Source organism: Peribacillus sp. NPDC096379 (assembly GCF_044762875.1).
Taxonomy (GTDB): Bacteria; Bacillota; Bacilli; order Bacillales; family DSM-1321; genus Peribacillus.
Map to the genome: position 1 here is coordinate 403,700 of NZ_JBIWFD010000002.1, position 57,529 is coordinate 461,228.

The window sequence follows — 57,529 nt, forward strand, 5'->3', positions numbered from 1 at the left end:
GCTAAAAGGTTATCGCGAAGTCGGTGTGTTAAAGTGCCACGCATGAACAGGATAAATAATGCCCCTGCTCCGGTAGACATGGCAGAAAGAATACTGCCTAGTAGTACTTCACTCATAATTAACTCCTTTGCTTTAGTAAAAGTTTTCTGTTAATGATATTCTCACTATTAGATATTGTTCAAAACATTCGGTAAAAATAGCTGTCGAATTTCTTCGTCGCGAATTTTTGAACTTCTGTTAAAATAGCGCTCGTTCTGTACAACACAGATATAAGCGCAGGACGTGCAAGTCGTTAAGACGATCGCTTGCGGAACTATCCTCCTATCTTTAACACCCATTAATAATCTCTTACGTTTTTCGTAGTTGAGCATCCTTTGGTAGCCACATTCCAAGTATTCCAAGAAGCGGTAGGAATCCAGCTAATTTAATGGTCGTTCCAATACTAATCGAATCTGCTAAGTATCCAAAAGCAACAGAGCCAATTGCTCCCATGCCAAAGGCGAATCCAACCGTTAAACCTGCCATAGTCCCTACCTTGCCTGGGAATAGTTCCTGAGCATAGATAACAGTTACTGAGAAACTAGTCATTATGATAAATCCGGCAATCAAAAGCAGAAAAATGGATACATATGCCGGGACAAACGGTAGAAGAATCGTCAGTGGCGCGCTTCCAGCCACTGAAAACAGGATAATATTTTTTCTTCCATACTTGTCGGCTAGGGGTCCGCCGAAGAAAGTTCCAAGTGCACCAGCAGCTAAAAATGCAAAAATGAAAATTTGTGAAGATCGTATGGTAAATAAATAATCGTCTATCAGATAAAATGCATAGAAATTTGTCATACATGATATGTACCACGAACGTGCGAAAATGATAAACAAAACAATACCTAGTGCGGCTAATACTTTCCGATGTATCTTTCCTGCATTTTTATGCACTTTTTTCTTAGGCAGTGGAAAATCAGCTAATCTAGATTTGTACCATCTAGCAATATAGATGAGGATAAGAACTGCACAGAATGCAACAGGGACAAACCACAGAGCACCACGCTGTCCGAATGGAAGAAATATCAATGCGGAAATCAATGGTGCAAGTGCCTGGCCTGCATTTCCTCCTACCTGATAAATGGATTGAGCAAGTCCTCTTTTCGGGCCACCCGCCATGAAAGCCACTCTTGATCCTTCTGGATGAAAGATCGCAGACCCAACTCCGATTAAGATTACTGAAAAAATGATCATCCCATATGTAGGTGAAAGAGCAAGCAAAGTAATGCCAATAAGTGTACTCGTTAAACCAATCGGCAAAGCGAAAGGAAGTGGTTTTTTATCAGCATACCAACCAATTGCAGGCTGCATTAAGGAAGCGACGATATTAAGAGCGAAGGCAATCATTCCAAGCTGTGTATAGCTTAACTGCATAGATTTTTCCAGAGTCGGGAACATAGCTGGTACGACAGCCTGAAGTGAGTCATTTAATAAATGGCAAAACCCCATCAGAACCAATACTGAATAAGCTGTTTGGGAATTAGATAATTGTTTGTCGACCTTGAGAGAAATTGAGGTCATGATTCCACTTCCTTATTAAGTAATTTAAATCTATATATCAAAGTTCATCATTCTGTTTAGATAGTAAGCAGAACAAGGAGTTCTATATTGTTTATTCTATTCTGATTAAATCGTTTGGAAATATGGGATAAATCCTCGCATGGTATAAATTTTAGTATAGCCAACTTGATTTGGAAACAGTTAAATGAAACTTAATATGGAAAATTGACAAAAGCATTTTTATTTTTTATAATAGCTTTAATTCGAGATATTTAAATTTTATATAATAAGGTTGTGAATAGGATGGAGAATAATAGCGTGCAGCAGTCACTCAAGCTGTTCATTGTTTTATCTAGAGCACATCGATCCATCAATGATGTTGTGAATAAATATATCGCTGAACAAGGATTAAATCCAACTGAATTTGCAGTCTTGGAACTGCTATATCATAAAGGAGAACAGCCTTTGCAGCAAATTGGTGGGAAAATACTGCTTGCGAGTGGTAGCATTACCTATGTAGTAGACAAACTGGAGAAGAAGCGATACATAGAGCGAGTTGCTTGTAAAGAAGATCGGCGAGTTACCTATGCAAAGATTACTGAAGAAGGAAAAACGTTTATTGAAAAGGTATTTCCAGAACATGAAAAACAAATTGATGACATTATGAATATTCTTACTCCAGAAGAAAAACAAACTGCAATCGAGTTTATAAAAAAAATTGGCTATAAAGCGTATGATTGAAGAGTCTAGACGAAAAGGTATATGAAACCGCTGTTTCACGCGCCTTTTTTTTACATACTTATTAATAAAATAGCATATGATCGCTTGCTGTTCAGCCATCAAAGGGGGAACGGCTTTTTTTTGTAAAACAGGAATGATGGTGACCCCCTTTTAGAAAAATAAATTAGAAAAGAAGGAGTTTTCATTATGTATCGAGAAAAGAAAAGCAAGGTGTAGGTAGTGAAATCAATCCTTATTTTAGCAAAAGGAAGTGTTTTGTTTGACATTCGAACAATATGAGTATATCCGTCCTAATTTGGAAGAAGTGAAGCTGACATTCACAAGTCTATTGGAGAAATTTGAGGCAGCTGAAAATGTGGCTGGACAAAAAGAAGCAATTGGCGAAATTAATCGTTTAAGAAATAACGTAGGAACAATGTTAACGATTTGTTCAATCCGCCATTCGGTTGATACAAATGATGAATTTTATAAATCAGAGAATGAATATCTTGATGAAATATCACCGGAAATTGAAGAGTTCGTATCTCAATACTATGAAAGACTTGTGAAAACTAAATATCGTAAAGAACTCGAAGCAGAATATGGTACGCAACTGTTTGCTTTAGCGGAAGCACAATTGAAAACCTTCTCTCCGGAAATCATTCCTTTATTGCAAAAAGAAAATAAGCTATCAAGCGAGTATACGCAATTACTGGCTTCTGCAAAAATTGAATTTGATGGGGAAGAACGAACACTAGCACAGCTACAGCCATTTACTGAATCAAGAGATCGAGAAATTAGGAAAAGTTCAAGCAAAGCGGTATTCGGTTTCTTTGAAGAAAATGAAAAGAAATTAGATGAGATTTACGACCAGCTTGTTAAAGTTCGTCACGAAATCGCAGTAAAGCTTGGCTATAAGAATTTTGTTGAACTTGGCTATTATCGTATGGCTAGAACGGATTATAATGCTGAAATGGTTGCTAATTTCCGCAAACAAGTAGAAGAATATGTTGTTCCGCTTGTAAGTAAGTTGAAAGAGCGTCAAAAGCAAAGAATCAACGTTGATGTGCTGAAATTCTATGATGAAGGATTTGAATTCCAAACAGGAAATGCCGAACCAAAAGGGAATCCCAATTGGATTGTAGCGAACGGGAAGAAGATGTACAGTGAGTTATCTCCTGAAACAGCTGAATTTTTTAATTACATGCAAGACAATGGATTAATGGATCTTGTAGCTAAAAAAGGAAAAGCCGGTGGCGGATATTGTACAATGATTGAGGATTATCGCGCACCTTTTATTTTTTCGAACTTTAACGGGACATCAGGTGATATTGACGTTCTTACTCATGAAGCCGGACATGCTTTCCAAGTGTATAGTAGCAGAAACTCAAAACTCCCTGAATATTACTGGCCTACATATGAAGCATGTGAAATTCATTCAATGAGTATGGAGTTCCTTACGTGGCCATGGATGGAGCTGTTTTTTGAAGAAGATACAGACAAGTATAAATTCTCGCATTTGGCGGACGCGCTCACTTTCTTGCCATATGGAGTGACTGTAGATGAATTCCAGCATTTCGTTTATGAAAATCCTGGAGCAACGCCAAGTGAAAGAAAGAAAGCGTGGCGTGATATTGAGAGAAAATATTTACCACATCGTAACTACGATGGCATGGAGTTTTTAGAGAACGGTGGATATTGGCAGCGTCAAGGACATATTTTCAATTCTCCGTTTTATTATATTGACTACACGTTAGCGCAAATATGTGCTTTCCAATTCTGGAAACGATCAAGAGAAGATCAGAAGAAAGCGTGGGAGGATTATTTAAGCCTTTGTAAGCTTGGAGGTAGCCAATCGTTTCTTGGACTTGTGGAATCGGCACATTTAGATTCACCGTTTACTGAAGGCACCGTCAAAAATGTTGTCTGCGTCATCGACGAATGGCTAACATCGATTGATGATACAAAACTATAAAAAACAATAAATAATGTAAGGAATGTAGTTATTGTTTTTTTGATAAGTGAGGATGTCCCAAAAAGGTCTGACTTCACACTCTATATCCCGTTTATTGTGTATCTTCGTTATAGTTGATGTGGGGTCTGAGCGTTGTGATATGGGATATTCTCATTTTTGTTCAGTGAATTATAAAAAATAACAGCTGTTGGTTGTATACTAGGAAATTACTTGATCCATTGCTTGTCTTAAATCCCTTAATCTCACATATATATTGTAATGGGGAGGCGAGCGGATGGTTTCAAGATGGACAGGTGCATTTCAGATCGCAGCGGTTTATGTGGGAACAGTTGTTGGAGCGGGGTTTGCCACAGGAAGAGAAATCGCTGAATTCTTCACTCAGTATGGTATGTATGGTTTTTTTGGAGTTTTGATAGCCGGATATATTTTTATTTTTACTGGTACGAAAATCATGTTGTTATCTTCTCGAGCGGCTGTTTCGACTTACGAAGAATTCAATCAGCTTTTATTTGGGAAAAAAATTGCTGTGTTCGTCAATTTACTATTTATGATCATGTTAATTGGGGTTACAGCTGTAATGATTTCTGGTGCAGGAGCAGTTTTTGAAGAACAACTTGGTTTTTCAAAGAATGTTGGAGTTGCAGTGACGATATTGTTTGCATCGATCGTACTGATGAGAGGGATGAAGGGGTTGTTTGCAGTCAATTCCTTTGTTGTTCCAATGATGATTTTTTTTAGTGTGATGTTATGTATTCTTACAATTAAGGGTGGTGGGTTTGTATCCGCTGTTACAGTGATTCCTGAAGGAGGGAAAACCCTAGATATCGTTATGTCTCCATTTGCTTATACGGCCTTTAATCTGTCCCTTTCTCTTGCTGTGCTAGTCCCAGTAGCTTATGAAATTCGTGAGGAAAAGGTATTGAAGCGGGGAGCGATGCTTGGTGGTTTCTTTTTGACCGTTATTTTGCTGACTGGGCATTTTTCGCTTGTTATGTTGCCTGATTTAATGAACTATTCGATTCCATCAGCAGAATTAATGAAAAATGCAGCAGCACATCTGCATTGGCTATTTGTATTAGTCATCTATGGTGAAATCTTCACCTCAGTTATTGGTAATATCTTTGGGCTGCAAAAACAAATTCAAACTTATATAAAAATACCTGGTTTTCTAGTAATCGTCATAATATGTCTCCTGTCTGCTCTGATAGGGAAGTTTGAATATGGCCAATTATTAGGATATTTGTACCCGCTATTTGGTTACATTACCTTAATTTTTTTAGTACTGATATGGTTTAGAGATCCCCTAAGAAAAAAGCCATGAAACAGGTATACCTGTTTCATGGCTTTTTTTTAGTTTTTCATGATTGTTTTACCCATTTGAATGAAGGCATCTCTGTAATCATGGTCTTTGTTCGTAAAAATTGTGATTCTAGATTGATTCTTTTCGTCTTGGAAAAGAACAGAAGTGACGATGTCATCTCCATTTACTGCTTCATAAACGACGGCATGGTCAAGAGAATATTGGGAAGCATCAATTGATGTGACCGTTTCTGAAATGGCATTTAATTGTGTTTTGACATTTGCTTCGATGTCATCCCAATTCACTTCAGTAGGAAAGTGCTCAATTCGCATGTAAACTTCATCTTGTTCAGTTAAAAATAGGACGTCCTTATTAGGTTCTTCTGCAGTTAGTTCAAATTCAGGCAGTACATATAAGCTGAATGGTTGATTATCGCTATTTTTTAGGAAAGCCGTTTCTTCTTTTTCCTCACCATTGACTTTGAATTTCAATGGTTGTTCAAGAATTCGAACTGTTTTTTCGTTATCCTCGGTTGTCGAAGTAGCAGGTGCATCATCTTCCATAGTTGGCTTGTCTGTAGGTGCATCATCTTCCGTAGATGGCTTGTCTGTAGATGCATCATCTTCCGTAGATGGCTTGTCTGTAGATGCATCGGCATTATTAGTAGAGTCACTGTTTACCGTGCTATCTTTGTTTTCCTCACTGCTGTTCTCATTAGTATCAGTAGTATTTCCAGTATCTCCGGTAGTTTCCGTACTGACGTCTGGTTTTTCTAGTTGTGGTTCATTGGCATTATCGTCATTATTGCCAGTACCACAACCACTTAGTACAAATGCAGAAACTGTAAGCCCAGCTAGTACTAATTTCCATTTGTTCATTGGTATAATCCCCTTTCTGGTGCGAGTTTCACGCTCTTTAAATATTAAAAAGCAATTTCAATATACCATGAATTGTATAAAAATGCTTTTACAATGTTAGACGAATCGATTAAAAAAAGATTACAAAGTTTGTGGAATCTAATAAAGTGAAACTTCAATCAGTGGGTCTTGACTTTCCGTTAATGTGGGATAAACCGAGGTTTTGAACTGATAGGGGATTTACAGGCAGTTTATCCCCCACCTAATTTTTCTTGATTCTCTCAAAAAAAGTGAGATGGGGTATTACAGCCTGTTAAACGGGGGTACATAATTATTGAACACTTTCCAAACTTGAATATATGTTGTGCGTAATAAACATCTATTTAATGATTTTATAGTTTTTATGATTGACTACCGTTTTCTGTTCCAAATCAAAATCTCTATAATTAGCCATATAAGTAACATCTACAATGACTGAATTTTCATTAACCTTTTCTACGATCCCTTGCAAACCATCTCGGAATTCAATGATATTACCTATTTCTGCCTTTTTCATAGCTATCAACCATCCTTTTCATCTCATAATTGTCTTTTTGTATGAAGGAAAAGGGAGCGAAGCTTTGTTAACTTAGCACAGTTACCAATTAAACTGTAAGTTAAACTAGATTTCGAATGCAAATCTATAAAATTGCCGCTCCGCTCCGCTCCGCCACCTTATTAGAGTTATTTTCCTGCTCCATAAAGTTGTTCTTCAAACTAGATTATAGCGTTTAACGCGATGTTGTTTCTTAAACTAGAACTAAAGAGGGATTATTCAGTTATTTAAAGATAATTCTGTTGGCAGGTAAAAAAATCCATAGAGCGCTTTCAATATATTTTTCAATAACTTTACAAAACTTCTCATAGATTTCTTTATGATTACGAGTATACTAAAAAAATAAACCATTGAATAGTTTACTATACATTTTGCACTATATTTTCCCATCCGTAAAGAATTTGTTTACAAATATTGATATTTTGATCAATTTTTTCAAGATTAAGATTTTCTCTTAAAAAATAGACGAAGATATCCAGATGATCACAAAAAGAGTTTCGTTTCTTTGTAGCATAATTGAAAAATTGCATGATGCGCAGTGATAGCGTATTATAGTACTGGATTTTGGAATTAATTTATGAGACGTGTGGAGGAATTGGATTGGATAAAGAAGAAGTAGAGACGCTGTTGAATCAGCTTGCAAACCGGGAGATTGATGAATTTACCATTACGAAGGATCGCTTTTTAGCTTTCCAACTTGTTCTTGTCAAGAGAGAAGATTTCAAACATTTTCGTGGAATAGCAAAACACGGTGGAGAGGTCACTTATCAATACATGGACGAGCCAAGAAGTTAATTTATTATATAAGCCTGTCTAACTATGCGTTTTTCTAGCGTATACAAAGACAGGCATTTTTCAGTGGACAAGGGGTGGGGGCTTCGCAAAATCAGCTCCGCACCGCCACCTTTATTAGGTGATGCAATTTTTAGAACCTGAACCTTTTTCATCGTTGGGCTTTAGTTCAGGTACTCATGGATGTTTTTTAATAAAATGAATTTCCCTTGCGCTGGTTTTGATCCAAGCTCTCTAGTATTTTGTACTATAAGAGAAGAGGATGTTCAAAAAGTCTGGTAAAAAAGCTTGCGAATTGCATCAAAGCTCATTAATGATCGTCTGTGCAAGTCCGGTCCTCAACGTTACTGCATACGTGAACGGTTCTCGAGATGCGCTCCTCGAACTTCTCGGCTCTTTTTATCCTCCTTTTTGAACATACACTATAAAAGTTCTGGTCATCTTGGTTCAAAGGAAATTCGAAATGATTCTTCGGGACGGTATTTCAAGTATAAGTATGTCGTTAACTTTTTGCTTTTCGGAAGCCAGCCATACGTGCATCCTTTTCCGTACAAAATAACTGTTCAGGTTTCGTCTGCTCATAATGCTGTCCTCCTATTACATGATATATTTTTTCACCTTTTGAGTTAATATTTCCTTTAATCTCAGGGTTTGTACAAGCAATAGGACTTTCGTTTTCTTTTAGTTCTTTTTCGGCAAAACCTGTACTTGTTGCATAATTTTCGATGGACCAAATGCCAATTTCATTTAGTTGCGCTTTTTCTTGGATATCACGGAATTCATCGATGTATTTCGTATTCGGTGCAAATACGTAAGCCACCCTGGCATATCCTTTCTCAAGTAAAAGCTGATTCACCATTTTTCCGTCTGTATATAGATAAGCAAGCAGTCTGCCATATTTATCCCGTTCATTTGTCCCAAGCTCTACTTCAACGTCTTTTCCAACCGGTAATAGTTTTTTTACAAAGTCGCTCGCTTCAATTGCAAACGGTTGGACTGGTTTTGTCGGATGTACGCTTTCTGGCGTATCAACGAGTAAAAGCCTTATTGTTTCTTCTTTATTGTTGTCCAGTTTGATTTTTATCGTATCGCCGTCCACGACACGAACAATGGAAGCTTGAATAGTAGAAGGATCTTCTACAGCAAAATCAGCCTGAAGGAATTGATTGCTTTCGTTAGTATTCTGGCTATTTGAACAACCTATAAGTGTCATACAGCATATAAAAGCAAAAATAGTTAAGTGAAATTTCATGTTAACCTCCGTAATAATGTTGTGAAAGTACGTGTTTAAAAAGGAAAAAATAAGCAGTTGAATCTTTGGATGCAAGTTAAAAGAAAAGTTTTCAAAATAAGAATAGTTCCGGCCGCTATGAAAAATAAACCATGCAAATATGTATATTACAGTGAGAAAAGTAAAAAACACAATTAAATAGAATTGAACAATGGTGAGTATCGCATTTATCCCACATTAACGGGCAGTAAACTTCCAACCTCAAGGCTTTGAAGAATCAAAGAAGGGTAGATTGAAGTTTCACTTTAACCATGAATGATTTTGGTTGTTTTTGACCGCTTTTGCTTAAAAAGGTACAATTTTTATATAGATTGATTGTTTCATATGTAAGCGGTGTCATCTAACGTGGTGCTGGGTTTCTTGCTCTTCAAAATAATCGGGTATTTACATAAAGAATAAATTAACACTGAATAATAGTTGCTTTTATAAAGGATTTCTTGTAGGATTTTCCTTGAAAAAGCAAGGTGAAATCGTTGTTTGATATCATAAGGAGTGCTATTCTAAATATGAGTAGTACATAAGATATTTTACATGATATACATGGAAATACTTCATTTCCATTTGCATACTTCTTTGCTTTTTAACATGAAATGACCAACATTGGGCAAAATGACAATAGTTATTGCGCCATTAATGTAGTTTTATGTTAAGATATGTTAAGATTATTTATATTATTTGAAAAGGGAGATTGATTTTAATGCAACAAAAAACATTTAAAGTAATAGCTGATACTGGAATTCATGCACGCCCTGCAACATTGTTAGTTCAAGCATCAGGTAAATTCGATTCCGAGATTAATCTTGAATATAATGGAAAAAAAGTAAACCTTAAATCAATCATGGGTGTTATGTCACTTGGCGTAGGCAAAGATGCTGAAATCACGATTACAGCTGAAGGAAGCGACGAGAAAGATGCACTTAACACATTAGAAGAAACATTGAAAAAAGAAGGCTTAGCTGAATAATGTCAACTTTATTATCCGGCATTGCCGCTTCAAACGGGATAGCGATCGCGAAGGCATATCGGTTAATTGAACCTGAATTAAAGGTTGAAAAGAAGTCGATTGAAAATATTGCCGAAGAGACAGCTCGTTTTAGGGCAGCGGTTGATATGTCGAAATCAGAATTACAACATATACGGGAAAAAGCAGCTAAAGATTTAGGCGAAGATAAAGCAGCCATTTTTGATGCTCATTTGCTAGTAATATCTGACCCAGAACTATTAGGTCCGATTGAAGACAAAATTAAATCCGAAAATGTCAATGCTGAAATTGCTTTAAAAGAAACAGCAGATATGTTTATCATGATGTTTGAGCAAATGGATAATGAATACATGAGAGAACGTGCAGCAGATATTCGTGACGTTACGAAAAGACTTCTTGCACATCTTTTGGGTGTTCAAATTCCGAATCCGAGCATGATTGCAGAAGAAGTGATTGTGATTTCTGAAGATTTAACGCCTTCAGACACAGCGCAATTAAATCGCCAATTTGTAAAAGGCTTTACGACAGATATCGGCGGTCGAACATCACATTCTGCAATTATGGCCCGTTCTATGGAAATTCCTGCTGTTGTTGGTACGAAGGAAGCTACGAAAACGATTCAGAATGGTGATATCGTGATTGTAGATGGATTAAATGGACAAGTACATATTAATCCTACCCCTGAAATTATTGAACAGTATGAGAAAGAAGCACAAGCTTATGAAGCTCAAAAAGCGGAATGGGCAAAGCTTGTTAATGAGCAAACGATTTCCAAAGACGGTCACCATGTTGAACTGGTTGCCAATATCGGTACACCTAAAGACCTTGAAGGCGTGATTAATAATGGTGGAGAAGGCGTCGGTCTATATCGTACCGAATTTCTTTACATGGGCCGAGAACAGCTGCCAACAGAAGAAGAGCAGTTTGAGGCGTATAAAGCTGTATTAGAAGGTCTAAAAGGAAAACCTGTGGTCGTTCGTACTCTTGATATTGGTGGAGACAAAGAGCTACCGTATCTTAATTTGCCAAAAGAAATGAACCCATTCCTTGGATACCGAGCGATTCGCTTATGCTTGGATCAACAGGAAATCTTCCGTACTCAGCTTCGTGCATTACTGCGCGCAAGCCAATACGGAGATTTGAAAATTATGTTCCCGATGATTGCTACCCTTGGTGAATTCCGTCAAGCAAAAGCGATTTTGGAAGAAGAAAAACAACAACTTCTTGCAAACGGTGTTACTGTGGCTGAAGGCATTGAGGTCGGAATTATGGTAGAAATACCTTCCACTGCTGTTATGGCTGATACATTTGCAAAAGAAGTTGATTTCTTTAGCATCGGAACAAATGATCTTATCCAATACACAATGGCTGCAGATCGAATGAATGAACGCGTTTCATACTTGTATCAACCATACAATCCGGCTATTTTACGCTTAGTAAAAATGGTCATTGATGCCGCTCATAAAGAAGGCAAATGGGCTGGTATGTGTGGGGAAATGGCTGGAGACGAAATAGCAATCCCTGTATTGCTCGGTCTAGGTCTCGATGAATTTTCAATGAGTGCCACTTCAATTTTGAGAGCACGTTCGTTAATCAGCAAACTTTCAAAAGAGGAAATGGAAGCATTGTCACTATCTGTCTTGAATCTTGAAACAAATGAAGATGTACAAGCTGCTGTTGAAGCAGCCATTTCTAAAGCATAAATAAAAAAGAGGATGTCCTAAATAAAGGGTCTAACCTCACACCTTATACACCGTTTATTATGTGATGTTCACGTCTTAAACGATATATAGTAGATGTGGGGTTTGACTTTTTCATTAAGGGGCAGCCTCTTTTTTTGGATAAGGATCATAATTACGTGGTTTGGAGACATTTGAAAAACATTCTTATGCTCCGCTTTGCTGTAGCTTCTCTTTATTAACTAGCAAAAGGATTTCCACTTTAAAGCGGCTAAGCTATAATGATAGTGAAGAAACTGGATGGAGGGGAATTACATATGGAATTCGGTTTACGTAATAAGAATGCACTCATTATTGCTTCAAGTCAGGGATTAGGGAAAGCGGTTGCGAAATTGCTCGTGAAAGAAGGGGCAAACGTTATGCTTTCTGGTAGAGATGAAGACAAGCTGAAAGCTGTGCAAAGAGAGCTTGAAGGTATAGAAGGAGGTAGAGTAGCCTATTGTGTCACGGATATTACAAAAAATAATGAGATTGTGAATCTGGTCAATCGAACAAATGAGGAATTCGGTGGTATAGAGCTACTTGTAAACAATGCGGGTGGTCCGAAAGCGGGAGCGTTTATTGAAATGAGTGATGATGATTGGCAACATTCATTTGAATTGAATTTACTAAGCTACATCCGAATCATTCGAGAAACACTCCCATTCTTGCAAAAACAAGGCGGCAAGATTGTGAATATCGCTTCTTCTTCGATTAAGGAGCCTATTCCAGGTTTGATCTTATCTAACACATTTCGAACAGCCATTGTTGGTCTTTCTAAAACTTTGGCGACAGAGTTAGCTTCAGATAACATTTTGATTAATACAGTGGGCCCAGGCCGTATTGCAACGGATAGAGTAGCTCATCTCGATCAAATTAATGCGGATAAGCAAGGCGTCAGTGTAAAAGAAATGGAAGCGAAAATGAAAGCAATGATTCCTTTGGGACGTTACGGCGAGCCAGAGGAATTTGCAAAATTAGTTACATTCCTGCTTTCAGAGGCCAACTCTTATCTTACCGGGCAAACGTATTTAGTGGATGGCGGTTCAATTAAATCGATTTAAAATTAGGGAGTACCAATCTGAGCGTAATACAAAGGGGGAAATGATATGGCACATTTGATCGAAACTGCCAAAATTGGATTTATTGGTACGGGTGTAATGGGAAAAAGCATGGTAAGCAATTTATTGAAAGCGGGATTTAACGTCACGGTTTTTAATCGAACTAAGGAGAAGGCGGCAGATCTTCTAAAAGCGGGAGCAGACTGGGCGGATTCACCAAAGGAGTTAGCCAAACAAACAAATGTGATTATTTCCATTGTTGGGTATCCGAGCGATGTAGAGGACATTTACCTTGGTGAAGAAGGTATCATCCATTATGCGGATGAAAATACGATTCTTATTGATATGACGACTTCCACACCAACTCTTGCCAAAAAGATTGCTTCTTGCGCAAAGAAAAAAGGCATATATTCACTAGATGCTCCTGTATCAGGTGGAGACATAGGAGCGCGAGATGGAAAGTTAGCCATTATGGTTGGCGGTGAACGAGATATATTTAATGAGGTAATTGCAATATTTGAAGTGCTGGGTACGAATATTGTATACCAAGGAGAATCAGGTTCAGGTCAGCATACAAAGATGTGTAACCAAATTGCCATCGCTTCTAATATGATTGGTGTTACTGAAGCAATTGTTTATGCAAAAAAAGCGGGTCTTAATCCGGATACTGTATTAAAGAGTATAACGAAAGGAGCAGCAGGTAGCTGGTCACTTTCTAATTTGGCTCCTAGAATGATCCAAGGTGATTACGAACCAGGTTTTTATATTAAGCATTTTTTGAAAGATATGAAGATTGCACTAGATGAGGCAGAACGAATGAATTTAGAATTACCTGGGTTAACGCTTGCTAAATCGCTTTACGATCAATTAGCCGAAGCTGGAGAAGAGGATAGTGGTACTCAAGCCCTTTATAAATATTTTTAAAACCAGCTCCATCCTCTTGAATGCAAGTATACTGTCGTGAATAGGCTAGTCATATAACAACCGAAAGGAAGTCGGTTTAGTATGGGGATGTTTGATGATATTGGTCAAATGTTTCAAGAGCCTGAGGATGGACGGTATATTGTAAGAGTTGAAAACTATTATAGGAAGAAAACGAATCATAACTTGAATCCGCTTTGCTGGGAATTAAAGCTAATGAATGAGAGCCCTCTTGTCTTACCGGTGAAATTCAGTCAGATCGAAACGAATTATGGATTTCAAATTCTCATGCGTGAGTTGAAGAATTTAGGTTGCTTAAAGCCAAAATCCTCAGCTGAATTTGAAGAGGTGCTGACTAGTTTAAAGGGAGCGATAATTGAAGTAAATATTACGACGACTAAGCAGAATGAGGGATTACGAGATATTCGTTTTCTACGCAAGCTCTATTAAGCCATCTTAAAGGGAGTATGGATGTCCAAAAATGAAAGGGTTCAGACCTTATATATCTATATATCATTTATATGACGTAGACGTGTGACACGTCATATAAACGGTGCATAGAGTATAAGGATAGTCCCCTTTTAAGACATCCTTGCCCCTTTTTTTGATGTAGTGAATTATTTAATGTTCAGGAATATCAGGTTGTTCATTAAGAAACCATTCCATTCTATTTAAAGCTTCTTTCAATATATCTAGAGAACAGGCGTAAGAGATTCGGAAATATCCCTCGCCAAGCTGTGAAAAAGCATCCCCTGGAACAACAGCTACCTTTGTTTTTTCAACAAGTTCAAGGCAAAATGAGAGTGAAGTATGATACTTGTTTGGAAGTTTAACAAAAAAGTAAAATGCTCCTTCGGGTTTTACGACGTTAAGTCCCATTTTAATTAACCGTTGATGAACATAATCACGGCGAGATCGATATTCTTCTTTCATAGGTAGAGCGTCATCGATTCCATCTGTTAAGGCAGCTAAAGCAGCTCGCTGTGATACGGAAGAGGCACAGGTTACATTATATTGGTGGACTTTCAAAATTTGACTAGAGATCGCTTCAGGTGAGAAAATGAAACCAATTCTCCAACCTGTCATTGAATGTGACTTAGATACGCCATTTAATACGATAGTTTGCTCTTTCAAAAATGAAGCAATTGAAACATGCTTCTGATCAAAAACTAGTTCACTATAGATTTCATCTGCTACAATAAAAATATCTCGTTCTCGAACAAGCGCTGCAATATCCTCAAGTTCCTTTGCAGTAAGAGTGACTCCAGTTGGGTTTGAAGGATATGGTAAGACGATACATCTGGTTTTACTGCTTATGTATTTCTTGAGGGTATCTGCAGTTAAGCGAAATCCATTTGCCGTCGTATCCGCATAAATGGGTGTGGCTCCACACAATTTAATAATAGGTTCATACCCGGGGTAGACGGGGCCAGGAAGGATGACTTCGACACCTTCGGTTAAAATGGTTCGAAAGGTTATATCTATTGCTTCACTCGCCCCTGTTGTGACAATGACTTCATTTGCAGGATTATAGTGAAGATTGTACTTTTTTCTAACAAATTCACTTGCAGCAGTTCTTAATTCAATAAAACCAGCATTGTGAGAATAGACAGTATAATTATTCTCAATGGCATGCTTTGCAGCTTCTTTTATATGATCAGGTGTTGGGAAATCTGGCTGGCCGATCGTTAATGAAATCGTATTCTCCATACCGGCAACTAAGTTATAAAATTTTCGAATGCCAGATATCTCGATTTTTTTTACTCGTGGATTCAGTAAATGTTCCATAAATCAGTTCCCCTTTTTTGTAAGGTTTTTTTATCCCACGCTTCACGCGCAGTAAGTCCCCGGTGATAGAAGTTTCACTTTATTTTATCATTATCATGTTGGGAGATTCTAGAGAAAGATATATTGTAAATAGTCTCCTTTGTGAGCTTGTTCAAAAAGTCTAAGATAGATCATTGTCAGATTGTATCAAAGCTCTTAAAATAACCTTCTCTTACATCGAGCGTAATAATTGTATACATATTAGGTTGAAACAAAGAGATTCTTGAACTGCATGGCTTTTATTATCTTTCAAATTGAACAAGCACTTAAAAAAAGATAATTAAGGATGGATAATGTGATTAGAACATGTGTCATAACGAAAGACGATGAGACGCTTTATAATGTAGAGCTTAATGGGTTAAATGAAATGGATGTGGCCTGGTATTGGGTGGATTTTGCTCATCCGACTAAAGAAGAATCGTTATTATTGTCGAGTACTTTTCAATTTCATCCATTAGCAATTGAAGATAGCTTAGATGATTTCAACCAGCGGCCTAAGATTGATTTCTATGAAGATTATGAATTTCTAGTTCTCCATGCCCTAAATAAAGATAATCTAAAAGCAATCGAGCTTAATATGTTTATAAGCGAGAAGTTTATTGTTACCTTCCATAAAGAGGATGTCAGAGAGCTTGAGACGGTTTGGGATTTAATGAATAGAAATAGCTCGATGAGAAAAGGGTCATTTTTCCTTATGCATGGTTTGATTGACAAATTAGTCGATGAGTACTTCCCTCTAGTGTATCGAATTGAAGAAGAACTGAACTGGATCGAAGATAACACAAAGAATGAAACAATTAGCGAATTAATTGAGCGGTTATTTGACTTAAGAGCTGAAATGTCAGCTTTGAGAAAAACAATTTTGCCTATGCGGGATATGCTGTATCGGATGAATTATTCGGATCGATTGAGTTATTTGAAAGAGCGGCATTTGTACTTTAATGATGTACATGATCATTTACTTAAGCTAGTGGAGATGCTGGAATCGTATCGAGATTTTTCTTCCGATATCCGTGATAGTTACTTGTCCGTAAATTCCAACAGTTTAAACACGAGTATGATGACATTGGCTGTTATTACGACAATTTTTATGCCTTTGACGTTCATCGCCGGGATTTACGGAATGAATTTTGAGCATATGCCAGAGCTCCATTGGCAGTATGGGTATTATGTGGTAATAGGAATCATGGCATTAATTGCTGTTTTGATGTGCGGCTTATTTATAAAAAAAGGCTGGCTTCCTATGATGAAATTTAGAAGAAAAAATAAACGTCGCCAAAATGGCTGAATGAACAAGTAGATATTGAATATTTTCCTTTTCTGTGGAAAAGGAGCGAGGCTTCGCAAAATCAGCTTCGCACCGCCACCTTCATGAGGAGATACAGCTTTTAGAACCTGAATCTTTTTTAATGTTTTAGTTTTAGACAAATTCTCATGAATTTTTTTATCGATTTTTATTAAGAAATCACTATTATTGCCGAATTAGTAAGTATAAGTATTTTATTAATTGATAGGCTAAAATTCCTAAAATATCTGATTAGATAAAGCCAAATCATGATATATTTTAGGAAGAAAGATAAAGGAAGGACGAATAAAATGGACCAAACAAAAGGTATTCTGCTTGAGAGTGGGACAAATGAATTAGAAATCGTTGAATTCGGAATAGGAACAAATAAATTTGGCATTAATGTAATTAAAGTAAAAGAAATTATAAATCCAGTCCCCATTACATATGTACCACATGCACACAAGAATGTGGAAGGGATCATAGAGCTCAGAAGCGAAGTGCTGCCAGTCGTTGATGTAGCAAAGGCACTTGGTTTCCCACCATCGGAAAAACCGAAGGATGATAAATTTATCGTTGCTGAATTTAATCAGCAGAAGATTGTTTTTCATGTACATACGGTAACGCAAATACACCGAATTTCCTGGAAGCAAATTGAAAAGCCTTCTGACATGTATCAAGGTCTTGAAGGTCAAATTATCGGGGTCATTAAACTTAACGGAGAAATGCTATTACTTCTGGATTTTGAGAAAATCGTTGTCGATATCAATCCTGAATCTGGCATTAGTATTCAACAAGTGAAAAAGCTTGGAAAGAGAGAAAGATCTAATAAAAAGCTTGTAGTTGCAGAAGATTCACCGCTCCTTAGAAAGCTTCTTCATGAGACCTTATCAGAAGCAGGCTACGAATTCCTCGAATTCTTTGAAAACGGTGAAGATGCCTTAAATTATTTAGAAGGCATTATTCAATCAGGGAAAGATCTTACAGAGGAAGTTCAACTTGTGATTACGGACGTAGAAATGCCACAAATGGACGGTCTCCATTTAACAAGGCGAATGAAGGCAGATCACGATCTAGGCAAGCTTCCTGTTATTATTTTTTCTTCATTAATTACGGATGATTTACGCCATAAGGGAAATATGGTTGGCGCGGATGCGCAAGTAAGTAAGCCAGAAATTGCAGAGCTTATTCAATTGATTGACGAGCATATTCTTTAAAAAAGAGAGATAAGACTTTCTAAAAGTGGAAATAGGCTGACTAAACAGGTAGATACTGGCCTGCAAGTCAGCCTATTATTTTGCGGATATATCATATCGATGGAAAGGAAAGACTTCATGATTGACGGTCTGACTATAGTTTGAAACCTTTCCCTAAAAATGAAGAAGGAAATGTATTTTGGAAAGCAGAGTTTGTTTTATTTCGCGAATGCTGATGAGACCTGCCAGCTTGTTCACGTGGTTTCGGCTCGCCTACTTTGCCGATATACGCTTGCAAAATCTTCTTCGCTCGTGATAAGGATAATGCAGTTTTAGGATTACGAACCGATGATGATCGGCTTCCTAAGTGAGGGAGTTTTTTTAAATCCTCTCTTGAAGGTGGGAGGTGGAAAATATATTCACCACATTCGACAATTACATCAGATTGTTGCGCTGAATATCTCGGATTATCGGAAAAATGGAGTCCTAACTTTTTCGCTTTCCCTTCAGTAAGTAATTTGTTTAGAGAAAGTCGTTTTAATTCGTATAAGGTTTTGGGTTCTGGGGCTGTTTTTGCGTGTTTATTCACGACAAAGATCGCTTGGGCAAGACTATTGATTGTGCTCATAGAGGAAGGATCCCCTTTCATATCATTCATAAATAAACTCCTTTCCTAATATCGTCGTGCATATGATTCTTATTATACCATTTTCAAATATGAAAGGAAGTAAAAGAGAAATAAGATGAAATTTTTTATTGGAAGTTTCGAAAGCGAAGAATAAAATTAATAATTGCTTTCTTCGAATATAGGAAATAAAAGAAAAAGAAGAAGTGTGTATTCTTCCTCTTCTCGTATAATATTCATTTTGAGTATTGTGGAGACGTATAGATATTTATATTTTCCGATACGCCTGCCTGGGCTCCAAAACTTTGGGGATATGCTTGATATCCAGGATAACCTTGATATGGATTATATGGTGGATAAGGATACGGATAAGGAGCCGGGGGTGGATACGGAAGATAATAGGGTGGTCGATTGTTAAAAAGTAATGATCCAGTAGCAAGACCTGCAACACCGCCTACCACGAATGGCAGCAGAAATGGGAAAAATCGCTCGTCTTGACCATTTCGCGATGGAACAGCTGGATAATATTGATGTGCTGGGAAGTAATAAGGTTGCATGGTGTTCTCTCCTTTCTCTCGTTATTGTATGGTTGTTTTTCAATTTTGAGCCTGTATCAGATTGTTTTTCATTGGCTTTTCGTGCGTTTAATTAGCTAACTCTATTATCGTATACATAAGAGGAGTAGGCTTGAAGCAAAAGTTTATGTTCTGCTCGGAGTCTACTAATGGTATAATATTTGCAATAAGCACTTTGTTTTTTAAAATAAGAAGTATCAGGCACGCTTATGGATAGAATGCCCGATAAGTTAGTTTGCTGTTGTTTTGTAAGGAATTTCTTGGCTATTATTTTTCATTAGACTGTAATTCATATAAAGTTATTTCTGGGCGAGCAAGGAAGCGGTAAGGGAGTCTTGTAGTTCCCAGTCCTCGATTCACGTATAGAGTTAGGTTTTCTAGCTCATACATTCCTTCTGTATATTTTTTTCCGAAAGGGGGCGTCACAAGGGCGCCAGCAAAAGGAATTTGAATTTGTCCAGCGTGGCTATGTCCGCTGATTTGATATTGTACTGGGTAATCTTTTGCAAATTCAGCAAGATCAGGTGCGTGTGATAAAAGGATGGTATAAGCGTGTTCTGGAATACCTAATAGAGACTTTTTTATGTTTGGAGATCCGAGCATGGCATCATCAATTCCAGCAATATATATTTTATCTCCGTTTAATAAGGAAATTGCAGCATGACTGTTTTGTAATAAAGTGAAACCTGAAAGCTCCATGATATGGTCATACATTTTAGAACCATATCCTCCGTGATCATGATTGCCGTATATGCTGAATTTACCTAAGGGAGCTTGAATGTTTTGTAGCAGTGGAATAATTTCGGATTGATGCGGATATTTATTTGGCTCATCCATTAAATCACCAGTGAAAAGGACAACATCTGGAGAGTATGTCTGTATTTTTGATAATACGGCCTGCAAATCTTTTAACTGAAATTGAAACCCTAAATGAGTATCACTAAATTGAACAATTTTCATTCCGTTAAAACCTTTTGGGATGAGTGAATGCTGAATTATGATTTCATTGAATTCAATCCATTTAGGTTCGATATCATGAGCATAATATCTACCGCCTATTCCTGCTCCCGTCAGAGATAATATGGTACCTACTGTTTTTTTTAGAAAAGATCTTCTTGTCAAGTTATTATTCATTCATATCAACCTATCTACTTAAATGTCACTTCCTTATACTACCAAACAATAGGTATAAAAAGAAGTATATATTATCTTTTAAAATAAAAGTTTTTTGTGAGCTTTGTTATCTAACACAAGCTGGCTCACTAATGCCAAATAACCTTCACAAAGGAAGTTAAAGAAGAACTTCACGAGTGAAGATTGGAACTCACTGGGAGAGGGACGGGCCTGCTCTTAGCTGTATTTCCTTTTACAAGGCGCTCACACTTTAAAATTATGACTTAAAAGCGTAAAGTTGCATTTGTAAATCTTTTCATTTAGAAATTAAATCTTTTGGTTAAGGATCATTTTTTGGGGGTAACACGCATGACACAACCAATGTTGGTAACATTTATCATACTTGTCTGTACATTTGCACTTATCATACAAGGAAAATTACGTGCAGATCTAGTAGCTCTCTTAGCACTTATGACGCTTGGACTGACTGGAATTCTAAATTTGGAAGAGGCTCTTTCTGGATTTTCAAATCCGGTTGTCATTATGATTGGTTCTTTATACGTCGTTGGAGCAGGAATTTCACTTTCCGGTCTTGCAGATAAAATTGTAAGTCAATTAAACCAACGCAAAAAAGGCAGTGAAGCTAAGATGATTATTTATGTAATGGCTACTGCAGGAATACTAGGGTCCTTGTTAAGTGGTACGGCAATTGTTACCTTGATGCTCCCGATCGTTACAAGCATGGCTTTAAAGAATAAGAAAAGCCCATCCAGGCTTCTGCTTCCACTAGCTTATGCCAGCGGGCTAGGTGGCATGTTAACAATGATTGGTACAACGCCTAATCTAGTAGTTAGTGAGATATTGCGGACTAATGAATACGCAAATTTAACTTTCTTTGATTTTACGCCTATCGGAATTGTTGCCCTTCTTTCAGGTTTAATCTTTATGCTCACTATAGGGAAAAGGCTCCTTCCGAATCGATTTATTTCCCTGAATAATAGTGGTAAGGGTTTAGCAGCGAGTGAATTGGCTGGAATGTATAAAGTTTACGGTCGCTTACATTATCTCTATATTCCATCGGACTCCGACATTGTTGGCGAACGTTTATCTGAGCTAAGGCTACCAGTTGATTATGAAATTACTGTCATTGAAATTAAAAGAAAAGCAAGAGATAAACAGCTTTCAATCTTAACGAAGTCTCAGATTTTTTCAGCGAAAGCAGAAGAAGTGCTTCATCCAGAAGATATTATTTTAGTCTTTGGTGAAGATGATGCTGTCATGAGGTTTGCAGATGACTTCGAATTGGAAATAAGACCTTTTCAACAAGAAGAGATCAAAAAACATTTTCATAGCAGTAAATTCGGGTTAACAGAAGTGCTGATCATGCCTCATTCTGATTATGAGAATCAATCCTTGCAAAACATCCATTTTCGTGAAAAATATCAATGCAGTGTATTAGCGATTAATCGAAAAGGGGAATATATCCAATCTGAATTAGGTACAGAACAATTAAAACCTGGAGATGCGCTTCTTATTCATGGAGAATGGGAAAACATTGAAAGGGTATCTACTGATTTGCAAGATGTGCTAGTTGTAGGGAGTGTAGCGCTTGAGTCAGAGCCAGTAGTTTTTACAAATAAAGCCATTATTGCTGCTGGAATTACCTTGCTTATGGTGATTATGCTATCTATTGATTTGATTTCTCCAACATTGTCGATGTCTATGGCCGCTTTGCTAATGATCGTAACAGGCTGCCTTCGATCAATCGAGGAGGCCTATCAAAGAATGAACTGGGAATCCGTTCTTTTCATTGGTGCCATCATTCCTCTCGCGCTTGCACTTGAAAAGACGGGTGGAATACTATTAATTAGTTCAATGGTAGAAAATGTAATCAATTGGGCAGGACCTTATGGATTATTAGGCATTTTATATTTACTGACAATGCTGATGAGCTTTTTTATTCCAAATGGAGCTGTAGCAATCATCGTTGCTCCTATTGCCTATACACTTGCTGAAAATCTGCACTATAGTCCGCTTCCTGTGTTAATCTGTGTAGCAGTTGCAGCAAGCATGGCATTCTCATCACCATCTGTATCACCATCAAATGCACTTGTGATGACTGCTGGGGAATATACGCAAAAGGATTTTGCTGTGATAGGTATCTTATTACAACTATTCATCGGCGTAATCATGATTTTTTCCATTCCTTTCTTTTTTCCATTTTAAAATCATTGGGAATGAGTCATTATAAAGTGGGGAAATCAAGAACCGATGTTTTAACAGAAAAGGGTCAGACCCCCGCAACTTTTACATACAGTTTAAATGAAATGCAAGTAACATTATCAACTGTGTAGGAAGTGCTGGGTCAGACCCTTTTTTGAACAACTTCAACTTTTTATCCCGTATTAACAGACTATAATACCTCATCTCATTTTTCTGAGATTAACGAACTTTTTTAAGATTGGATATCTACCGGTAAATGTGCATGAACAATGAAATAAAGGAAGGGAAAACCCCGCAAATAACATGCAGGGTTCATTAGTCGTTGATGGAAAGAGCTTCCTTCATTTTTTTAATTTCAAATCCAATGATCACTTCTCCGTTAATGATGACTGTTGGAGTGGAGTAGGACCCGTATTTTTTAGTTAATTCTTTCATTGCTACGACATCTGCTTTGATGTCTTTTTCTTGAAACGAAATATTATATTCGTTAAAAAACATTTTAACGATTTTACATGGCGGGCAGTCTGGTTGTGTAAAAAGTGTAACTTTATTCATCTTATCCTCCAATCTATATTTGGTAAAAGCTTTTTGAAAAAGAAAGAGTTTCAAATCGTTTTAGAGTAATTAGTCTAATTACTTAGATTAAAGCTATTATAAAAAAAATATTTAAAATTGGATAGCGAAACGTCTTTTGAGAAAAAATAACTGTGTTTTCGACACTTTTTTTAAAGTTTTTGTATACAAAATTAATCTGTTATTCTATGCTTTTATTAGGATCAGAAAAGGATGAAGAATGACGTGTCTGATGAAAAATTCTGAAATTAATTCGTTCTGGTTTTTGGATAGTTTTTTATGATATAGTGAAACCTACCGAAAAGGTTTTATACTAGAAAGGAGTGGGAGTATGTCTCAATTACAAGGCATTCTTACTAGATTGAAAAATCTTCAAGAGCAAGCACAGGAAACTGAATCTGCTCAGCGTTTTTTTGAAATAGATGGTGTTTTAAAATGTCAGGTTACATATTTCAGTAAAACGGAGATGTTTGAGTTAGAAGTTTTTAATGAAAAAAGCAAATCCTCTAAATATCAATTTGACAACATTGATATGATTACAATTGAAATTTTTGATCTTTTGCAATCATAATCTGATTGCAAAACCTAATAAAAGCCGACAGCATATGCTGTCGGCTTTTTCTGTAAGACAAAAAAGTGAAGGTTTCAAAATCAAATGGGCAAATGCACTTTGGCGATATCTTAGTTTGAACGTATGAAATCTGGTGAAAATCTGCATTCTATATAAAGTAAACACCCTCTACGTTACTTTGACTCTAGGGGTATAACTACTCGTTTAAACGGGATAAATGGAGGGATGAGGTTTGGAAAAGCCAACTGTAATATGTCCGCAATGTAAAAGTAAAAATGATATAAGTAAAGTATTGACTGCCCAGTCTAATCAAAACATTATTTTCGAGTGTCTCGAGTGTGGGCATATGCTGAGAAATATCGAAACAAACAAAGGTTGATATAAGATCTCTCATTTATCACACGCTAGGGCAGTAAGACCTCCACGCTTCTGAGGAACAAAGAAGATAGGTAGGGACAACCTTTGCTCGTAGAGGTCCGATTTGGTTCAATTAACCACCACTGATGGAAGTTTCACTTTATAGGTCAATTCAAGAAGAAAGTTTCCTTTACCTATGATACACTAGAAGTGTAGACGGAATTATGACTTATTAGGTAAGGGGTTTTGACATGATCGATACTCATGATGGGAACATAATGGAGCTAAATGTGAAAGACTTGATGATTCCTTCTGAACGTGTTGCTCACGTTCAGATTGCCAATAATCTAGAGCACACACTTCTTGTTTTGACAAAGAGCGGGTATACAGCCATCCCTGTATTAGATCCTACGTATAAGCTACATGGTCTGATAAGTACACCAGTCATCCTCGATTCTATCTTAGGGATGCAACGGATTGAATTTGAAAAGCTAGAGAATAAAAAAGTTTCTGAAATAATGAATCGAAATATTCCCCGGCTTCATATTGAAGATAAAATGGATAAAGGGCTTGAGCTTTTAATTGACCAACCTTTTGTATGTGTTCAAAATGATGAGGGGACTTTTGAAGGAATTCTGACAAGAAGAGCTATTTTGAAAGAATTATATAAAGGACCAGCATCTCCGTCTAAATAAAAATAAGCCCCCTTTAGGGCTTATTTTTATCCCGTTTTAACAGAAGAGATAACACGAGGATGTCTCAAAAGAGTCTGACCCAGCACGCACCACATCGTTTATCGTGTTACTTATGCTTTGTGTGGAAGTTTTACTGTATATGGAGAATAATAAATGATACGATGGTTTCAGATTTATCCCACGCTTAACGGGCAGGAAGACTCCCACTGATGAAAGTTTCACTTTATTTGGTATAAGAAAAACGAATCAAGGTGTTGAAAATATGTCATTTTCTGAGTTTCATTTATTATCTGTTTTAGCGCAAGAAATGAACATGCGTAAAGCGGCTGAACGATTATTCGTCTCACAGCCTGCCTTGTCACAGCGATTGCAAACGATTGAAAAGGATTGGAATGCTAAATTATTTCTTCGTTCACAAAAAGGACTTACTTTAACCTCAGCAGGGGAAGCAGTCATCCGATTAGCAAATGAAATTTTAGAAAAAGAAGAAAAAGTCAGGGAAAGTATTCAAGCTATGGATCATGAAGTATATGGAACATTGAAAATTGCCTGTGCTTCAATTGTTGGACAAAACTGGCTACCTCAAGTCTTGAAAAAATTTGTGCAAAAATACCCCTATGCCAAAATCTCACTTATTACTGGTTGGAGCAGTGAAATACTAAAATCATTATATGATGGTCAAGTACATATTGGGATTATACGTGGAGCACCTGATTGGAAGGGCTATAAACAGCATTTATTCACAGATATGTTGTACTTAGTTGATACGGAAATGAATGAGCTTGAACAAGTTCTTGAAACAGATCGGCCATTCATCCAGTTTAAAAGTGATTCAAATTATTATCAGGAAATTCAAAATTGGTGGCATCGTCATTTTCAGACGACACCTAAGAATACGATTATTGTTGACCAAATTGAAACATGTAAGCAAATGGTTTTCAATGGAATCGGTTATGCTATTCTTCCAGCAATTACACTCCATGATAAAGATCAAAACGTATATAAAATTCCCCTCTTGGACGGACAAAATCATTCGATTCAGCGAGATACATGGCTGTGCGGATATGAATCTGCATTTCAATTAAAGCAAGTAAAAGCATTTGAAGAGATTGTTGCTGAGCATATTCTCAATCAGGAATTATGATGAATATGTAATTTCTTGTTTTTTAACGTTACTTTTGATAAATTTAAGACCAGTGATTCATACATATTAGGGGGATTTTTCATGAAAATGATGGATGCACACGAAATTATTTCATTTATCCAAAACAGCACGAAATCAACACCAGTTAAGGTTTATATAAAAGGTGATTTGGACGGAATCGATTTTGGTCCTTCAGCTAAAACATTTATTAGCGGAGATGTAGGGACGGTCTTTGGAGAATGGTCTGAAATAAATGAAGCCATCAATAAATATGAGGGGAAAATTACCGACTATGTAATTGAAAATGACCGTAGAAATTCTGCGATTCCATTAGTCGATATGAAAAACATGAAAGCGCGTATTGAACCAGGTGCTATCATTCGCGATCAGGTTCAAATCGGTGATCATGCAGTAATCATGATGGGGGCTGCTATCAATATAGGTGCTGTTATTGGAGACGGTACGATGATTGATATGAATGCAGTGCTTGGTGGACGTGCCACCATCGGGAAAAATTGTCATGTCGGTGCCGGAGCAGTAATAGCTGGTGTAGTCGAACCGCCATCGGCAAAACCAGTTATTTTGGAAGACGATGTACTGATTGGTGCAAATGCAGTGGTTCTTGAAGGCGTTACAATTGGACAAGGTTCTGTAGTAGCAGCTGGAGCTGTGGTGACACAAGATATACCTCCTTATTCTGTAGCAGCGGGTATTCCTGCAAAAGTGATTAAAGCAATCGATGAAAAAACAAAATCGAAAACAGAAATCATACAAGAACTTCGCCAATTATGAGATTCATACTAGTATGTTTTTGTGACGTATAAGTAGTCAGCTTACGTTTAAGGAAGTGGCTTCTTACACTCACTTGTGATTATAAGCAGTTCTCTCTAAAATGAAACAATATCGAAAGGAAAGCGTGGATGGTTCATGGATCCGCGCTTTTCTTGTATAAGGTGGGAATCATCAATGACTGAAGTAGAGTCAATACTGTATCCTTTTGTAAAAATTCGTAGAGACCTTCATAAAATACCTGAAATCGGTTTTAAAGAAGTTAAGACACAAAAATATTTATTAGATTATTTATCTACATTGCCGCAGGACAGATATGAATTGGAAACATGGGAAACGGGGATTTTTGTAAAAGTAATTGGCCTTGCTCCCCAAAAAACAATTGGCTATCGAGCAGATATGGATGGGTTACCGATTAAAGAGGAGACAGATTTACCATTTTCTTCAGAACATGATCAATATATGCATGCTTGCGGTCATGATTTTCATATGAGTATTGCGCTTGGAGTATTAAGTTATTTTGTTCTTAACCCAATTAATGATCATATTTTGTTTATTTTTCAGCCCGCTGAGGAAGGTCCTGGTGGTGCAGAACCGATGTTGAGTTCAGAAACTATGAATAAGTGGAAGCCAGATATTATTATGGCTCTGCATATCGCTCCTGAATATCCTGTTGGGACAATTGCGCTAAAAGAAGGACTATTATTTGCTAATACGTCAGAACTGTTTATTGAGTTAAAAGGGAAAGGTGGACATGCTGCTTATCCCCATGAAACTAATGATATGGTTGTTGCAGCATGTTCACTTGTTGGTCAATTGCAATCGATTGTTTCTCGAAACGTGAATCCTCTTGATTCAGCAGTAGTTACGATTGGGAAAATCAGTGGGGGCAGTGTGCAAAATATAATTGCAGAAAAAGCAAGGCTAGAAGGCACAATTCGTACCTTGAATGAAGAATCGATGATAAAAGTAAAAATGCGAATTGAACAGCTGCTCTGCGGGATTAAGGCTGGGTATGCATGTGAGGGATGGATTGATTATGGATCCATGTACCATCAAGTATTTAATGAAGAACAGCTCACAACGGAATTTATGGAATTTGCAAAAAAAGTACCTGGAATACAGGTGCATCACTGTAATGAAGCGATGACAGGAGAAGATTTCGGATATATGTTGAAGGAAATTCCAGGATTTATGTTCTGGTTAGGTGTCAACTCAACATATGGACTGCATCATGCTAAATTAAATCCAGATGAACAGGCGATAGAAAAAGCAATTACGCTACTTACTCACTATATAACATTTAAAGGATCGAATGAATAATTAACAGGCATGAGTGTTATTCTCATTTTAAGGGGATGTTTAAAAAGTCCAATAAAAACGCTTGCGAATTGTGACATCGTTCATGAATGACCTACTGTTAAAATCGCGCACGTCATGACGAGCAACACAGAAGTCAGCACATCCTGTGCAAGTCCAATCATCTTCTCGAATTGAAAAAAGCTTTCATGCTTATCATATGGTAGAATAGCAGTGCATCAAGTTAGCTTGTTGGAGGTAGAATTCGTGAAAAAAGAATTTGCAGTAATCGGGCTTGGCCGATTTGGAGGTAGTATCGTTAGAGCTCTAATTGAGGAGGGCATGGAAGTGCTTGCCATTGATATGGATGAGGATCGGGTTAATGAATATGCAATGATTGCTTCACATGCGGTTATTGGGGATACAACAGAAGAAAATGTTCTTAAAAGCCTTGGAATCCGAAATTTCGATCATGTGATTGTCGCGATTGGTGACAATATTCAATCGAGTATCCTGACGACTTTAATGTTAAAGGAATTAGGTGTCGAAAATATTACAGTGAAGGCCCAAAATGATTATCATGAGAAAGTTTTGATAAAAATTGGTGCAGATCATGTTGTTCATCCAGAGAGAGACATGGGGAAGCGTATTGCACATAGCATCGTATCGAATAATGTTCTTGATTATTTAGAGTTGTCTGATGAACATTCCATCGTGGAAATTGTGGCAAGTTCTAAAATGGAAGGTAAAACCATTATTGATCTTGATATTAGGGCGCGTTTTGGTATTAATATTGTTGCTGTAAAAAGAGGGGGAGAAATCATAGTTTCACCTCAAGGAAATGACCCAATTCACAAAGGGGATATCTTGATTGTCATCGGGGCTGACTCAGATATTAACCGTTTTGAAAAAAAGACTGTAGATTAAGAACAAAAGTGAAAAGCACCTTGATCAACCTAGAGGATAGCGTAAGACGAGCAAGTTATATGGAAGTGATCTTCCCACCAGATCGATTCGTTTGTAGCTGCTTGTGCTAACTTCGGACAGACAAATTAAATGATCCATATAAAAATAATTGTCTAGTATGTTCAGTAATAAAAGAGGATGTCCCCTAAAATATGGGACATCCTCTTTTATATATTAATTTTATTATACTTCCATGATAATTGGTAAAATCATTGGACGGCGTTTTGTTTTTTCGTACAGGAATGGAGAAAGTGTGTCTGTAATTTCGTTTTTAATTTCAGACCATTGAGTCGTCTTGCGTTCCATTACTTTATTTAGATGCTTTGTAATAAGCGCTTGGGCATCGTTAATTAAATCACCTGATTCTCTCATGTATACAAATCCTCTTGAAATGATATCTGGACCAGCGGCAATTTTGAAGTCTTTCATGTTGATGCTGACAACTACAACAACAAGTCCTTCCTCAGACAGGATACGACGGTCACGTAGTACAATATTCCCAATATCACCAATACCGCTACCATCAATGTAAACGGAGCCTGAAGGGATCTTTCCAGCCACTTGTGCTGTATTTTCACTTAAGGCGAGCACTTCACCATTATCCATGATGAAACAATTTTCTTCTGGAACACCGCAGTCGATGGCATGTTGGCTGTGCAATTTTTGCATCCGATATTCACCGTGAATCGGCATGAAGTACTTCGGCTTAATTAAACGAAGCATCAGCTTTTGTTCTTGTTGCCCGCCATGACCTGACGTATGAATGTTACTAAGCGGTCCGCTAATCACGTCCGCACCAGCACGGTATAATTGATTAATCGTTCTAGAAACACTGATTGTATTTCCTGGAATCGGTGAAGATGAGAATACAACTGTATCTCCTGGGATGATCTGAATTTGACGATGCGTGCCATTAGCAATTCTTGATAGGGCAGCCATTGGCTCACCTTGGCTACCTGTACAAAGGATTGTTACACGGTTTGCAGGAAGTCGATTGATTTGCTGAGCATCGATAAAAGTATCTTTTGGTGCAACAATATACCCTAAATCTTGTCCGATTGTGATAGCTGCTTCCATACTTCTACCAAAAACTGCGACCTTCCGTCCGTTTTTAACAGCTGCTTCAACGACTTGTTGCAGTCTGTGAATGTTAGAAGCAAACGTAGCGAAAATAATTCGACCTTCCACTTTACGGAAAATATCATCAATGCTCTCGCCTACACGGCGTTCTGACATTGTAAAAGTCTGAACCTCACTATTTGTACTATCAGATAATAGGCATAGAACGCCTTCTTTTCCGATTTCAGCCATCTTCGTTAAATTAGCAGGTTCTCCTACTGGTGTGAAGTCGAATTTAAAGTCTCCGGTATGGACAATTTGCCCTGGAGGAGTTTTAACAACAATCCCATAAGAATCCGGGATACTGTGAGTTGTTCTGAAAAACGAAACAGATGTCTTGCGGAACTTAATCACATCATCCTCTTGAATTTCATGTAATTTCGTTTGACGTAGAAGACCATGTTCTTCTAATTTATTGCGTAATAATCCTAATGCTAGTTTTCCACCATAAACAGGAATGTTAATAGCTTTTAGTAAATAGGGAATTCCGCCTATATGGTCTTCATGTCCATGGGTAATGAAGAGTCCCTTAATCTTATCTACATTTTTTACTAAATACGTATAATCTGGAATCACGTAGTCGATGCCTAGAAGCTCGTCCTCTGGAAATTTAATTCCTGCATCGATAATAATAATTTCATCCTGGAATTGTACTGCATACGTATTCTTACCGATTTCACCTAGGCCGCCAAGTGCATAAACGGCTGTTTGGTCATTTTTTACAAATTTCATAAATTATCCTAACTCCAATACATTAAAATCTTCATTATTTTTCTTTTCATATTCATAATATGCCCCAGTAACCGGCTCAACATATTCAATATTATAAGGAAAATCCTTTATTTTATCGCGAACATCTCGTGTTGACTCTCCCTCAACATAAATGGATTGAGTATGCTCTCTTACAGGTACATTATTTAGATTCTCTTGGTAGTAAACTTTAAAAACCATTACTTTCTCTCCTCTTCTTTTTAAATTGCTTGTTTCATTATATATAAAAAAAACAATTTTTTCATGTTTTAGTACATCATGTGAACATTGTAACGATTAAGTATACGTGCGAAGACCTCTTCTATCCATTCATTTCCGTTCATTGGGTCTATAATGCACTTTACACAAGCAAGAAGCCCTTCGCAAGTATTTGAAGGGCTATATCAAATAATTTTATGCGATTGATTTCCTTTTTAAAAGATCATTCCATTGTTTACGTAGCTTTTTACGAAGCCTTTTTAACATGGTGATCACTCCCTTGTCTTTTATTGTATAGAATAATTTAATAAAGTAAATACATATTTCCCAGATAATAGGAATTATTTTAAAAAAACCACTGATACCCAGTTTTGACCGATGGAGGAAGTAGTTATAGTATATACATCGTATGAAAATTCCTTGATTCCAAATAATGGATGATGGTATTTTCCTTCATGGAAGATTCTTGACATATACTAGAACGCAGTTTTTAATAAGTATGAAGAGTGTTATAGAATCGTTTTTAAGAAAAAAACAAACAAGATAGAAAATTTGATAAAGACATTATTAAAATAGAATGGACGTGTTGAAGTAGATATGCAGAAAATTGTATTTTTTGATATAGATGGAACATTGCTTGATCATGAGAAGACATTACCTGCATCGACAAAGGCTGCTATTAAGCAACTACAAGAGAATGGCGTTTATGTTGCGATTGCAACTGGAAGAGCCCCATTTATGTTTGAATCATTGAGAGAAGAATTGGACATTGAGTCATTTGTTAGCTTTAATGGTCAATATGTTGTGTTTGAAAACGAAGTGATATACAAAAACCCCCTTTCATTCAATGAACTGGAGCGTTTACATGAAATGGCCGGAGAGAATGAAGAGACACCTCTTGTGTTTATGAATGAGAAAACGATGAAAGCAAATGTTAGCCATAGCGATCGAATTGAAGAGGCGATTGGTACATTGAAATTTCCGCATCCGGAACGTCAAGATGATTTCTATCATGGGAAAGAAATATATCAAAGCCTAGTCTTTTGTACAAGGGAAGAAGAAGAGGCACTAATTACTGGGAAATTCGATAAATTCAAATTTATTCGCTGGCATGATCTATCGATTGATGTGTTGCCATTTGGTGGTTCAAAAGCAGAAGGAATTAAACAGTTTGTTAAGAAAGCTGGCTTTGCCATGGAAAATGTTTATGCATTCGGTGATGGACTAAATGATATTGAAATGCTTGAGACGGTTGGACATGGCGTAGCAATGGGGAATGCTTTGGACGAGGTTAAGAAACATGCGGATTATGTAACAAAAGATGTAAGTGAAGAAGGCATCCTTTTTGGCCTTCGCCAAGTAGGGCTAATATAAAGTGAAACCTCAATCAGTGGGGACATACTGCCTATTATGTGGGATAAAAAAGAGGTTGTCCGATCATTTATCTATCGGACAACCTCTTTTTTTAACTTCACTTCATCATCGCTCAAGCGGTGTTGCGTCATCTGAAATATCGAATGGGTCGATTTCGTTAATTCGATCAAAAAACATAATACCATTCAGATGGTCAATTTCATGCTGAAAGACGATAGCAGGCAAACCGGTTAGTTTAACTGATATTTCTTCGCCGTTTAGGTTCACACCTTTAACGGTTATTTTTGCGTATCTGGGTACAAATCCTGGGAAAGGACGATCAACAGATAAGCAACCTTCACCATTGGTTAAATAGGTTTGAGCTTTTGTGTGCCTGATGATTTTTGGATTAAATAATGCATAACTATACTGTTTTCCTTCAGAATCCTTGACATGAACAGCAATCATCCGTTTTGATACATTAATTTGGGGAGCGGCAAGTCCAACGCCTGGCCGAAGTCCGAATTCATTTGCCTTGTCAGGGTCTTGACTGTTTATAACATAGTCCAGCATGCTTGATAAAATTTCTTGTTCTTCCTCAGAAGCCGGTAAGCTTACCTCAGCAGCTTTTTTACGAAGTGTTGGGTGTCCTTCTCTAATGATGTCTTTCATTATAAGCATAGTTTTCGCCCTTCTTTCTTAAAATATATTCAGAGATAAAATGTTTCTAGGATTTACAAGCTATAATCCCCACTGAATTGAGGACTTGCTGTATATGTATAGATAAAGATAGTTTATCAAAGTTTAGCTAAATAGTTAATGGTGTCAATGCGTTAAAAACAGTATCGTTAAGTTTTTGCGCTTTCAGTTTTGGGTAACGCAAAACGGAAGCGATGAGGGGAAGCTACTACGTATAGAGCTTCCCATGAAAGGGTACTTGAATAAGTTAAACTTTATTCGATTCCTTTTTTAAACGAAACAAGATAAAGATTCGGTGTGGGTTAGCACAAACAAGCACCGACGATAATCAATAGAATGAAGAGAACAACAATTAAGGCAAATCCACTTCCAAAGCCGCATTCGCCTCCGCCATACCCATAACTGGGATAAGTCTCAACTGGATAACAGCAATCATTTCCGTAACCACCATAATACATAAAGGATCCCTCCGTTTTGTTAATTCCATCATTCCTAAAGGAGCGATGTACTTACAACCTATGCGAAGAAGAGAAATTGGTCTGGGCTTTTGCCTATTCATAAAGAGTTAAGACAAGTCATATATTCAAGAGATACGGGGCATATTTGCATTTGCTTTCTGATGCTAAGGGATGGGATAAAAGAGTAGATGTTAGTTGTCAAAAACTGACGATTTCCAGTATAGTAGTCTATATAGAGAATAGGGGGAGTTTTAGCAATGAGTAAATTTTTTAAATGGACTGTGTTATGTTTAGTGTTAGGCGGAATCCTTTCGGGATGTACAGCTAAAGACTCTCCAGAAGAACAAATATATCAAATACTCGAAGCGGCTGTGAAGAAAGAAAAAACCTTTGAAGAACAGCAGCAGCCTATTACTGAACTAGAGAATAAAGAAAAAGAGTATTACAACACGATTCTTAAACTAGGCTTGAGGGAGTTTGACCAAATTGTTAAACTTTCGAATGAAGCGATCAATAATATTGAAAAAAGAAAAGAGTTTATTGAAAAAGAACGTGAAAGCATGCTTGCTTCGCGTGAAAAATTTAAACAAATCGATGATAAAATTAAAAGTATAGAGGACCAGGACCTAAAAAAAGAAGCGGAAAAATTAAAGGTGACTATGATTGAACGGTATGAGGCGCATGAAAAACTTTATACTACTTATAAGGAAAGTTTAGATTTGGATAAAGCTTTATATACTCTTTTCCAAAAAGAAAACTTAAAAATGGATGAACTAGAAGCACAAATCGAGATGATTAATCAAACCTACCAAACAGTGATTGAAGCAAATGATGCTTTTAATAATAAAACGAATCAATATAATGAGGAAAAACAGAAATTCTATAAAGATGCAGAGATTGAAGTTTCAGATACGAAATAAGCTAAGTAAAACAATAGATAGTATAACTGTATTCTCTAAGGAAGCCGACTCAGATTTTGAGCGGTTTTTTTATTATTTTTATCCTGATCTAAAAGGTTTAAACATCCATCACATTTTTGAAAGTGAAATTAAGGAAAATAGCTGGAGGATGAATAACCCTCGCTGATGGAAAATGCACTTTATGGATATAATAAATTTATGAAATTGTGTAATGATAGTATAGGGGAGTCGGAAAAAATGTAAAGAAATGGGGAAGAAAGCAGTTTTTAAAGGTAGCGCATACATCTGTCGTAAAACAGATATTCTTTTATAGTACAGGTATATTAATTATAGTATAACAGTTTTAGCGTTGATAAAATTTACTAATAAGAATTATCGTTTGAAAGCTCATTAATATAGGTCGTTGTAATTGACTATGCTGATGTGGTGAGGTACACTTAATTATGGATAAAGCATTGTATCATTTTATAATTAGTTTTTACTGATACAGAATATCGTGAAAATGAAAACCCAGTGAATGTTTGCATTCACTCTATATGGGAAAAATACATTGGTATTTCATTTAGACTTTTAGAAATGAAGAATGCTTTACAAAATATAACCTTTTTATTGAAAGGATGAGGTGGCACAGATGGCTTCTAAAGTAAACCAAGCTAATTTTGATGTCAAGAAACAGTTCGAAACAGTTGAAGAACAGTTTCAAACATTACAAATTTTAAATGAAGAAGGCGAAATCGTAAACGAAGCAGCAATGCCTGAGTTAACAGATGAGCAATTACAAGAACTGATGAGAAGAATGGTTTATACACGTATTCTTGATCAACGTTCTATCTCTTTAAACCGTCAAGGAAGATTAGGTTTCTATGCACCAACAGCTGGACAAGAAGCTTCTCAACTTGCATCGCAATTTGCACTTGAAAAAGAAGACTTCATTCTGCCGGGATATCGTGATGTTCCACAATTAATTTGGCACGGCTTGCCGCTTTCACAAGCGTTCTTATTCTCACGTGGCCATTTTAAAGGAAATCAAATCCCTGAAGGAGTAAATGTTATTTCTCCACAAATCATTATTGGAGCTCAATACGTTCAAGCAGCGGGTGTTGCTCTTGGAATGAAGAAACGTGGTACTAAAGCTGTAGCAATTACTTATACAGGTGACGGTGGAACTTCACAAGGTGACTTCTATGAAGGAATTAACTTTGCTGGTGCATTTAAAGCTCCTGCCATCTTTATTATTCAAAACAACCGATTTGCGATTTCTACGCCTGTAGATAAACAATCAGCATCTAAGACATTGGCGCAAAAAGCAGTTGCTGCTGGTATTCCTGGCGTTGTAGTAGACGGAATGGATCCACTTGCTGTATACAAAGCTGTGAAAGACGCCCGCGAGCGCGCAATTAACGGAGAAGGCCCGACACTTATCGAAACATTAACATACCGTTATGGTCCACATACAATGGCTGGTGATGATCCAACTCGCTATCGTACTTCAGATCTTGATAATGAGTGGGAATTGAAAGATCCACTAGTTCGTTTCCGTAAATTCCTTGAAGCTAAAGGTTTATGGAATGAAGAGAAAGAGAATGAAACAATTGAAAAGGCGAAAGAAGATATTAAAGAAGCAATTAAAGTTGCAGATGCAGAGCCTAAACAAACGGTTACTGATTTAATATCAAATATGTTCGAAGAAATGCCTTCTAACTTGAAAGAACAATACGAAATTTACAAAGAAAAGGAGTCGAAGTAAGCCATGGCTCAAATGACGATGATTCAAGCTATTACAGATGCGTTACGCACTGAATTAAAAAACGATGAAAATGTTCTTGTTTTCGGTGAAGACGTTGGTAAAAACGGCGGTGTATTCCGTGCTACGGAAAACCTGCAAAAAGAATTTGGCGAAGATCGTGTATTTGATACTCCACTTGCAGAGTCGGGTATTGGCGGTATTGCCATTGGTCTTGGACTACAAGGATTCCGTCCGGTTCCTGAAATCCAATTCTTCGGTTTCTTATTTGAAGTAATGGATTCTGTTGCGGGACAAATGTCACGTATGCGTTACCGTTCAGGCGGCCGTTACAATTCACCAATCACAATTCGTTCTCCTTTCGGTGGCGGTGTGCACACACCGGAAATGCATGCGGACAGCCTTGAAGGGTTAATGGCGCAAACACCTGGATTGAAAGTAGTCATTCCTTCTTCTCCGTATGATGCAAAAGGTTTGCTAATTTCTTCTATCCGTGATAACGATCCAGTTATCTTCCTTGAGCATATGAAACTATATCGCTCTTTCCGTGAAGATGTGCCTGAAGAAGAATACACAATTCCTCTAGGTGTCGCTTCTGTGAAACGTGAAGGAAAAGATCTTTCTATTATTACTTACGGCGCAATGGTTCAGGAATCAATCAAAGCCGCGGAAGAATTAGAAAAAGAAGGACATTCAGTAGAAGTCATCGACCTTCGTACGATTTCACCACTTGATATTGACACAATCATTGCATCTGTTGAAAAAACAGGCCGTGCAATTGTTGTTCAAGAAGCTCAAAAACAAGCTGGAATCGCGGCGAATGTTGTGGCAGAAATTAATGATCGTGCCATCCTTAGCCTAGATGCACCAGTATTACGTGTAACAGCAGCAGATACTGTTTTCGCATTTTCACAAGCTGAGCCAGTTTGGCTTCCTAACTACAAGGATGTTATGGAAACTGCGAAAAAAGTGTTAAACTTCTAATGATCTAAAAGTCCACTAAAATCCGGTCCCTACATACTTGATAGATGCCGGATTTTAGGATTTATGCAAAATTGCTCGAATTATGAAAGCTAAATTACTTTTTTCCAAACAATATGTATGATTAAATTATAGGAGGTTGAGACTAAATGGCATTCCAATTTAGACTCCCTGATATCGGTGAAGGTATACACGAGGGTGAAATAGTAAAATGGTTTGTAAAGCCAGGGGATAAAGTACAGGAAGATGACGTGCTTTGCGAAGTGCAAAACGATAAAGCTGTTGTTGAAATCCCGTCACCAGTAGAAGGTACAGTTGAAAAAGTACATGTAGAAGAAGGAACTGTAGCAATAGTAGGAGATATCTTAATCTCTTTTGACGCTCCAGGGTATGAAGATCTTCAATTCAAGGGTGACCATGGTGAAGAATCTGGTACTAAAGAAGCTGAAGAAGTGAAAACAGAAGAAGCTCCTAAACAAGAAGTGCAAGCTGAAGTAGATTCTAACCGTCGTATTATTGCGATGCCATCTGTTCGTAAATACGCTCGTGAAAAAGGAATAGATATCCTTCAAGTTGTAGGTAGTGGAGATAATGGACGCGTCCTTAAAGTTGACATTGACTCATTCTTAACTGGCGATTCTACAGCACCGGCTGCTACACAACCTGATACAGTTCAGGTGGCAGAAAAAGAAACGGCTAAAGCAGCAGCTATTGCTATTCCTGCAGGTCAATATCCAGAAACTCGTGAGAAAATGAGCGGAATCAGAAAAGCGATTGCTAAAGCAATGGTGAATTCTAAGCACACAGCTCCTCACGTTACATTAATGGATGAAATCGAAGTGACAAAACTTGTCGCTCACCGTAAGAAATTCAAAGAGGTTGCAGCACAAAAAGGAATCAAACTTACATTCCTTCCTTATGTTGTAAAAGCATTGACGAGTGCATTGCGTGAATTCCCTGCGCTTAACACATCACTTGATGACTCTACAAGTGAAATCGTTCATAAGCATTATTACAATATCGGTATTGCTGCTGACACTGAGAAAGGTCTTCTTGTTCCTGTTGTTAAAGATGCGGATCGCAAATCTACATTTGCTATTTCAAATGAAATCAACGAACTTGGAGCAAAAGCTCGTGACGGTAAATTAGCTCCTGACGAAATGAAAGGTGCTTCTTGTACGATTAGTAATATCGGTTCTGCAGGTGGACAATGGTTCACTCCAGTAATCAACCATCCGGAAGTTGCAATCCTAGGAATTGGGCGTATTGCAGAGAAACCTGTAGTGCGTGATGGAGAAATAGTTGCTGCTCCAGTATTATCATTATCATTAAGCTTTGACCACCGAATGATCGATGGTGCAACAGCTCAAAATGCATTAAATCATATTAAAAAATTGCTTAACGACCCAGAACTATTGTTAATGGAGGCGTAATAACATGGTAGTAGGAGATTTTCCAATTGAAACAGATACTTTAGTCATCGGTGCTGGTCCTGGTGGTTATGTTGCCGCTATTCGTGCTGCGCAACTTGGACAAAAAGTAACAGTTGTTGAAAAAGGAACGGTCGGTGGAGTTTGCTTAAATGTAGGCTGTATCCCATCAAAAGCACTAATTGCAGCAGGACATCGTTTTCATGATGCTAAGCATTCAGAAGATATGGGGATTACTGCTGAAAATGTAAAACTGGACTTTTCAAAAGTACAAGCTTTTAAATCATCCGTTGTAAATAAATTAACTGGCGGAGTTAGCGGGCTTTTAAAAGGAAACAAAATTGAAGTTGTAAGCGGGGAAGCGTATTTCGTTGACGAAAACAATGTTCGTGTTATGACTGAAACGTCTGCACAAACATATACATTCAAAAACGCAATCATAGCTACTGGTTCAACTCCAATTGAACTGCCTACTTTTAAATATTCTAAACGTGTTATCAATTCTACTGGTGCTCTTGCGCTTGAGGAAGTTCCAGCTTCTCTAGTTGTAATTGGCGGAGGAGTTATTGGAATCGAACTTGGTGGCGCTTATGCTAATATGGGTACTAAATTAACGATCCTTGAAGGAACAGAAGATATTCTTTCAGGTGGTTATGAAAAACAAATGACTGCATTGGTTAAGAAAAACTTGAAGAAAAAAGGCGCTGAAATTGTTACAAAAGCTCTTGCAAAAGGCGTTGAAGAAACAGAAAATGGTGTAGTCGTAACTTATGAAGTAAATGGTCAAGAATCAAAAGTCGAAGCTGATTATGTATTAGTAACGGTTGGCCGTCGTCCGAATACGGATGAAATTGGTCTTGAACAAGTAGGTATTAAGCTTACTGAAAGAGGCTTAATTGAAATTGATAAACAATGCCGCACAAATATTAAAAACATTTATGCAATTGGTGATATTGTATCCGGCCCTCAATTAGCACATAAAGCTTCTTACGAAGGTAAAATTGCTGCTGAGGTAATTGCTGGAGAAGCTTCAGAGATTGACTATTTAGGAATCCCTGCTGTTGTATTCTCTGAGCCAGAACTTGCTACAGTGGGTCACACTGAGCAATCAGCAAAAGAAGAGGGACTTGATGCTAAGGCTTCTAAATTCCCATTCGCTGCAAACGGCCGAGCTCTTTCACTGAACAATACTGATGGTTTTATGAAACTAATTACTCGTAAAGAAGATGGTTTAGTGATCGGTGCTCAAATTGCTGGTCCAAGTGCATCTGATATGGTTGCTGAGCTTGGACTTGCTATCGAGGCTGGTATGACGGCTGAAGATATCGCAATGACCATTCATGCTCACCCATCTTTAGGTGAAATTACAATGGAAGCTGCAGAAGTTGCTTTAGGAATGCCTATCCACATTGTAAAATAATAGAACTACCAAAAAGTACATCCGATTTATTTCGGGTGTACTTTTTTTGTACAATGCATGACCTAAGCCTACCCTATGTTAGTAAAAGTGTTTTTTTTGGAGATTTATCCTTTTAAATACTAAATTGTTATGGGGATTTTAAAAATATATCTAGCAGGATAGGGAATCTTAGAGGTAATACTAATCATATTATTTCATAACTTACATATAATGGGTCACTTGTTTAGGTGTACAGCCTTTGTTGTATAAAGAAAAATGCAAAAAAAGCGTTAGGATTGTATGAATGAGGATAAAGGTAAAAATGGTTCTTTCCTTAAAAAAGTTTGAAGTTTGTGACTCTATAAAACGGTATTTTGTTTTCTGGTATATAGAATGCGGACCATTTCATTTGACAGGAGTTGGATTGTTTGAAAAATTATGTTGTATTTCTTTTCCAATTAATTGTATGGAGCGGGTATGCTGTTGTCGAATGGCTTTCAACTCATGATAAACTTGTGTTTAAAGTGATTATGTTCTTCATTTTTTCATACTTAGCTATATATATTGGTAAGGCCATACTAAAATCGAATAAACGAACATTGATCGTTACCAGTGTCAGTTTACTCTGTTATGCAATTATTCAAGTTCTACTCCAAACGATTTTACCGATTACGTAGAGATACTATAGAGGGACACGATACAATAATTATCCTTATTTTTACAAAAAATAACTTCGGAAAAATGGATACTAAATAATCAATCCAAACGAAATTAAAACTCCTTGACCTTAAAGAAACGTTGATGTCATCGAGTTTTTTAGTTGATTCTTTAATAAATAACAAGGAGACTAAATAATTTAGTTGAATACTCTCGTTTAGTAGTCTGATACTTCGTGTAATAAATAATTGTCGTAAATCAATTGTCTGATGCATAAATAATTAAAAGTAATAGTTCGTAATTTTCTCTTTCTATTTTGTATGTCACGTTTACAATAAAAAATTAATGTGACATACAATTAATGCTTGAATTATCAATTGTGTTATATTATTATGGTATTAACAAGTTGTAAAAGCGTTTTCATTTTAATCTGAAGGGAGTTTTAGAAATGGGTACAATAGTTTGTCAAACATGTAATGGAACGATTGATCATTTCGAAGATGAAAAAGTGAGTGTACTTTATGCGCTTTGCAACCATTGCGACCGTAAAGAAGAAGAAGAAGTAGAAATTTAATATGGATCCTGATAAAAAATAAGAGACTAACCAGAAATGGTTAGTCTCATTTTTCTAATAATTGATTATTCGAATACACTAAGGGCATGTTGGTCACACAGGTGAAGAATTCTTTGTCTGTGTTCATTGGACTTAGATTGTAAGATCGCTTTATCTACGGTAAGCTTGCGATTTAGTGACACTAGAACGAGATAACCATCAGCGGAGAAAGGCACCTACGTATGGAAGTCTCACTTTATCCCGGTTTAACAGGCTGTAATATTCATTTACTGTGAGGAATCAAGTGAGTGTAAACAGCCTGTAAATCCCCGATTGGTTCAACTAACCATCAGCTGGAGAATGCACCCACTGATGGAAGTTTCACTTTATCACTCTCAAGTATTGAAGGTTAGGATCTTCGGGGCCTTGAACGGGCAGTCCAACTTCCATATTCGCTTTAATGTAATCAATGTTTTCCTCAGTAATTACTTCGCCTGGAATGAAGATTGGGATTCCTGGTGGGTATACCATGATAAACTCAGAAATGACTCGGCCGACAGATTCATCAATTGCGACGACTTCTGTTTCAGAGTAAAAAGCTTCTCTGGGCGATAGAGCGAGAACAGGAATTGTCGGGAGCAGGACTTCTACATGATTATTCTCACTTGTCGCAAGATGCTTAAATTCTTTTGACAATTCTTGTAGTGCTTGCAATAGAATACCCGCTTCATGTTTGGTGTCACCATTCGTGATAATACATAGAATGTTGTACAAATCAGAAAGTTCGACTTCAATATTGTACTTTTCACGTAACCATTTCTCGACCTCATAGCCAGAAATACCGAGATCTTTAACTGAAATAATCAGTTTGGTTGGGTCGTAATCAAAGGTAGCTGGCGAACCGATAATTTCTTTCCCAACACAATGAAGGAATGGAATCTCATTTATGTCAGCCCGCAACTGATCAGCTAGCTTAATAGAGCGGTCAATCAATTCATACCCTTCTGTTGCTAGACGCTTTCTTGCAGTATCAAGCGAAGCAAGAAGAATATAAGAGGTTGATGTTGTTGTTAACATACTTATGATTGATTGAACACGATTAGCTGAAACAAGGCCTTCTTTTACGTTTAATATTGAGCTTTGTGTCATCGAGCCACCCAGCTTATGGACGCTTGTTGCAGCCATATCAGCGCCTGCTTGCATAGCCGATAAAGGTAGTTCATCATGGAAATGAATATGAACCCCATGAGCCTCATCAACAAGTACTGGTATTTGATAAGAATGTGCCAATTCTACAATTTTCTTTAAATCAGCAGATACTCCGAAATACGTCGGGTTAATCACGAGAAGACCTTTTGCATCTGAATTTTCTCTCAATGCCTTTTCGACTGAATCTATTGTAATTCCATGGGAAATACCAAGGTTTTTATCTATTTCAGGAGTTATGAAGATTGGGATCGCACCAGAAAAAACAATCGCCGACATAATTGACTTATGCACATTTCTAGGTACGAGTATTTTATCACCCGGGCCACAAACCGTCATAACCATAGTCATGATGGCTCCGCTTGTTCCTTGTACAGAAAAAAACGTGTGATCAGCACCGAACGCTTCAGCGGCTAGTTCTTGAGCTTGCTTAATTATCCCCTTTGGACTATGAAGGTCATCTAAAGGAGCGATATTGATTAAATCAATCGATAATGCATTATCACCAATGAATTCACGGAATTCAGGATCCATTCCCTGTCCTTTTTTATGACCAGGTATGTGAAATTGAATGGGATTTTTCTTGGCATGGTTCACTAAAGCTGTGAATAAGGGAGTTTCGTTCTGTGACAATTGTTTATTACCCCACTTCTTTATAAGTATAATCTAAGAAAACATATGAATTATATCATGCGTAATATTATTTGAAAAGAATAATTATGCAATGAATACTCAATGAGAAAACACAAACGATTAAGGGAAAGAGCAATATAGATAATAGTATTAGTAAACGCTGGTCTAATAATTAATAATTTATTAAACTTGAGTAAGAGAGTAGTTGTATTTGAAAGGGGGAACATAGATGAAATGGAAAACAAGAGTCACTGATCTATTAGGGATTAAATATCCAATTGTCCAGGGGGGGCTTGCCTACTTAGCTTATGCTGAACTTGCGGCGGCTGTATCGAATGCAGGGGGTCTTGGCCAGGTCACTGCGATGTCTTTAAGTACGCCAGATCAGCTACGTGATGAAATACGTAAAACCAAAGCGATGACAGACAAACCATTTGGCGTGAATTTCGCGATTGGGCAGCATGGAAGACCGTATGAACATATGCTCGAAGTAGCTCTAAAAGAAGAAATTGAAGTTGTATCGGTAACTGGGGGAAATCCTACCCCGTTTTTTGAACTTTTGAAGGGGGAAAATGTAAAAAAACTAGTGCTTGTTGCAGCTAGAAGACAGGCGGAAAAGGCAGAAGAGATTGGGGCGGACGCGGTTATGGTTGTCGGTCAGGAAGGTGGCGGACATCTTGGACGGGATGACATAGGTACAATGGTGCTAATTCCTCAAGTCGTAGATGCTGTTTCGATACCAGTCATTGCATCAGGAGGCATTGCGGATGGTAGAGGTTTAATGGCTGCACTCGCACTTGGTGCAGAAGGAATTGAGATGGGTACGAGATTCATTGCTACAAAAGAATGCGTACATGCGAGTGATGCCTATAAAAAATCATTGGTTCTGGGAAATGAATATGATACAGTCGTAATTAAGCGATCAATCGGAGCGCCTGCCCGAGCTATATCTAATAACTGGACAGAAAAAATTCTGAAAATTGAACAGGAAAATACGGGGTATGAATCAATAAAAGGGTACATAAGCGGCACGGCTAATAAGCGTTATATTTATGATGGTGTACAAGATGAAGGATTCGGATGGGCTGGACAAGCTCTTGGGTTGATTCGTGATATTCCTACTACCGCTGATTTATTCGAAAGAATGATTAGAGAAGCGGAAGAAATAAGTGGGAAATGGACAAAATAAGTAACAATATCGTTTTAAGTAAAATTTATAGCTAAAATGTTTAAGTGAAAGGTGATTTTAAATGGAATATCAATACCCAATGGATTTTACTTGGAGTACAGAAGAAATTGTCGATGTGATAAAATTTTTTGAAAGTGTTGAGAAAGCTTATGAAAGTCGCGTCAGTAAAGAAGATCTTATGAAAACGTACAGACGCTTTAAAGAAATTGTTCCTGGAAAGGCTGATGAGAAGAACTATACGGATGAATTCCAGGAAAGTAGCGGGTATTCTGCTTACTTAGTTATAAAAAGTGCAAAAGAAACAGATGACGGTGGCTGGATTACAGTAAAAAAATAAATTTTCAGAAAAGTCATTGACAAAGTTCGTCGTTCAATTTAAGATAATAAATAATAAAACGAATATAAAGCGTTGAAGAAGAAAAGTACCTTAATGTTTGTTCTAAAGAGAGCCGGTGGTTGGTGTAAATCGGTGAACAACTTTAAGTGAATGGGCTTCTGAGCTCCAAACCGAAATGCAAAGTAGGCTTTGGCGGAACGTCTCATCGTTATTTGAGATAGGTATCTTAATTGATGCTGTAAAGTGAGCTTTCGAGCTAATAAAGGTGGTACCACGGGTTCCTCGTCCTTTTGGATGGGGGCCCTTTTTGTGTTTTTTAAAATTATAATGAACAATTCGATGATCAAGAGGAGTAGCCTTTTTAGATGCGTAACAGAGAGCCGGAGCAGGTGGAAACCGGTACGATATGAAAAGGGGAATGGACTTGTGAGAGGTTCCTTGAACGATTAGTAGAGGAACACGGCTTCCACCGTTATCAGGATTAGTATTAGGATATAAATCCTGTACTTGAAAAGCGGAGGATGTCTCCATAAAAGTGTTAGACCTCGTGCCCTATATACAGTGATGTAATTACTGGATATAGGGCACGGGATCAGAAACCCTTTTTAAGACATCCTCAAGCTGAGGTGGCACCGCGGTAAATGAATCGTCCTCTGCATACACATTTTTTTGTGTATGCAGGGGACTTTTTTATTTTTAAGGAGGGCTAACATGACAAGTGAAAGAAGAAAATTACAATTTAATAAAATGATTGTTGAAGGTGACATCCATACACCGATATCAATTTTTCAGAAACTTCCTGGTAGGAAGAAATTTCTATTAGAAAGTTCACCTTCCCATCATGACAAAGGGAGGTACTCTTATATTGGCTTCCACCCATACTTGGAATTAGTTTCACAAGATAAGGTAACCGAAAGAATTAGCCCTAATCAAAAAAATAAGTTAGAAATTGGTTTGCTAATGGATGAATTAAAAAAAGAGCTGGACGTTGAATTTGAAACGAACGATTTTGACATCCCATTCTTTGGTGGAGCAGTTGGCTACTTGGGCTACGATATGATCCGGCAGTATGAGGAGATAGGTTATGTGCCAGAAGACTCCTTAAATATGCCAGATGCCCATTTTCTACTTTTTGAGGATGTTATCGTTTTTGATCATCTAACAGAAAAGATTCATTTGGTTACATGTAGCTCTGAGTTTGAAACAAGGTTGTCTGACATGAAAAAGCTGATTGAATCGGTAAGCGATAACGAACCTGAGAGTGAACGAGTACATTTAGATTTTCAATCAAATATGAGTCAGAAAACGTTCGAAAACCTTGTTCATCAGGCTAAGGAAGCAATAATTGAAGGGGAAGTATTTCAAGTCGTCTTATCTCAGAGATTTCAGTCACCATTTCACGCTGATCCATTTCAGGCATATCGCAGACTTAGATTGTCCAATCCATCACCCTATATGTTTTATATCGACTTTGACGGATATACCGTTCTTGGTTCTTCACCGGAAAGTTTAATCAGTGTGAAGGATCGACAAGTCACAGTAAATCCAATAGCTGGTACTAGACCGCGGGGGAATACTCCAGAAGAAGATCAACAGTATGAACAAAGCCTGCTTGAGGATGAGAAGGAACTTGCAGAGCATAAGATGCTTGTCGACCTTGGTCGTAATGATCTTGGTAGAGTGTGTGAAATCGGTTCGATTACATTAACCGCTCAAATGAAAATAGAACGATATAAGCATGTCATGCACATTGCTTCAAAAATAAAAGGGCTATTACGTTCGGACCTTACAAGTCTTGATGCTTTAATCGCTTGTATGCCAGCAGGAACGGTTTCTGGGGCACCGAAAATTAGAGCTATGCAGTTAATCAACGAATTAGAAAATGTAAAAAGAGGGGTTTACGCAGGATCAGTCGGCTATCTTGGTTTTGGTGGTAGCTTAGATATGGCACTGGCGATTCGAACGATGGTCATTAAAGATGATATTGCCTATGTTCAAGCTGGGGCAGGGATCGTCTATGACTCTGTAGCTGCCACGGAATATGAGGAGACGAAGAATAAGGCGAAAGCTTTATTGGAGGTGCAAAGAGATGATATTACTCATTGATAATTATGATTCATTTACTTATAACTTATATCAATATCTCGGTGAATTTTACCCCGAAATTATAGTGAAAAGAAATGATCAAATCACAATTGAAGAAATTGAGGCATTGAACCCTGCCGCAATCATCCTGTCACCAGGACCTGGTCGCCCTGAAGAGGCAGGAATATGTATTCCAGTCATCTCCCATTTTTACAAGAGAGTTCCGATCTTAGGTATTTGTCTTGGGCATCAAGCGATTGCATGTGCATTTAAAGGGACGGTGGATCGGGCTACACAAATCATGCACGGGAAAACGTCAGTAGTTCTGCATAATGGGAAAGGCTTATTCGAAACCCAAGAAAGCTATTTAGAAGTCATGCGTTATCATTCATTGGTTGTGAAAGATCATAGCCTTCCGAACGAGTTTGAAATTCTTGCAAGAGCTGCTGATGACGGAGAAATCATGGCGATTCAACATAAACAATATCCTTTATATGGATTGCAATTTCATCCAGAGTCGATTGGAACAGTTACGGGGAAATCAATCCTCTTGCAATTTATCAAAAATGTGAAAGATGGTGCTCAATATGAAAAAATATCTTGAAAAACTATCGCAACATGAATCATTATCGCAAGAAGAAATGTTAGATGCTGCACAATTACTCTTTTCTGATGAAATTACAGATAGCGAAATGGCTGCGTTTCTAATCGCTCTTAAATCAAAAGGTGAAACAGCTGAAGAAATTGCAAGTCTAACCACTGTTTTAAGACAAAAAGCGATTCCTTTGAAAGTGCAATTTGATCATGTGATGGATAATTGCGGAACAGGTGGCGATGGTTCACAAAGTTTCAACATTAGTACAGCATCGGCATTCGTATTAGCGGGTGCAGGTATCAAAGTCGCCAAACATGGAAACCGCAGTGTATCAAGCAAAACGGGAAGTGCTGATGTTCTTGAAGAGTTAGGTGTGGACCTTCAATTAAATACGCAAGGAATTGAAGAAAGATTGAACGAAATCGGCATTGCTTTTCTATTTGCTTCTACTGTTCATCCCAAACTTGCGAGAATTATGAAAATAAGAAAGGAACTGAAAATATCCACTGTGTTTAATTTTACAGGTCCACTAACTAACCCAATTCAGCTGGACTCTCAATTGGTTGGGATTAATCGGCGCGAAATGCTCGACCTATTTGCGTCAGTATTAGATAAGTTAGGGAGAAGAAGAGCCTTGGTAATCAATGGAGCAGGGTATATGGATGAAGCTAGTCTACAAGGAAGTAATTCGATGATTTTATTAGAAAACGGCAAGAAAACGCACTTCACATTAAGCCCTGAGGATGTTGGTTTACCTTATTATACAAATGAAATGATCCGTGGTGGAGAGGCAAAAGAAAATGCTGATATTATGCTTCGAATATTACATGGAGAAAAGGGGGCGTATCGAGATACGGTACTTTTAAATGCTGGTCTAGGAATATATGCAAACGGGAAAACAGACAATGTTCGTGAAGGAATTGCCATGGCAAAAGAAAGCCTTGATAGTGGGCGGGCATTTAAGAAGCTTGAAGCACTTATACATTTTGACACCTATAAAAAAGCGGGGGTAATGTAAATGACAAATATATTGACGACAATTCTTGCTACTAAACATGAGGAGATTATTCAATTGAAAAAATTGAAAGTTTCGAATTCGGAAGTTGTATATACGAAGAGGTCGCTTTTACAGAGCTTGAAAGAATCACAAAAAGTTTCAATCATCGCAGAGATAAAACGAGCTTCACCATCCCGTGGAGATATTGATCGAGATGTGGATCCTGTTAAACAAGCGATTGCTTATGAAAAAAATGGCGCCGCTGCGATATCTGTCTTAACAGACAAGGAATTCTTCAAAGGATCATTTGAGGATCTTAAGAAGGTGAGTGAGGCTGTGAAAATCCCTGTTCTTTGTAAAGATTTTATTATTGATGAAATACAGATTGACCAAGCTAAACGAGCGGGGGCACACATCATCCTCCTTATCGCAGCTGCTATGCCAGTACAACGCTTGGCAGAACTATACCAATATGCTAAATCAGAAGACTTGGAAGTGTTAGTTGAGGTGCATAATGATGAGGAGCTTCAAGCTGTGCTTCCGATTGATCCAGAATTAATTGGCATTAATAATCGGAATTTAAAAACTTTTGAAGTGAATCTTGAAGTAACGGAGCGACTCGGTTCTCAATTAGCAGAGTTGAACAAACTATTTATCTCGGAAAGCGGAGTGAAAACACGTCTCGATGTTGAGCGAGTTAGAGATGCCGGAGCGAAAGGAATATTAGTTGGGGAAACATTGATGCAAGCGGAAAATCTAAATCATAGCTTTAAAGACTTTGACGTCTTGCTTAAAGGTGAGAATTATGTACGTTAAAATCTGTGGTTTATCAACTTTAGAAGCAGCGCAAACAGCTATTGATTCAGGAGCCGATTATCTAGGATTCATTTTTGCCGAAAGTAAACGGAAAGTGACGCCAATAAAAGCACGAGAAATTATTAGAAATTTAAAGGGGAATGTAAAAAAGGTAGGGGTTTTTGTTAATGAATCGGTTGAGGAAATATCAAGAATTGCTGAATATGCAGGGCTAGATATTATTCAACTTCACGGTACAGAAAGTCAGGAATTTGCAAGTAAGCTTTCATTACCCGTCATTAAAGCTATTACAATACATTCTATAGAAGATTTATTAAAGGTCCCTGAATGGAAAACAGAGTATATTCTACTTGATTTACCGAAAAATCAAACAGCTCCTATAAACAAGACTCTGAATTGGGAGGAAATGAAGGGGAAATTACCTTATAGCAATCATATTTTCCTTGCGGGAGGATTATCTCCTGATAATGTAGAAACAGCTGTTCGAGTCATTCAACCTTATGCTGTTGATGTATCAAGTGGTGTCGAAACAGGCGGTGTAAAAGATCTTACAAAAATCAATAAATTTATTAGTAAAGCGCATCTAAAAGAGGAGGAATTAGCATGATAAGCACGTATAGTGGACCGGACAAAACTGGACATTTCGGTGAATATGGCGGTCGATTTGTTCCAGAAACATTAATGACAGCAGTATTAGAACTCGAAAACGTATATGAGGAAGCAAAACAGGATCCCGAGTTTCAGGAAAGTCTTCAGTATTACTTAAAAGAATATATTGGGAGAGAAAATCCATTATATTTTGCAGAAAATTTAACGAAGCTTGCTGGCGGAGCAAAGATCTATCTAAAGCGTGAAGATTTAAATCATACAGGTGCCCATAAAATTAATAATACGATTGGTCAGGCGTTGCTTGCGATTAAAATGGGGAAACGAAAAATTGTTGCAGAAACAGGGGCGGGTCAGCATGGGGTAGCCACTGCAACAGTTTGCGCCTTGCTGAATCTAGAATGCGTCGTCTTTATGGGAAGCGAAGACGTGCAGAGACAAAAATTGAATGTGTTCCGAATGGAGCTTCTTGGAGCGAAGGTTGTGTCTGTTGATCAAGGAAGTGGTACTTTGAAGGATGCTGTCAATGAAGCCCTCAGATACTGGGTATCTAATGTTACAGATACGCATTATATTATGGGGTCTGTATTAGGACCGCATCCGTTTCCGCAAATTGTTCGTGATTTTCAAAGCGTAATCGGCTATGAAACAAAACGACAATATAAGGAAAAAGAAGGGAAGTTGCCTGATACGATTGTTGCTTGTATTGGAGGAGGAAGTAACTCAATGGGCATGTTTTACCCGTTTCTTACAGATCTTTCTGTGAAATTAATCGGTGTTGAGGCTGCGGGAAGCGGGCTTGATACAGAAAAACATGCAGCTAGTCTGACAAAGGGGACGAAAGGGGTTCTTCACGGCTCATTGATGTATCTGCTTCAAGACGCAGACGGTCAAATCCAAGAAGCCCATTCCATATCGGCAGGTCTAGATTATCCTGGTGTAGGTCCAGAACATTGTTTTTTAAAAGACGAAAATCGAGTGACGTATACGTCAGTCACCGATGATGAAGCGCTGGATGCATTTGTTCTTTTATCTAGGGAGGAAGGGATTATTCCAGCTTTAGAAAGCTCACATGCCATAGCTTATGCGATGAAGATTGCAAAAGAAATGAAGGAAGATGAAGGGCTTGTAATTTGCTTATCAGGTAGAGGGGATAAGGATGTTGAACAAGTTCGTTCATTACTAGGAGGACGCGAAGATGGGGAATAAATCATTACAAGATACATTAGCTGAACTACATGTCAGGCAAGAAAAAGCCTTCATTCCTTATATTATGGCTGGAGATGGTGGATTAGATAAGCTTAAGGAGGACCTGCTTCGCTTGCAAAATGCCGGAGCAACGGCGGTCGAATTAGGTGTTCCCTTTTCTGATCCAGTTGCGGACGGTCCAACTATCCAACTTGCAGGGAAGCGGGCGTTGGCAGAAGGAGTGACCTTAAAAAAAATCATTTCTAAGCTTATCGAAATCAAAGATGAAGTGGACATTCCTATTATCTTTATGGCTTACTTAAATTCTCTGCTTGCATATGGAATCGGTAATTTCAGTAATGATTGTGTCAAAGCTGGTGTGTCAGGGTGTATTGTCCCAGATCTACCGATAGAAGAGGAAGAGATTCTTGCACAAGATTTGAAAAATGCGAATATCTCGCTGATCAGATTGGTTGCTTTAACAAGCTCCCAGGAAAGAATCGAAAAAATTGTTGAAAACGCAGAAGGCTTTATTTATGCAGTCACTGTAACAGGAATAACAGGTGTTCGTGAAAGCTTTGAAGAAGAAGTTGGTCATTATTTAAACCGTATTCGTGAGGCAAGTTCAATACCAGTTCTCGCAGGCTTTGGAATTTCAACTCCTGAGCATGTGGAAAGAGCTTCGTTATATAGTGATGGTGTGATTGTGGGCAGTAAAATCATTCAAAGTCTACAATCAGAAAATTATCGCGAAATTGATGAATTAATTTTAGCAAGTAAAAAAGTAATCTATTGAATAAAAGCTAGGATAGTATCTCATAAGGGTCTGACCTCGCACTCTAAATCAGTATATAGTGTTTCATACACTTATCTTAAACTGTATTTAGTCGTTGCGGGGTCTGACCCTTTACTAAGTTCTACGTACAAAAGGTTAACTCTTATATGCAAATCAGATTTCTAAAGAGATGTTTCGGTTAGTGTGTACAAGGGTATTAAATGGACAAAAGCATTATGAATGGTACGTATAAAATCACCATCTGAGAGGTTAATAGCATCCTCGCGAGGGATTTTAATCCCACAAAGAATCTCCGCTTTTTTTACATCCTGCAACCTTTTGAACATGGCGGTTAATTCCACTAAAGATAAGGTTTTATGGGGAATGACTTCTGGTTTCGTATGATCGAGCGACCACACAAAGTTGTCAGGAATACTTTCTTTGATACTTTTTACAGACTTTTCAAGTGTTTGACCGAACTGGACCTTTATGGGAGCCTCATAAATCACCGCAAACCAAACAAACATATGACTTCCCCATAAACCAATTTGGAAATGAGGCATCATTTTATATCCTCTTTTGCTACCGGCGAAAGCGACCCAAGTATCATTAGGTGGATTGATGGTTCGTCTTGCATGTTTAGCCACATGAGGGAATAGTTCTTGACCAGTCATTGTGGAAAGTTCACTTGCGAAGTGGTCACCAAGTGCATCTAGTTTAGGGCGAATCTGATCTTTTAGTGCTTCCATTCGATAATTGAGACCTTCAATTTTAAATACGTTAAAATCTGCAGCTGAAAAACTGGTTACGTTCATTTTTCCCCTCCTTCGTTCCTTTAAGTGATATTGTAGCATAGGTAAAAACATAATATAAATAATGGGATTACAAAAAAACTTGGCTATAGGTTAGAGCACAATTTAGTTGCGATTTCCATAGAGGCATCATAGTATGTAATAAAAAAACAGAAAATTTAGTCAATTACTGAAAGGAGCTAATTATTTATGAAACAAGTCATGAATCAAGCGATGAAAGCTAAAGAAGTTGAAAAACACCGAAAAGCAGTGCTACGTATGGAAATGGATTATGAATTGGCTACTCTTTTTGAAGCTATTGAGGAAGACAATGATCAAAAGAAAAAGCAGTGTAAACATAAATTAGAACGCATTCGAAATGAGCTATTAAGACTAAAGGCTTTGTAAAATATAGCAATTGTGATTATGAAAGAAACGATGGGTTATTGGATTCAACAAAGTTGTTGCAGAAAAGCAAAATATGGCTAAGCGGACGCTTTTAATTTGGTAAAGGTGTCCGCAAGCATTTCTAATTTTGGAGGAGACTAAAGAGATTTCGCGGATGCATTCAAATTAGTATAGCTCTTCACATGACGCCGTTTAATTAGTTTTGCCACATTTACTACATACGTCTTTCCTTCCGAATTAAAGGCTTTTTAGGTTTATTTGTTTTGTATATAATTTTGATTAAGGGGATCCTTAATGTGAAGTAAGAACACGGTTCAATTAAATGCATACAACATGATAAAACTTGATGCAGGACAATATTTCCATTATTCTTAAAGTACGAATTACCGTTTGTAGATTTTTAACATCTATGTCTGGAGGATAAAATGATGGAGAATTATACAGAAATTGGTGCATGTGCAAAGGATTGGATCATGACCGCGGGAAAAAGACTTAAATCATCATTTGAAGAGAATCTCAATATTGAAACAAAGGCGAACGCCAATGACTTAGTTACCAACATGGATAAAGAAATAGAGCAATTTTTTCTTGATAATATTACTGAAACGTTCCCCACTCATCGAATTTTTGGGGAAGAAGGAATGGGCAAGCGGATCACAGACTTGAAGGGCGTTGTTTGGATTATTGACCCAATTGATGGGACGATGAATTTTATTCATCAACAACGGAATTTTGCTATTTCAATTGGAATTTATGAAGATGGCATCGGGAAAATAGGACTTATTTATGATGTCGTACATAATGAACTGTATCATGCCTTCAAGGGAAAAGGTGCTTATCTGAATGATATAAAATTACCTGAGTTGACAAAAGTGCCGATTTCGGAAATGATCCTGTCATTAAATGCTACATGGCTTATGGAAAACAAACGGATTGATCATCAGATTCTTACCCCTCTAGTTAAGGATGTTAGGGGAACAAGATCATATGGCTCGGCAGCTATTGAAATGGCATATGTTGCATCAGGAAGATTAGATGCCTATATGACAATGAGACTTGCACCATGGGATTTTGCTGCCGGTTCCATTCTGATTGAGGAAGTAGGCGGTGAAATAACAACGATGTCGGGAAATCCGCTCGATTATATCAATGGTTCTTCGTTGTTTGTTTCAAAACCTGGTCTTCATCAAGCGATTTTAGAATCATATTTTCACAACAGCTGGCCAGCTGTAAATTATTAAAAAAATCTTTAAATACATCGCAATGGGAACAAAAAATCGCCAATTATTAGGCGATTTTTTGTTGATAGCATAAATAAAACTATTCACATCAAGCGCCAGAGCTTATTTTACGACGAACGTGAGCAGTAAAAGTATCACTTGTCATCTTGCATTGTAATATGGTAGTCTCAATTCTGGTACTAAATCTTTTTTATGTTAATTGTGACTCCTGTGCAAGAGACATACCTACAACTTTCCTTGTTCACGTAGTTTTTTCTTTTGGGTAAACCCATACCCCATAATACCCATTAAAGCTAGGACACAAATAGCGGCGATTGTCATGCTTTTTTCGGCAATTGCAATTCCAATTCCGCTGATACAGATGACTGCCAATAATGCCAATACAAGGAAGTTCCACTTAATATTCATGAATTTCACCTCTTTTATTTTATAATGTACAGAATTTCTTGCTTTGATTATACTATGTTTGTGATATAATATGTAAGTTAATGATATAGATATGCCTAAACTAAATTTCCTCTAGGAGTGAATTGCTTGAAATTACGTAATAATATTCGAAATATAGCCATTATAGCCCACGTTGACCACGGAAAAACGACAATGGTGGATCAATTGCTGAAGCAATCAGGTACTTTTCGTGAGAATGAGCACGTAGAAGAACGTGCGATGGATTCCAACGCTATTGAAAAAGAACGTGGAATTACCATTCTTGCGAAAAACACGGCTGTTCAATATAAAGAAACACGTATTAATATTCTGGATACACCTGGTCACGCTGACTTTGGTGGAGAAGTAGAACGAATCATGAAAATGGTAGATGGAGTTCTGCTAATTGTTGATGCTTATGAAGGTTGTATGCCACAAACACGCTTTGTTTTGAAAAAAGCATTAGAGCAAAAAATTACACCAATCGTTGTGGTGAACAAAATTGATAAAGAATCAGCACGTCCAGGAGAAGTAGTGGATGAAGTACTTGACTTATTTATTGAGCTAGGTGCTGAGGATGATCAATTAGACTTCCCAGTTATTTATGCTTCAGGTATTTCTGGAACTGCAAGTATTGACCCAGACCCAGCTAAACAAGAAGAGGACATGACTCCTTTATTTGAAGCAATCGTTGCGAATATTCCAGCTCCGGTTGATAACAGTGATGAACCACTTCAATTCCAAGTGGCATTACTTGATTATAACGACTATGTTGGTCGTATTGGTGTCGGACGTGTTTTCCGCGGGAAAATGCATGTTGGTCAACAAGTAGCTTTAATGAAACTGGATGGTTCTGTAAAGCAATTCCGTGTTACAAAAATCTTTGGTTTCATTGGCTTGAAAAAAGTTGAAATCCAAGAGGCAGTTGCGGGTGACTTGATTGCCGTTTCGGGAATGGAAGATATTAACGTCGGTGAAACCGTTTGTCCAACTGAACATCAAGATGCTCTTCCTATTCTGCGAATTGATGAGCCAACTCTTCAAATGACGTTCTTAGTAAACAACAGTCCATTTGCGGGTCGTGAAGGGAAATATGTTACAGCACGTAAAATTGAAGAACGTTTAAGAACTCAATTGCAAACAGATGTGAGCCTAAGAGTTGATAATACAGATTCTCCTGACGTTTGGACAGTTTCTGGACGCGGTGAGCTACATCTTTCTATTTTAATTGAAAACATGCGTCGTGAAGGGTATGAACTTCAAGTGTCAAAACCAGAAGTTATCGTACGTATCATTGATGGAGTTCGTTGTGAGCCTATCGAGCGTGTTCAAATTGACGTACCTGAAGAGAATACTGGTTCGATTATGGAATCAATGGGGGCTCGTAAAGGTGAATTGTTGGATATGATTAATAATGGCGGTCAAGTTCGTCTTATTTTCAACATTCCAGCACGTGGCTTAATTGGTTATTCAACAGAATTCTTAACTTTGACTCGTGGTTATGGAATTATGAACCACACATTCGACAGTTATCAGCCAATGGCCTCTGGGCAAGTTGGTGGAAGACGTCAAGGTGTTCTTGTTTCGATGGAGACAGGAAAAACTACACAATACGGTACGATGCAAGTTGAAGATCGAGGTGTGATCTTTGTTGAACCAGGTACTGAAATTTATGAAGGTATGATCGTTGGAGAGCATAACCGTGAAAGTGATTTGACTGTTAACATCGTTAAAGCAAAACAAATGACTAACATGCGTTCTGCAAACAAAGACCAAACGTCATCAATGAAAAAGCCAAGAATTATGTCGCTTGAAGAAGCTCTTGAATATTTGAATGACGATGAATACTGTGAAGTAACTCCAGAATCCATCCGACTTCGTAAAAAAATTCTTGAGAAAAACGAACGTGAAAAATCAGCGAAAAAGAAAAAATTTGCTGAAGTTGAATAATAAATAATAACCTCTAGGAGGGATTGAAATGGATATACAGGAGCGGCTGTCATTTTTTGCAGCACTTTACCGAGTGGATGAAAATCCCGAATCTGGTATGTGGTACCTGTATTTAACGATTTTTGCACTTTGTGTTATCGTCTATCAGCTAGGGTTTGCTAAAAAGCTACCACTGCTAAAGAATGTAGTCATTTATGCAATAATGGCTCTTGGTTGTACCGTTATGTCCTTCCTAGCAGTTTTTCTTCCGATGGGTGAAGCACTCGCCATTGCAGTTGTTGTCCTTGGAATTTATAAGTATCGCTTGCATAATTCAAGAACAGAAAAGCAGGTTTAGAACGCTTGCTTGGTGTTTGCAATGATGATTGACATCCACAATAGAAAAGAGGCTAATCCACTTGGATTAGCCTCTTTTCTATTGTGGAAGATTCACGCTTAAATGTGCATTTAGCATCCGTGCGCCATGTTGTCGCTACTTATAATATTCTTATAGGAGACCCACATCGTTTAATGGTAATGCTTTTCTTTTGGGGCGGTATGTTCTTAGTGCAAAATGATTTGATTGTGCTAGGGGCTATTAGAACGTGATTAAGATTGAACGGTCTTTACTACTCATGATTTTTAAACTGACGAGGAGTTCAAATTAAAAATTATGAAGTGACATTGAATCTAGTCAATTTTTATGATGTTAAAGAAAGATTTTAGCCAAATGATCGGTGGGAGTCTTTACCATTCATCATCCTTCTTAACAGTTCGATAAAGTCTGAAATTACCTGTATCAATACGAGCCTTTGTTTTTTCTTCTATTCTTTGCTGACATTCTTGGCACATATATGTATGTATAGGGCGATTTCGGAGCTTTTTTGCTTCAGGAGAATCCGTAGGAATGGGTTCAACTTTATCACAAATTACACATTTTACTTTCATCGTAAGAACCTCTTTCGAAATAAAAATTATCTGTACTAAAGGCTATGTTAAAAAATTGTTAATAAAACGATTTTTGGTTAATATG

58 protein-coding genes and 2 other annotated features (1 of these 60 only partly in view) are annotated in these 57,529 nt (G+C 37.5%); of the genes, 40 read left to right on the top strand and 18 right to left on the bottom strand.

Annotation, left to right across the window (positions count from 1 at the left end; all coding sequences use genetic code 11):
* Window positions 1-116, bottom strand: partial view of a ZIP family metal transporter gene (locus ACIQZI_RS10985; RefSeq protein WP_062181738.1) — the start only. Its footprint begins 613 nt before the window's first position; 116 of the gene's 729 nt are visible here — the first part of the coding sequence; it begins with the start codon at window positions 114-116; its stop codon lies off the left edge, out of view.
* A gap of 232 nt (window positions 117-348) precedes the next feature.
* Window positions 349-1,563: an MFS transporter gene (locus ACIQZI_RS10990; protein WP_403073035.1), complete on the bottom strand. Its 1,215-nt coding sequence runs from the start codon at window positions 1,561-1,563 to the stop codon at window positions 349-351.
* A 282-nt stretch (window positions 1,564-1,845) separates the two neighbouring features.
* Here ACIQZI_RS10990 and ACIQZI_RS10995 point away from each other — a divergent pair, with 282 nt between their 5' ends.
* The 3 genes from ACIQZI_RS10995 to ACIQZI_RS11005 all read left to right on the top strand — a co-directional run bounded on the left by ACIQZI_RS10995 (window position 1,846) and on the right by ACIQZI_RS11005 (window position 5,558).
* Window positions 1,846-2,283 carry a MarR family winged helix-turn-helix transcriptional regulator gene (locus ACIQZI_RS10995; protein WP_062181733.1) on the top strand — a complete coding sequence of 146 codons (438 nt, stop codon included), beginning with the start codon at window positions 1,846-1,848 and terminating at the stop codon, window positions 2,281-2,283.
* 259 nt (window positions 2,284-2,542) lie between these two features.
* Window positions 2,543-4,237 carry a M3 family oligoendopeptidase gene (locus ACIQZI_RS11000; RefSeq protein WP_403073039.1) on the top strand — a complete coding sequence of 565 codons (1,695 nt, stop codon included), beginning with the start codon at window positions 2,543-2,545 and terminating at the stop codon, window positions 4,235-4,237.
* Window positions 4,238-4,511: 274 nt separating this feature from the next.
* On the top strand, window positions 4,512-5,558 hold the full coding sequence (locus ACIQZI_RS11005) for a YkvI family membrane protein (RefSeq protein WP_403073042.1): 1,047 nt from the start codon (window positions 4,512-4,514) through the stop codon (window positions 5,556-5,558).
* A gap of 29 nt (window positions 5,559-5,587) precedes the next feature.
* Here the strand turns inward: ACIQZI_RS11005 and ACIQZI_RS11010 are convergent, their stop codons facing one another.
* Window positions 5,588-6,415, bottom strand: a complete 828-nt coding sequence (locus ACIQZI_RS11010; protein WP_403073045.1) for a hypothetical protein — start codon at window positions 6,413-6,415, stop codon at window positions 5,588-5,590.
* 358 nt (window positions 6,416-6,773) lie between these two features.
* Complete coding sequence (locus ACIQZI_RS11015) at window positions 6,774-6,950, bottom strand: YkvS family protein (RefSeq protein WP_082190976.1); 177 nt, start codon at window positions 6,948-6,950, stop codon at window positions 6,774-6,776.
* Between the two features lie 639 nt (window positions 6,951-7,589).
* On the opposite strand from ACIQZI_RS11015, the gene ACIQZI_RS11020 reads away from it, so the two are divergent.
* Window positions 7,590-7,784: a hypothetical protein gene (locus tag ACIQZI_RS11020; RefSeq protein WP_403073994.1), complete on the top strand. Its 195-nt coding sequence runs from the start codon at window positions 7,590-7,592 to the stop codon at window positions 7,782-7,784.
* 499 nt (window positions 7,785-8,283) lie between these two features.
* Here ACIQZI_RS11020 and ACIQZI_RS11025 read toward each other — a convergent pair whose 3' ends face one another.
* Window positions 8,284-8,994 carry a thermonuclease family protein gene (locus tag ACIQZI_RS11025; protein WP_403073047.1) on the bottom strand — a complete coding sequence of 237 codons (711 nt, stop codon included), beginning with the start codon at window positions 8,992-8,994 and terminating at the stop codon, window positions 8,284-8,286.
* Window positions 8,995-9,769: 775 nt separating this feature from the next.
* Between ACIQZI_RS11025 and ACIQZI_RS11030 the strand changes: the two genes are divergently transcribed.
* The 5 genes from ACIQZI_RS11030 to ACIQZI_RS11050 all read left to right on the top strand — a co-directional run bounded on the left by ACIQZI_RS11030 (window position 9,770) and on the right by ACIQZI_RS11050 (window position 14,204).
* Window positions 9,770-10,036: a phosphocarrier protein HPr gene (locus tag ACIQZI_RS11030; RefSeq protein WP_062181715.1), complete on the top strand. Its 267-nt coding sequence runs from the start codon at window positions 9,770-9,772 to the stop codon at window positions 10,034-10,036.
* Window positions 10,036-11,757, top strand: coding sequence for a phosphoenolpyruvate--protein phosphotransferase (ptsP, locus tag ACIQZI_RS11035; protein ID WP_403073051.1), 1,722 nt, complete (start codon window positions 10,036-10,038; stop codon window positions 11,755-11,757). Before ACIQZI_RS11030 ends, ptsP begins: the two co-directional genes overlap by 1 nt.
* 293 nt (window positions 11,758-12,050) lie before the next feature.
* Window positions 12,051-12,836, top strand: a complete 786-nt coding sequence (locus tag ACIQZI_RS11040) for an SDR family oxidoreductase (RefSeq protein ID WP_403073054.1) — start codon at window positions 12,051-12,053, stop codon at window positions 12,834-12,836.
* Window positions 12,837-12,881: 45 nt separating this feature from the next.
* The gene (locus tag ACIQZI_RS11045) at window positions 12,882-13,757 is read left to right on the top strand and encodes an NAD(P)-dependent oxidoreductase (RefSeq protein ID WP_062181706.1); all 876 of its coding nucleotides are present in this window, start codon (window positions 12,882-12,884) and stop codon (window positions 13,755-13,757) included.
* An 81-nt stretch (window positions 13,758-13,838) separates the two neighbouring features.
* Window positions 13,839-14,204, top strand: a complete 366-nt coding sequence (locus ACIQZI_RS11050; RefSeq protein WP_403073057.1) for a hypothetical protein — start codon at window positions 13,839-13,841, stop codon at window positions 14,202-14,204.
* A 171-nt stretch (window positions 14,205-14,375) separates the two neighbouring features.
* Here the strand turns inward: ACIQZI_RS11050 and ACIQZI_RS11055 are convergent, their stop codons facing one another.
* The gene (locus ACIQZI_RS11055) at window positions 14,376-15,542 is read right to left on the bottom strand and encodes an aminotransferase A (RefSeq protein WP_062181699.1); all 1,167 of its coding nucleotides are present in this window, start codon (window positions 15,540-15,542) and stop codon (window positions 14,376-14,378) included.
* 325 nt (window positions 15,543-15,867) lie between these two features.
* Between ACIQZI_RS11055 and corA the strand changes: the two genes are divergently transcribed.
* Together corA and ACIQZI_RS11065 are read left to right on the top strand one after the other, a co-directional pair.
* On the top strand, window positions 15,868-16,869 hold the full coding sequence (gene corA, locus ACIQZI_RS11060) for a magnesium/cobalt transporter CorA (protein WP_403073061.1): 1,002 nt from the start codon (window positions 15,868-15,870) through the stop codon (window positions 16,867-16,869).
* Window positions 16,870-17,177: 308 nt separating this feature from the next.
* The gene (locus ACIQZI_RS11065; protein WP_062181694.1) at window positions 17,178-18,083 is read left to right on the top strand and encodes a chemotaxis protein; all 906 of its coding nucleotides are present in this window, start codon (window positions 17,178-17,180) and stop codon (window positions 18,081-18,083) included.
* Window positions 18,084-18,216: 133 nt separating this feature from the next.
* Here the strand turns inward: ACIQZI_RS11065 and ACIQZI_RS11070 are convergent, their stop codons facing one another.
* From ACIQZI_RS11070 to ACIQZI_RS11080, 3 genes are all read right to left on the bottom strand, one after another.
* Window positions 18,217-18,720: a YkyB family protein gene (locus tag ACIQZI_RS11070; RefSeq protein WP_082675050.1), complete on the bottom strand. Its 504-nt coding sequence runs from the start codon at window positions 18,718-18,720 to the stop codon at window positions 18,217-18,219.
* A 203-nt stretch (window positions 18,721-18,923) separates the two neighbouring features.
* The gene (locus ACIQZI_RS11075) at window positions 18,924-19,244 is read right to left on the bottom strand and encodes a hypothetical protein (RefSeq protein ID WP_403073066.1); all 321 of its coding nucleotides are present in this window, start codon (window positions 19,242-19,244) and stop codon (window positions 18,924-18,926) included.
* Between the two features lie 285 nt (window positions 19,245-19,529).
* Window positions 19,530-20,396, bottom strand: a complete 867-nt coding sequence (locus ACIQZI_RS11080; protein ID WP_403073069.1) for a metallophosphoesterase — start codon at window positions 20,394-20,396, stop codon at window positions 19,530-19,532.
* A 348-nt stretch (window positions 20,397-20,744) separates the two neighbouring features.
* Between ACIQZI_RS11080 and ACIQZI_RS11085 the strand changes: the two genes are divergently transcribed.
* The gene (locus ACIQZI_RS11085) at window positions 20,745-22,601 is read left to right on the top strand and encodes an SLC13 family permease (protein WP_403073072.1); all 1,857 of its coding nucleotides are present in this window, start codon (window positions 20,745-20,747) and stop codon (window positions 22,599-22,601) included.
* Between the two features lie 312 nt (window positions 22,602-22,913).
* Here ACIQZI_RS11085 and ACIQZI_RS11090 read toward each other — a convergent pair whose 3' ends face one another.
* Window positions 22,914-23,153, bottom strand: coding sequence for a glutaredoxin domain-containing protein (locus tag ACIQZI_RS11090; protein ID WP_062181671.1), 240 nt, complete (start codon window positions 23,151-23,153; stop codon window positions 22,914-22,916).
* A gap of 349 nt (window positions 23,154-23,502) precedes the next feature.
* Between ACIQZI_RS11090 and ACIQZI_RS11095 the strand changes: the two genes are divergently transcribed.
* The 6 genes from ACIQZI_RS11095 (at window position 23,503) to ACIQZI_RS11120 (ending at window position 28,953) form a co-directional block, all read left to right on the top strand.
* A complete protein-coding gene (locus ACIQZI_RS11095) occupies window positions 23,503-23,742 on the top strand; it encodes a DUF1797 family protein (RefSeq protein ID WP_062181668.1) in 240 nt (79 codons plus the stop codon).
* A 608-nt stretch (window positions 23,743-24,350) separates the two neighbouring features.
* Window positions 24,351-24,794: a cyclic-di-AMP-binding protein CbpB gene (cbpB, locus tag ACIQZI_RS11100; protein ID WP_062181665.1), complete on the top strand. Its 444-nt coding sequence runs from the start codon at window positions 24,351-24,353 to the stop codon at window positions 24,792-24,794.
* A 262-nt stretch (window positions 24,795-25,056) separates the two neighbouring features.
* Complete coding sequence (locus ACIQZI_RS11105; protein WP_062181662.1) at window positions 25,057-25,938, top strand: transcriptional regulator CcpC; 882 nt, start codon at window positions 25,057-25,059, stop codon at window positions 25,936-25,938.
* 81 nt (window positions 25,939-26,019) lie between these two features.
* Window positions 26,020-26,730, top strand: a complete 711-nt coding sequence (dapD, locus tag ACIQZI_RS11110) for a 2,3,4,5-tetrahydropyridine-2,6-dicarboxylate N-acetyltransferase (RefSeq protein ID WP_403073079.1) — start codon at window positions 26,020-26,022, stop codon at window positions 26,728-26,730.
* 174 nt (window positions 26,731-26,904) lie between these two features.
* Entirely contained in the window at window positions 26,905-28,050 is a 1,146-nt protein-coding gene (locus ACIQZI_RS11115) for an N-acetyldiaminopimelate deacetylase (RefSeq protein WP_403073082.1), read from the top strand.
* 243 nt (window positions 28,051-28,293) lie between these two features.
* Window positions 28,294-28,953, top strand: a complete 660-nt coding sequence (locus tag ACIQZI_RS11120; RefSeq protein WP_062181653.1) for a potassium channel family protein — start codon at window positions 28,294-28,296, stop codon at window positions 28,951-28,953.
* A gap of 222 nt (window positions 28,954-29,175) precedes the next feature.
* Here the strand turns inward: ACIQZI_RS11120 and rnjA are convergent, their stop codons facing one another.
* Complete coding sequence (rnjA, locus tag ACIQZI_RS11125) at window positions 29,176-30,843, bottom strand: ribonuclease J1 (protein ID WP_062181650.1); 1,668 nt, start codon at window positions 30,841-30,843, stop codon at window positions 29,176-29,178.
* A 3-nt stretch (window positions 30,844-30,846) separates the two neighbouring features.
* The gene (locus ACIQZI_RS11130; protein WP_062181647.1) at window positions 30,847-31,062 is read right to left on the bottom strand and encodes a DNA-dependent RNA polymerase subunit epsilon; all 216 of its coding nucleotides are present in this window, start codon (window positions 31,060-31,062) and stop codon (window positions 30,847-30,849) included.
* A gap of 615 nt (window positions 31,063-31,677) precedes the next feature.
* Here ACIQZI_RS11130 and ACIQZI_RS11135 point away from each other — a divergent pair.
* The gene (locus tag ACIQZI_RS11135; protein ID WP_062181644.1) at window positions 31,678-32,454 is read left to right on the top strand and encodes a Cof-type HAD-IIB family hydrolase; all 777 of its coding nucleotides are present in this window, start codon (window positions 31,678-31,680) and stop codon (window positions 32,452-32,454) included.
* A gap of 105 nt (window positions 32,455-32,559) precedes the next feature.
* Here the strand turns inward: ACIQZI_RS11135 and def are convergent, their stop codons facing one another.
* Complete coding sequence (def, locus tag ACIQZI_RS11140; protein WP_403073088.1) at window positions 32,560-33,114, bottom strand: peptide deformylase; 555 nt, start codon at window positions 33,112-33,114, stop codon at window positions 32,560-32,562.
* Between the two features lie 320 nt (window positions 33,115-33,434).
* The gene (locus ACIQZI_RS11145; protein ID WP_403073091.1) at window positions 33,435-33,590 is read right to left on the bottom strand and encodes a YjcZ family sporulation protein; all 156 of its coding nucleotides are present in this window, start codon (window positions 33,588-33,590) and stop codon (window positions 33,435-33,437) included.
* A 257-nt stretch (window positions 33,591-33,847) separates the two neighbouring features.
* Between ACIQZI_RS11145 and ACIQZI_RS11150 the strand changes: the two genes are divergently transcribed.
* The 7 genes from ACIQZI_RS11150 to ACIQZI_RS11180 all read left to right on the top strand — a co-directional run bounded on the left by ACIQZI_RS11150 (window position 33,848) and on the right by ACIQZI_RS11180 (window position 41,295).
* A complete protein-coding gene (locus ACIQZI_RS11150; protein ID WP_403073094.1) occupies window positions 33,848-34,510 on the top strand; it encodes a YkyA family protein in 663 nt (220 codons plus the stop codon).
* Between the two features lie 631 nt (window positions 34,511-35,141).
* Window positions 35,142-36,257 carry a pyruvate dehydrogenase (acetyl-transferring) E1 component subunit alpha gene (gene pdhA / locus ACIQZI_RS11155; RefSeq protein ID WP_062181630.1) on the top strand — a complete coding sequence of 372 codons (1,116 nt, stop codon included), beginning with the start codon at window positions 35,142-35,144 and terminating at the stop codon, window positions 36,255-36,257.
* A gap of 3 nt (window positions 36,258-36,260) precedes the next feature.
* Window positions 36,261-37,238 (top strand): alpha-ketoacid dehydrogenase subunit beta, encoded by a 978-nt coding sequence (locus tag ACIQZI_RS11160; protein ID WP_062181627.1) that lies wholly within the window; start codon window positions 36,261-36,263, stop codon window positions 37,236-37,238.
* A 146-nt stretch (window positions 37,239-37,384) separates the two neighbouring features.
* The gene (locus ACIQZI_RS11165) at window positions 37,385-38,668 is read left to right on the top strand and encodes a dihydrolipoamide acetyltransferase family protein (protein WP_062181616.1); all 1,284 of its coding nucleotides are present in this window, start codon (window positions 37,385-37,387) and stop codon (window positions 38,666-38,668) included.
* A gap of 4 nt (window positions 38,669-38,672) precedes the next feature.
* Window positions 38,673-40,085, top strand: a complete 1,413-nt coding sequence (gene lpdA, locus ACIQZI_RS11170) for a dihydrolipoyl dehydrogenase (protein WP_062181612.1) — start codon at window positions 38,673-38,675, stop codon at window positions 40,083-40,085.
* Window positions 40,086-40,492: 407 nt separating this feature from the next.
* On the top strand, window positions 40,493-40,741 hold the full coding sequence (locus ACIQZI_RS11175; RefSeq protein ID WP_062181609.1) for a hypothetical protein: 249 nt from the start codon (window positions 40,493-40,495) through the stop codon (window positions 40,739-40,741).
* Between the two features lie 428 nt (window positions 40,742-41,169).
* On the top strand, window positions 41,170-41,295 hold the full coding sequence (locus ACIQZI_RS11180) for a GapA-binding peptide SR1P (RefSeq protein ID WP_403073100.1): 126 nt from the start codon (window positions 41,170-41,172) through the stop codon (window positions 41,293-41,295).
* Window positions 41,296-41,655: 360 nt separating this feature from the next.
* Here the strand turns inward: ACIQZI_RS11180 and ACIQZI_RS11185 are convergent, their stop codons facing one another.
* Window positions 41,656-43,113, bottom strand: coding sequence for an aminotransferase class I/II-fold pyridoxal phosphate-dependent enzyme (locus ACIQZI_RS11185; protein ID WP_403073102.1), 1,458 nt, complete (start codon window positions 43,111-43,113; stop codon window positions 41,656-41,658).
* Between the two features lie 229 nt (window positions 43,114-43,342).
* Here ACIQZI_RS11185 and ACIQZI_RS11190 point away from each other — a divergent pair, with 229 nt between their 5' ends.
* The 9 genes from ACIQZI_RS11190 (at window position 43,343) to trpA (ending at window position 51,722) form a co-directional block, all read left to right on the top strand.
* Window positions 43,343-44,302 (top strand): NAD(P)H-dependent flavin oxidoreductase, encoded by a 960-nt coding sequence (locus ACIQZI_RS11190; RefSeq protein WP_403073104.1) that lies wholly within the window; start codon window positions 43,343-43,345, stop codon window positions 44,300-44,302.
* 61 nt (window positions 44,303-44,363) lie between these two features.
* Complete coding sequence (locus ACIQZI_RS11195) at window positions 44,364-44,639, top strand: UPF0223 family protein (protein WP_062181596.1); 276 nt, start codon at window positions 44,364-44,366, stop codon at window positions 44,637-44,639.
* Window positions 44,640-44,702: 63 nt separating this feature from the next.
* Window positions 44,703-44,932: a binding site (T-box leader), on the top strand.
* Between the two features lie 37 nt (window positions 44,933-44,969).
* Window positions 44,970-45,296 (top strand) — a binding site (T-box leader).
* Between the two features lie 54 nt (window positions 45,297-45,350).
* Complete coding sequence (gene trpE, locus ACIQZI_RS11200; RefSeq protein WP_403073107.1) at window positions 45,351-46,745, top strand: anthranilate synthase component I; 1,395 nt, start codon at window positions 45,351-45,353, stop codon at window positions 46,743-46,745.
* Window positions 46,729-47,328 carry an anthranilate synthase component II gene (locus ACIQZI_RS11205; RefSeq protein WP_403073109.1) on the top strand — a complete coding sequence of 200 codons (600 nt, stop codon included), beginning with the start codon at window positions 46,729-46,731 and terminating at the stop codon, window positions 47,326-47,328. Before trpE ends, ACIQZI_RS11205 begins: the two co-directional genes overlap by 17 nt.
* Window positions 47,312-48,337, top strand: coding sequence for an anthranilate phosphoribosyltransferase (trpD, locus tag ACIQZI_RS11210; protein ID WP_062181582.1), 1,026 nt, complete (start codon window positions 47,312-47,314; stop codon window positions 48,335-48,337). Before ACIQZI_RS11205 ends, trpD begins: the two co-directional genes overlap by 17 nt.
* Complete coding sequence (trpC, locus tag ACIQZI_RS11215; protein WP_062181579.1) at window positions 48,338-49,132, top strand: indole-3-glycerol phosphate synthase TrpC; 795 nt, start codon at window positions 48,338-48,340, stop codon at window positions 49,130-49,132. It abuts the gene before it with no gap.
* Window positions 49,122-49,739 carry a phosphoribosylanthranilate isomerase gene (locus tag ACIQZI_RS11220; RefSeq protein ID WP_403073112.1) on the top strand — a complete coding sequence of 206 codons (618 nt, stop codon included), beginning with the start codon at window positions 49,122-49,124 and terminating at the stop codon, window positions 49,737-49,739. Before trpC ends, ACIQZI_RS11220 begins: the two co-directional genes overlap by 11 nt.
* A complete protein-coding gene (gene trpB / locus ACIQZI_RS11225; RefSeq protein ID WP_403073114.1) occupies window positions 49,736-50,947 on the top strand; it encodes a tryptophan synthase subunit beta in 1,212 nt (403 codons plus the stop codon). Before ACIQZI_RS11220 ends, trpB begins: the two co-directional genes overlap by 4 nt.
* Window positions 50,937-51,722 (top strand): tryptophan synthase subunit alpha, encoded by a 786-nt coding sequence (trpA, locus tag ACIQZI_RS11230; protein WP_062181570.1) that lies wholly within the window; start codon window positions 50,937-50,939, stop codon window positions 51,720-51,722. The genes trpB and trpA overlap by 11 nt, the downstream gene beginning before the upstream one ends.
* A 161-nt stretch (window positions 51,723-51,883) precedes the next feature.
* Here trpA and ACIQZI_RS11235 read toward each other — a convergent pair whose 3' ends face one another.
* On the bottom strand, window positions 51,884-52,516 hold the full coding sequence (locus tag ACIQZI_RS11235; RefSeq protein WP_403073116.1) for a YktB family protein: 633 nt from the start codon (window positions 52,514-52,516) through the stop codon (window positions 51,884-51,886).
* Between the two features lie 186 nt (window positions 52,517-52,702).
* On the opposite strand from ACIQZI_RS11235, the gene ACIQZI_RS11240 reads away from it, so the two are divergent.
* Together ACIQZI_RS11240 and ACIQZI_RS11245 are read left to right on the top strand one after the other, a co-directional pair.
* Window positions 52,703-52,900, top strand: a complete 198-nt coding sequence (locus ACIQZI_RS11240; RefSeq protein ID WP_062181564.1) for a hypothetical protein — start codon at window positions 52,703-52,705, stop codon at window positions 52,898-52,900.
* 428 nt (window positions 52,901-53,328) lie between these two features.
* A complete protein-coding gene (locus ACIQZI_RS11245; RefSeq protein ID WP_403073996.1) occupies window positions 53,329-54,141 on the top strand; it encodes an inositol monophosphatase family protein in 813 nt (270 codons plus the stop codon).
* A gap of 225 nt (window positions 54,142-54,366) precedes the next feature.
* Here ACIQZI_RS11245 and ACIQZI_RS11250 read toward each other — a convergent pair whose 3' ends face one another.
* Complete coding sequence (locus ACIQZI_RS11250) at window positions 54,367-54,549, bottom strand: YlaF family protein (RefSeq protein WP_403073119.1); 183 nt, start codon at window positions 54,547-54,549, stop codon at window positions 54,367-54,369.
* A 126-nt stretch (window positions 54,550-54,675) separates the two neighbouring features.
* Between ACIQZI_RS11250 and typA the strand changes: the two genes are divergently transcribed.
* From typA to ACIQZI_RS11265, 3 genes are all read left to right on the top strand, one after another.
* Complete coding sequence (typA, locus tag ACIQZI_RS11255; protein ID WP_403073121.1) at window positions 54,676-56,517, top strand: translational GTPase TypA; 1,842 nt, start codon at window positions 54,676-54,678, stop codon at window positions 56,515-56,517.
* A gap of 28 nt (window positions 56,518-56,545) precedes the next feature.
* A complete protein-coding gene (locus ACIQZI_RS11260; protein WP_062181551.1) occupies window positions 56,546-56,854 on the top strand; it encodes a YlaH-like family protein in 309 nt (102 codons plus the stop codon).
* 83 nt (window positions 56,855-56,937) lie between these two features.
* Window positions 56,938-57,105: a hypothetical protein gene (locus ACIQZI_RS11265; protein WP_403073123.1), complete on the top strand. Its 168-nt coding sequence runs from the start codon at window positions 56,938-56,940 to the stop codon at window positions 57,103-57,105.
* Between the two features lie 138 nt (window positions 57,106-57,243).
* On the opposite strand, the gene ACIQZI_RS11270 is transcribed toward ACIQZI_RS11265, so the two are convergent.
* The gene (locus tag ACIQZI_RS11270; protein ID WP_403073125.1) at window positions 57,244-57,444 is read right to left on the bottom strand and encodes a YlaI family protein; all 201 of its coding nucleotides are present in this window, start codon (window positions 57,442-57,444) and stop codon (window positions 57,244-57,246) included.
* Window positions 57,445-57,529: the final 85 nt, after the last annotated feature.

What these genes read in the sequence shown, in the direction of transcription:
- ACIQZI_RS10990 (WP_403073035.1), bottom strand. Translation starts at nt 1,563, where the DNA reads ATGACCTCAATTTCTCTCAAGGTCGACAAACAATTATCTAATTCCCAA.
- ACIQZI_RS10995 (WP_062181733.1), top strand. Translation starts at nt 1,846, where the DNA reads ATGGAGAATAATAGCGTGCAGCAGTCACTCAAGCTGTTCATTGTTTTA.
- ACIQZI_RS11005 (WP_403073042.1), top strand. Translation starts at nt 4,512, where the DNA reads ATGGTTTCAAGATGGACAGGTGCATTTCAGATCGCAGCGGTTTATGTG.
- ACIQZI_RS11010 (WP_403073045.1), bottom strand. Translation starts at nt 6,415, where the DNA reads ATGAACAAATGGAAATTAGTACTAGCTGGGCTTACAGTTTCTGCATTT.
- ACIQZI_RS11015 (WP_082190976.1), bottom strand. Translation starts at nt 6,950, where the DNA reads ATGAAAAAGGCAGAAATAGGTAATATCATTGAATTCCGAGATGGTTTG.
- ACIQZI_RS11025 (WP_403073047.1), bottom strand. Translation starts at nt 8,994, where the DNA reads ATGACACTTATAGGTTGTTCAAATAGCCAGAATACTAACGAAAGCAAT.
- ACIQZI_RS11030 (WP_062181715.1), top strand. Translation starts at nt 9,770, where the DNA reads ATGCAACAAAAAACATTTAAAGTAATAGCTGATACTGGAATTCATGCA.
- ptsP (WP_403073051.1), top strand. Translation starts at nt 10,036, where the DNA reads ATGTCAACTTTATTATCCGGCATTGCCGCTTCAAACGGGATAGCGATC.
- ACIQZI_RS11040 (WP_403073054.1), top strand. Translation starts at nt 12,051, where the DNA reads ATGGAATTCGGTTTACGTAATAAGAATGCACTCATTATTGCTTCAAGT.
- ACIQZI_RS11045 (WP_062181706.1), top strand. Translation starts at nt 12,882, where the DNA reads ATGGCACATTTGATCGAAACTGCCAAAATTGGATTTATTGGTACGGGT.
- ACIQZI_RS11050 (WP_403073057.1), top strand. Translation starts at nt 13,839, where the DNA reads ATGGGGATGTTTGATGATATTGGTCAAATGTTTCAAGAGCCTGAGGAT.
- ACIQZI_RS11055 (WP_062181699.1), bottom strand. Translation starts at nt 15,542, where the DNA reads ATGGAACATTTACTGAATCCACGAGTAAAAAAAATCGAGATATCTGGC.
- corA (WP_403073061.1), top strand. Translation starts at nt 15,868, where the DNA reads ATGGATAATGTGATTAGAACATGTGTCATAACGAAAGACGATGAGACG.
- ACIQZI_RS11065 (WP_062181694.1), top strand. Translation starts at nt 17,178, where the DNA reads ATGGACCAAACAAAAGGTATTCTGCTTGAGAGTGGGACAAATGAATTA.
- ACIQZI_RS11070 (WP_082675050.1), bottom strand. Translation starts at nt 18,720, where the DNA reads ATGAATGATATGAAAGGGGATCCTTCCTCTATGAGCACAATCAATAGT.
- ACIQZI_RS11075 (WP_403073066.1), bottom strand. Translation starts at nt 19,244, where the DNA reads ATGCAACCTTATTACTTCCCAGCACATCAATATTATCCAGCTGTTCCA.
- ACIQZI_RS11080 (WP_403073069.1), bottom strand. Translation starts at nt 20,396, where the DNA reads ATGAATAATAACTTGACAAGAAGATCTTTTCTAAAAAAAACAGTAGGT.
- ACIQZI_RS11085 (WP_403073072.1), top strand. Translation starts at nt 20,745, where the DNA reads ATGACACAACCAATGTTGGTAACATTTATCATACTTGTCTGTACATTT.
- ACIQZI_RS11090 (WP_062181671.1), bottom strand. Translation starts at nt 23,153, where the DNA reads ATGAATAAAGTTACACTTTTTACACAACCAGACTGCCCGCCATGTAAA.
- ACIQZI_RS11095 (WP_062181668.1), top strand. Translation starts at nt 23,503, where the DNA reads ATGTCTCAATTACAAGGCATTCTTACTAGATTGAAAAATCTTCAAGAG.
- cbpB (WP_062181665.1), top strand. Translation starts at nt 24,351, where the DNA reads ATGATCGATACTCATGATGGGAACATAATGGAGCTAAATGTGAAAGAC.
- ACIQZI_RS11105 (WP_062181662.1), top strand. Translation starts at nt 25,057, where the DNA reads ATGTCATTTTCTGAGTTTCATTTATTATCTGTTTTAGCGCAAGAAATG.
- dapD (WP_403073079.1), top strand. Translation starts at nt 26,020, where the DNA reads ATGAAAATGATGGATGCACACGAAATTATTTCATTTATCCAAAACAGC.
- ACIQZI_RS11115 (WP_403073082.1), top strand. Translation starts at nt 26,905, where the DNA reads ATGACTGAAGTAGAGTCAATACTGTATCCTTTTGTAAAAATTCGTAGA.
- rnjA (WP_062181650.1), bottom strand. Translation starts at nt 30,843, where the DNA reads ATGAAATTTGTAAAAAATGACCAAACAGCCGTTTATGCACTTGGCGGC.
- ACIQZI_RS11130 (WP_062181647.1), bottom strand. Translation starts at nt 31,062, where the DNA reads ATGGTTTTTAAAGTTTACTACCAAGAGAATCTAAATAATGTACCTGTA.
- ACIQZI_RS11135 (WP_062181644.1), top strand. Translation starts at nt 31,678, where the DNA reads ATGCAGAAAATTGTATTTTTTGATATAGATGGAACATTGCTTGATCAT.
- def (WP_403073088.1), bottom strand. Translation starts at nt 33,114, where the DNA reads ATGCTTATAATGAAAGACATCATTAGAGAAGGACACCCAACACTTCGT.
- ACIQZI_RS11145 (WP_403073091.1), bottom strand. Translation starts at nt 33,590, where the DNA reads ATGTATTATGGTGGTTACGGAAATGATTGCTGTTATCCAGTTGAGACT.
- ACIQZI_RS11150 (WP_403073094.1), top strand. Translation starts at nt 33,848, where the DNA reads ATGAGTAAATTTTTTAAATGGACTGTGTTATGTTTAGTGTTAGGCGGA.
- pdhA (WP_062181630.1), top strand. Translation starts at nt 35,142, where the DNA reads ATGGCTTCTAAAGTAAACCAAGCTAATTTTGATGTCAAGAAACAGTTC.
- ACIQZI_RS11160 (WP_062181627.1), top strand. Translation starts at nt 36,261, where the DNA reads ATGGCTCAAATGACGATGATTCAAGCTATTACAGATGCGTTACGCACT.
- ACIQZI_RS11165 (WP_062181616.1), top strand. Translation starts at nt 37,385, where the DNA reads ATGGCATTCCAATTTAGACTCCCTGATATCGGTGAAGGTATACACGAG.
- lpdA (WP_062181612.1), top strand. Translation starts at nt 38,673, where the DNA reads ATGGTAGTAGGAGATTTTCCAATTGAAACAGATACTTTAGTCATCGGT.
- ACIQZI_RS11180 (WP_403073100.1), top strand. Translation starts at nt 41,170, where the DNA reads ATGGGTACAATAGTTTGTCAAACATGTAATGGAACGATTGATCATTTC.
- ACIQZI_RS11190 (WP_403073104.1), top strand. Translation starts at nt 43,343, where the DNA reads ATGAAATGGAAAACAAGAGTCACTGATCTATTAGGGATTAAATATCCA.
- ACIQZI_RS11195 (WP_062181596.1), top strand. Translation starts at nt 44,364, where the DNA reads ATGGAATATCAATACCCAATGGATTTTACTTGGAGTACAGAAGAAATT.
- trpE (WP_403073107.1), top strand. Translation starts at nt 45,351, where the DNA reads ATGACAAGTGAAAGAAGAAAATTACAATTTAATAAAATGATTGTTGAA.
- ACIQZI_RS11205 (WP_403073109.1), top strand. Translation starts at nt 46,729, where the DNA reads ATGATATTACTCATTGATAATTATGATTCATTTACTTATAACTTATAT.
- trpD (WP_062181582.1), top strand. Translation starts at nt 47,312, where the DNA reads ATGAAAAAATATCTTGAAAAACTATCGCAACATGAATCATTATCGCAA.
- trpC (WP_062181579.1), top strand. Translation starts at nt 48,338, where the DNA reads ATGACAAATATATTGACGACAATTCTTGCTACTAAACATGAGGAGATT.
- ACIQZI_RS11220 (WP_403073112.1), top strand. Translation starts at nt 49,122, where the DNA reads ATGTACGTTAAAATCTGTGGTTTATCAACTTTAGAAGCAGCGCAAACA.
- trpB (WP_403073114.1), top strand. Translation starts at nt 49,736, where the DNA reads ATGATAAGCACGTATAGTGGACCGGACAAAACTGGACATTTCGGTGAA.
- trpA (WP_062181570.1), top strand. Translation starts at nt 50,937, where the DNA reads ATGGGGAATAAATCATTACAAGATACATTAGCTGAACTACATGTCAGG.
- ACIQZI_RS11235 (WP_403073116.1), bottom strand. Translation starts at nt 52,516, where the DNA reads ATGAACGTAACCAGTTTTTCAGCTGCAGATTTTAACGTATTTAAAATT.
- ACIQZI_RS11240 (WP_062181564.1), top strand. Translation starts at nt 52,703, where the DNA reads ATGAAACAAGTCATGAATCAAGCGATGAAAGCTAAAGAAGTTGAAAAA.
- ACIQZI_RS11245 (WP_403073996.1), top strand. Translation starts at nt 53,329, where the DNA reads ATGGAGAATTATACAGAAATTGGTGCATGTGCAAAGGATTGGATCATG.
- ACIQZI_RS11250 (WP_403073119.1), bottom strand. Translation starts at nt 54,549, where the DNA reads ATGAATATTAAGTGGAACTTCCTTGTATTGGCATTATTGGCAGTCATC.
- ACIQZI_RS11260 (WP_062181551.1), top strand. Translation starts at nt 56,546, where the DNA reads ATGGATATACAGGAGCGGCTGTCATTTTTTGCAGCACTTTACCGAGTG.
- ACIQZI_RS11270 (WP_403073125.1), bottom strand. Translation starts at nt 57,444, where the DNA reads ATGAAAGTAAAATGTGTAATTTGTGATAAAGTTGAACCCATTCCTACG.